The 57,671-nt window shown below is 43.1% G+C and carries 43 protein-coding genes, 14 tRNA genes and 1 riboswitch (1 of these 58 running past the window's edge); of the genes, 47 read left to right on the top strand and 10 right to left on the bottom strand.

Translation table 11 applies throughout. The features are described 5' to 3' along the window. From BUA75_RS04610 to BUA75_RS04525, 18 genes are all read left to right on the top strand, one after another. Positions 1-865, top strand: partial view of a ThiF family adenylyltransferase gene (locus BUA75_RS04610; protein ID WP_278247837.1) — the 3' portion only. It extends 161 nt beyond the left edge of the window; 865 of the gene's 1,026 nt are visible here — the last part of the coding sequence; its start codon lies off the left edge, out of view; it ends in the stop codon at positions 863-865. Positions 866-1,016: 151 nt separating this feature from the next. Beyond that, positions 1,017-1,093: transfer RNA gene (locus tag BUA75_RS04605), tRNA-Ile, on the top strand. A 71-nt stretch (positions 1,094-1,164) separates the two neighbouring features. Further along, a tRNA-Arg gene (locus BUA75_RS04600) sits at positions 1,165-1,241 on the top strand. 1 nt (position 1,242) lies between these two features. After that, positions 1,243-1,325 (top strand) — tRNA-Leu (locus BUA75_RS04595). A 4-nt stretch (positions 1,326-1,329) separates the two neighbouring features. Beyond that, positions 1,330-1,405 (top strand) — tRNA-Ala (locus BUA75_RS04590). Between the two features lie 35 nt (positions 1,406-1,440). Next, positions 1,441-1,515, top strand: a tRNA-Asn gene (locus tag BUA75_RS04585). Positions 1,516-1,522: 7 nt separating this feature from the next. Further along, positions 1,523-1,597 (top strand) — tRNA-Glu (locus tag BUA75_RS04580). Between the two features lies 1 nt (position 1,598). Next, positions 1,599-1,673, top strand: a tRNA-Val gene (locus BUA75_RS04575). Between the two features lie 37 nt (positions 1,674-1,710). After that, positions 1,711-1,786 (top strand) — tRNA-Met (locus BUA75_RS04570). A 3-nt stretch (positions 1,787-1,789) separates the two neighbouring features. Then, positions 1,790-1,866: transfer RNA gene (locus tag BUA75_RS04565), tRNA-Asp, on the top strand. 14 nt (positions 1,867-1,880) lie between these two features. After that, a tRNA-Ile gene (locus BUA75_RS04560) sits at positions 1,881-1,957 on the top strand. A 233-nt stretch (positions 1,958-2,190) separates the two neighbouring features. Then, complete coding sequence (locus BUA75_RS04555) at positions 2,191-2,748, top strand: anthranilate synthase component II (RefSeq protein WP_072873407.1); 558 nt, start codon at positions 2,191-2,193, stop codon at positions 2,746-2,748. A 44-nt stretch (positions 2,749-2,792) separates the two neighbouring features. After that, positions 2,793-4,331, top strand: coding sequence for an anthranilate synthase component I family protein (locus tag BUA75_RS04550; RefSeq protein WP_072873475.1), 1,539 nt, complete (start codon positions 2,793-2,795; stop codon positions 4,329-4,331). A 72-nt stretch (positions 4,332-4,403) separates the two neighbouring features. Next, positions 4,404-4,790: a hypothetical protein gene (locus BUA75_RS04545; protein WP_072873406.1), complete on the top strand. Its 387-nt coding sequence runs from the start codon at positions 4,404-4,406 to the stop codon at positions 4,788-4,790. A gap of 105 nt (positions 4,791-4,895) precedes the next feature. Beyond that, positions 4,896-5,867 (top strand): heavy metal-binding domain-containing protein, encoded by a 972-nt coding sequence (locus tag BUA75_RS04540; protein ID WP_072873405.1) that lies wholly within the window; start codon positions 4,896-4,898, stop codon positions 5,865-5,867. Positions 5,868-5,908: 41 nt separating this feature from the next. Next, positions 5,909-6,715 (top strand): heavy metal-binding domain-containing protein, encoded by an 807-nt coding sequence (locus BUA75_RS04535; RefSeq protein ID WP_129583520.1) that lies wholly within the window; start codon positions 5,909-5,911, stop codon positions 6,713-6,715. Positions 6,716-6,780: 65 nt separating this feature from the next. Beyond that, entirely contained in the window at positions 6,781-7,488 is a 708-nt protein-coding gene (locus tag BUA75_RS04530) for a PspA/IM30 family protein (protein WP_072873403.1), read from the top strand. Between the two features lie 125 nt (positions 7,489-7,613). After that, positions 7,614-7,689, top strand: a tRNA-Arg gene (locus tag BUA75_RS04525). A gap of 168 nt (positions 7,690-7,857) precedes the next feature. On the opposite strand, the gene BUA75_RS04520 is transcribed toward BUA75_RS04525, so the two are convergent. Next, the gene (locus tag BUA75_RS04520) at positions 7,858-8,091 is read right to left on the bottom strand and encodes a hypothetical protein (RefSeq protein ID WP_129583518.1); all 234 of its coding nucleotides are present in this window, start codon (positions 8,089-8,091) and stop codon (positions 7,858-7,860) included. Positions 8,092-8,301: 210 nt separating this feature from the next. On the opposite strand from BUA75_RS04520, the gene argC reads away from it, so the two are divergent. The 3 genes from argC to BUA75_RS04505 are packed head-to-tail and all read left to right on the top strand — an operon-like array spanning position 8,302 to position 11,312. Then, positions 8,302-9,357, top strand: a complete 1,056-nt coding sequence (gene argC / locus BUA75_RS04515; protein ID WP_072873401.1) for an N-acetyl-gamma-glutamyl-phosphate reductase — start codon at positions 8,302-8,304, stop codon at positions 9,355-9,357. Positions 9,358-9,376: 19 nt separating this feature from the next. Beyond that, complete coding sequence (gene argB / locus BUA75_RS04510) at positions 9,377-10,171, top strand: acetylglutamate kinase (protein ID WP_072873400.1); 795 nt, start codon at positions 9,377-9,379, stop codon at positions 10,169-10,171. Between the two features lie 19 nt (positions 10,172-10,190). After that, on the top strand, positions 10,191-11,312 hold the full coding sequence (locus BUA75_RS04505; RefSeq protein WP_238413488.1) for an aspartate aminotransferase family protein: 1,122 nt from the start codon (positions 10,191-10,193) through the stop codon (positions 11,310-11,312). Between the two features lie 101 nt (positions 11,313-11,413). Here BUA75_RS04505 and BUA75_RS04500 read toward each other — a convergent pair whose 3' ends face one another. Further along, on the bottom strand, positions 11,414-11,911 hold the full coding sequence (locus BUA75_RS04500) for an N-acetyltransferase (protein WP_072873398.1): 498 nt from the start codon (positions 11,909-11,911) through the stop codon (positions 11,414-11,416). Between the two features lie 202 nt (positions 11,912-12,113). Here BUA75_RS04500 and BUA75_RS04495 point away from each other — a divergent pair, with 202 nt between their 5' ends. The 11 genes from BUA75_RS04495 to BUA75_RS04445 all read left to right on the top strand — a co-directional run bounded on the left by BUA75_RS04495 (position 12,114) and on the right by BUA75_RS04445 (position 30,862). Next, positions 12,114-16,625, top strand: a complete 4,512-nt coding sequence (locus BUA75_RS04495) for a glutamate synthase-related protein (protein ID WP_072873474.1) — start codon at positions 12,114-12,116, stop codon at positions 16,623-16,625. A 277-nt stretch (positions 16,626-16,902) separates the two neighbouring features. Then, positions 16,903-17,970, top strand: coding sequence for an ornithine carbamoyltransferase (argF, locus tag BUA75_RS04490; protein WP_072873397.1), 1,068 nt, complete (start codon positions 16,903-16,905; stop codon positions 17,968-17,970). Beyond that, positions 17,967-19,271 carry an argininosuccinate synthase gene (locus BUA75_RS04485; protein ID WP_072873396.1) on the top strand — a complete coding sequence of 435 codons (1,305 nt, stop codon included), beginning with the start codon at positions 17,967-17,969 and terminating at the stop codon, positions 19,269-19,271. Before argF ends, BUA75_RS04485 begins: the two co-directional genes overlap by 4 nt. Next, a complete protein-coding gene (argH, locus tag BUA75_RS04480) occupies positions 19,268-20,647 on the top strand; it encodes an argininosuccinate lyase (protein ID WP_072873395.1) in 1,380 nt (459 codons plus the stop codon). The genes BUA75_RS04485 and argH overlap by 4 nt, the downstream gene beginning before the upstream one ends. 80 nt (positions 20,648-20,727) lie before the next feature. Continuing rightward, positions 20,728-21,981 carry an aspartate kinase gene (locus BUA75_RS04475; protein WP_238413487.1) on the top strand — a complete coding sequence of 418 codons (1,254 nt, stop codon included), beginning with the start codon at positions 20,728-20,730 and terminating at the stop codon, positions 21,979-21,981. Between the two features lie 160 nt (positions 21,982-22,141). Further along, the gene (gene fdhF, locus BUA75_RS04470) at positions 22,142-25,087 is read left to right on the top strand and encodes a formate dehydrogenase subunit alpha (RefSeq protein ID WP_072873394.1); all 2,946 of its coding nucleotides are present in this window, start codon (positions 22,142-22,144) and stop codon (positions 25,085-25,087) included. Positions 25,088-25,293: 206 nt separating this feature from the next. Further along, a complete protein-coding gene (locus BUA75_RS04465) occupies positions 25,294-25,986 on the top strand; it encodes a helical membrane plugin domain-containing protein (protein ID WP_072873393.1) in 693 nt (230 codons plus the stop codon). A 2-nt stretch (positions 25,987-25,988) separates the two neighbouring features. Then, positions 25,989-26,822, top strand: a complete 834-nt coding sequence (fdhD, locus tag BUA75_RS04460; protein WP_072873392.1) for a formate dehydrogenase accessory sulfurtransferase FdhD — start codon at positions 25,989-25,991, stop codon at positions 26,820-26,822. Positions 26,823-26,891: 69 nt separating this feature from the next. Beyond that, positions 26,892-26,971, top strand: a riboswitch (ZMP/ZTP riboswitch). 73 nt (positions 26,972-27,044) lie between these two features. After that, on the top strand, positions 27,045-28,628 hold the full coding sequence (serA, locus tag BUA75_RS04455) for a phosphoglycerate dehydrogenase (RefSeq protein WP_072873391.1): 1,584 nt from the start codon (positions 27,045-27,047) through the stop codon (positions 28,626-28,628). Positions 28,629-28,641: 13 nt separating this feature from the next. Further along, positions 28,642-29,727 carry a 3-phosphoserine/phosphohydroxythreonine transaminase gene (gene serC, locus BUA75_RS04450; RefSeq protein WP_072873390.1) on the top strand — a complete coding sequence of 362 codons (1,086 nt, stop codon included), beginning with the start codon at positions 28,642-28,644 and terminating at the stop codon, positions 29,725-29,727. 13 nt (positions 29,728-29,740) lie between these two features. Next, the gene (locus BUA75_RS04445) at positions 29,741-30,862 is read left to right on the top strand and encodes an HAD family hydrolase (RefSeq protein ID WP_072873389.1); all 1,122 of its coding nucleotides are present in this window, start codon (positions 29,741-29,743) and stop codon (positions 30,860-30,862) included. A gap of 58 nt (positions 30,863-30,920) precedes the next feature. Here the strand turns inward: BUA75_RS04445 and BUA75_RS04440 are convergent, their stop codons facing one another. Beyond that, the gene (locus BUA75_RS04440) at positions 30,921-32,087 is read right to left on the bottom strand and encodes an alpha-hydroxy-acid oxidizing protein (protein WP_072873388.1); all 1,167 of its coding nucleotides are present in this window, start codon (positions 32,085-32,087) and stop codon (positions 30,921-30,923) included. Positions 32,088-32,349: 262 nt separating this feature from the next. Here BUA75_RS04440 and BUA75_RS04435 point away from each other — a divergent pair. The 3 genes from BUA75_RS04435 to BUA75_RS04425 all read left to right on the top strand — a co-directional run bounded on the left by BUA75_RS04435 (position 32,350) and on the right by BUA75_RS04425 (position 32,607). Beyond that, positions 32,350-32,443, top strand: a tRNA-Ser gene (locus tag BUA75_RS04435). Positions 32,444-32,446: 3 nt separating this feature from the next. Next, positions 32,447-32,523: transfer RNA gene (locus BUA75_RS04430), tRNA-Met, on the top strand. A gap of 9 nt (positions 32,524-32,532) precedes the next feature. After that, a tRNA-Thr gene (locus tag BUA75_RS04425) sits at positions 32,533-32,607 on the top strand. A 386-nt stretch (positions 32,608-32,993) separates the two neighbouring features. Here the strand turns inward: BUA75_RS04425 and BUA75_RS04420 are convergent. From BUA75_RS04420 to BUA75_RS04410, 3 genes are all read right to left on the bottom strand, one after another. Then, entirely contained in the window at positions 32,994-34,421 is a 1,428-nt protein-coding gene (locus BUA75_RS04420; RefSeq protein ID WP_072873387.1) for an APC family permease, read from the bottom strand. Positions 34,422-34,758: 337 nt separating this feature from the next. Next, positions 34,759-35,961, bottom strand: a complete 1,203-nt coding sequence (locus tag BUA75_RS04415) for an MFS transporter (RefSeq protein ID WP_370541570.1) — start codon at positions 35,959-35,961, stop codon at positions 34,759-34,761. Between the two features lie 280 nt (positions 35,962-36,241). Next, complete coding sequence (locus tag BUA75_RS04410) at positions 36,242-36,676, bottom strand: hypothetical protein (protein ID WP_072873385.1); 435 nt, start codon at positions 36,674-36,676, stop codon at positions 36,242-36,244. Between the two features lie 294 nt (positions 36,677-36,970). Here BUA75_RS04410 and BUA75_RS04405 point away from each other — a divergent pair, with 294 nt between their 5' ends. Both BUA75_RS04405 and BUA75_RS04400 read left to right on the top strand, forming a co-directional pair. Next, positions 36,971-38,260, top strand: coding sequence for an MFS transporter (locus BUA75_RS04405; RefSeq protein WP_072873384.1), 1,290 nt, complete (start codon positions 36,971-36,973; stop codon positions 38,258-38,260). Between the two features lie 80 nt (positions 38,261-38,340). After that, on the top strand, positions 38,341-39,837 hold the full coding sequence (locus BUA75_RS04400) for a gluconokinase (RefSeq protein ID WP_072873383.1): 1,497 nt from the start codon (positions 38,341-38,343) through the stop codon (positions 39,835-39,837). Here BUA75_RS04400 and BUA75_RS04395 read toward each other — a convergent pair. After that, on the bottom strand, positions 39,806-40,828 hold the full coding sequence (locus BUA75_RS04395) for a LacI family DNA-binding transcriptional regulator (RefSeq protein ID WP_072873382.1): 1,023 nt from the start codon (positions 40,826-40,828) through the stop codon (positions 39,806-39,808). The two genes, BUA75_RS04400 and BUA75_RS04395, sit on opposite strands and share 32 nt — an antisense overlap. A 199-nt stretch (positions 40,829-41,027) precedes the next feature. Here BUA75_RS04395 and BUA75_RS04390 point away from each other — a divergent pair, with 199 nt between their 5' ends. Then, a complete protein-coding gene (locus BUA75_RS04390) occupies positions 41,028-42,944 on the top strand; it encodes an ABC transporter ATP-binding protein (RefSeq protein ID WP_072873381.1) in 1,917 nt (638 codons plus the stop codon). Positions 42,945-42,991: 47 nt separating this feature from the next. Here BUA75_RS04390 and BUA75_RS04385 read toward each other — a convergent pair whose 3' ends face one another. Then, positions 42,992-43,693: a GntR family transcriptional regulator gene (locus tag BUA75_RS04385; RefSeq protein ID WP_129583517.1), complete on the bottom strand. Its 702-nt coding sequence runs from the start codon at positions 43,691-43,693 to the stop codon at positions 42,992-42,994. Positions 43,694-43,796: 103 nt separating this feature from the next. Between BUA75_RS04385 and BUA75_RS04380 the strand changes: the two genes are divergently transcribed. The 4 genes from BUA75_RS04380 (at position 43,797) to BUA75_RS04365 (ending at position 48,125) form a co-directional block, all read left to right on the top strand. After that, complete coding sequence (locus tag BUA75_RS04380) at positions 43,797-44,621, top strand: hypothetical protein (RefSeq protein ID WP_072873380.1); 825 nt, start codon at positions 43,797-43,799, stop codon at positions 44,619-44,621. A gap of 95 nt (positions 44,622-44,716) precedes the next feature. Further along, a complete protein-coding gene (locus tag BUA75_RS04375; protein WP_072873379.1) occupies positions 44,717-45,481 on the top strand; it encodes an enoyl-CoA hydratase/isomerase family protein in 765 nt (254 codons plus the stop codon). 47 nt (positions 45,482-45,528) lie between these two features. Continuing rightward, positions 45,529-46,671 (top strand): CaiB/BaiF CoA transferase family protein, encoded by a 1,143-nt coding sequence (locus BUA75_RS04370; protein ID WP_072873378.1) that lies wholly within the window; start codon positions 45,529-45,531, stop codon positions 46,669-46,671. Between the two features lie 152 nt (positions 46,672-46,823). Continuing rightward, a complete protein-coding gene (locus BUA75_RS04365; RefSeq protein ID WP_072873377.1) occupies positions 46,824-48,125 on the top strand; it encodes an MFS transporter in 1,302 nt (433 codons plus the stop codon). A gap of 60 nt (positions 48,126-48,185) precedes the next feature. On the opposite strand, the gene BUA75_RS04360 is transcribed toward BUA75_RS04365, so the two are convergent. Next, positions 48,186-48,563 carry an SPW repeat protein gene (locus tag BUA75_RS04360; protein WP_072873376.1) on the bottom strand — a complete coding sequence of 126 codons (378 nt, stop codon included), beginning with the start codon at positions 48,561-48,563 and terminating at the stop codon, positions 48,186-48,188. A 315-nt stretch (positions 48,564-48,878) separates the two neighbouring features. Here BUA75_RS04360 and BUA75_RS04355 point away from each other — a divergent pair, with 315 nt between their 5' ends. The 5 genes from BUA75_RS04355 to BUA75_RS04335 all read left to right on the top strand — a co-directional run bounded on the left by BUA75_RS04355 (position 48,879) and on the right by BUA75_RS04335 (position 55,437). Continuing rightward, complete coding sequence (locus BUA75_RS04355) at positions 48,879-50,021, top strand: ROK family transcriptional regulator (protein ID WP_207549706.1); 1,143 nt, start codon at positions 48,879-48,881, stop codon at positions 50,019-50,021. A 170-nt stretch (positions 50,022-50,191) separates the two neighbouring features. After that, positions 50,192-51,508: a xylose isomerase gene (gene xylA / locus BUA75_RS04350; protein ID WP_083574075.1), complete on the top strand. Its 1,317-nt coding sequence runs from the start codon at positions 50,192-50,194 to the stop codon at positions 51,506-51,508. 5 nt (positions 51,509-51,513) lie between these two features. Continuing rightward, a complete protein-coding gene (gene xylB / locus BUA75_RS04345; RefSeq protein WP_072873373.1) occupies positions 51,514-53,049 on the top strand; it encodes a xylulokinase in 1,536 nt (511 codons plus the stop codon). A 36-nt stretch (positions 53,050-53,085) separates the two neighbouring features. Beyond that, positions 53,086-54,432 carry a sugar porter family MFS transporter gene (locus BUA75_RS04340; RefSeq protein ID WP_072873372.1) on the top strand — a complete coding sequence of 449 codons (1,347 nt, stop codon included), beginning with the start codon at positions 53,086-53,088 and terminating at the stop codon, positions 54,430-54,432. A 24-nt stretch (positions 54,433-54,456) separates the two neighbouring features. Beyond that, positions 54,457-55,437 carry an aldose 1-epimerase gene (locus BUA75_RS04335; protein ID WP_072873371.1) on the top strand — a complete coding sequence of 327 codons (981 nt, stop codon included), beginning with the start codon at positions 54,457-54,459 and terminating at the stop codon, positions 55,435-55,437. A gap of 105 nt (positions 55,438-55,542) precedes the next feature. Here BUA75_RS04335 and BUA75_RS04330 read toward each other — a convergent pair whose 3' ends face one another. Beyond that, entirely contained in the window at positions 55,543-57,252 is a 1,710-nt protein-coding gene (locus tag BUA75_RS04330; protein ID WP_072873370.1) for an ATP-binding protein, read from the bottom strand. Positions 57,253-57,671: the final 419 nt, after the last annotated feature.

Genomic DNA, 57,671 nt, shown 5'->3' with positions numbered 1-57,671 from the left:
GCTCATTGACCGCGATGTGATTGAAGTCTCAAATTTGCAAAGACAACTTCTTTACACTGAGCAAGATGCTGAAGCGGGGCGAGCGAAGGCGGAAGCTGCAGCAGAGGCCCTTGTCAAAGCTAACAGTCAGATTCAGATTGAACCTGTCTTGACGGACGTAACGGCTGTGAATGCAGAAGAATTGCTTGGCGATGTGGATGTGATTGTAGATGGTACGGACAATTTACAAGTGCGATATCTTATCAATGATGTAGCAGTGAAACACGGAATTCCATGGAGTTATGGAGGAGCTGTGAGTTCTTATGGAACCACGGTATTTATTGAACCTGGGCAGACACCTTGTTTAGTTTGCTTGTTTGGTGCAGATGACGGATCGGCCGGACACGATACTTGTGACACAGTAGGTGTTCTAGCACCGATAGTGAGTATGATTGCGTCGATGCAGGTGGCGGAGATCATAAAATTTTTAACGGGCAATAGGCAAGCGCTCAAACGTGAGATAACTTATGTGGATATTTGGCAGAATGAATTTCGGTCTTTACGTCTCGGAACGCCTAAAGAAGAGTGTATATGCTGCCAAAAAAGACAATTTCTTTCTCTTCAACACAAGGACGAGGGATTGGTGGTTTCTTTTTGCGGTCGACAAACCATTCAAATTAAACCACAAGGAAAGTTGAACGTTTCCCTGGCGATACTTGCAGAGCGCTTGAAAGCATTGGGACGTGTGCAAGCGAATCGCAACTTGCTCCGCTTTGAAACGTCAGACTGCACCATCAGTTTGTTTGCTGATGGACGCGCTTTAATTCATGGTGTGGATGATATTTGGGAAGCGAAGAGAATCTACGCGCAATACATAGGTTTATAAAACGGAGTACGTTCATCAGACTCGTCCATAAGAATTAAAAAAGAAAAGTTGAAAAAAGCCGTTGACATCTCTCTGCAGACTTGTTATTATCAAAAACGTCGCTTCGGACGAGGCGGATGAAGAGTGAGCCGAGAGAAAAGCAAATTTGCTTGGGCCTATAGCTCAGCTGGCTAGAGCGCACGACTGATAATCGTGAGGTCAGAGGTTCAAGTCCTCTTAGGCCCACCAAGCTTTTAAAAACTCGACTTGCAAGGAATCGTAAAGTGTGGTATAGTTCCACGGTCAGCGCTGAATCTGATGTGCCCGTAGCTCAGCTGGATAGAGCGCTTGACTACGAATCAAGAGGTCGGGAGTTCGAATCTCTCCGGGCACGCCATGCCGAAGTGGCGGAATTGGCAGACGCACACGACTCAAAATCGTGCGGGAAACCGTGCCGGTTCGAGTCCGGCCTTCGGCACCACAGTGGGGCTATAGCTCAGCTGGGAGAGCGCTTGAATCGCACTCAAGAGGTCACCGGTTCAAATCCGGTTAGCTCCACCAGACGGTCGCCTGTGCCTCAACCAGGATGTGTATATTCCTCGATAGCTCAGCGGTAGAGCATCCGGCTGTTAACCGGAGGGTCGTAGGTTCGAATCCTACTCGGGGAGCCATATATATGGCCCCATGGTCAAGCGGTTAAGACACCGCCCTTTCACGGCGGTAACGCGGGTTCGAGTCCCGCTGGGGTCACCATGGGCGGTTAGCTCAGCGGGAGAGCACTCGCTTCACACGCGAGGGGTCGGCAGTTCGATCCTGCCACCGCCCACCAGCGGACGAGTCGCTGGCATTGCCTGAAAAGTCTATATCGCGGGGTGGAGCAGTTGGCAGCTCGTCGGGCTCATAACCCGAAGGTCGCAGGTTCGAGTCCTGCCCCCGCAACCAAATGGAGCTGTGGTGTAGAGGCCTAACATGCCTGCCTGTCACGCAGGAGACCGCGGGTTCGAATCCCGTCAGCTCCGCCAAATTTCTCTACCGCGGGCCTATAGCTCAGCTGGCTAGAGCGCACGACTGATAATCGTGAGGTCAGAGGTTCAAGTCCTCTTAGGCCCACCAGAGTATGGTGGGTTTTTTCATGTCCAAATTTCTTCATTCAGTAATATTCAATATTTCAATGGAGGAAGAGGCGTTCATCGATTGACGTCATGATGTTCTTCCGGTATTGTTTTGTATAGTTGAGACGAGTGAGCAGAGTTGAGCTGGGCCGAGTTGAGCGTTTCATTCCATGCATGGGCATCGAGTCTGTGTATTTTCTGTCTTCGGCCCCTCTGTCATAGGAGGGTAATCTTATGCTTTTAGTCATTGATAATTTTGATTCTTTTACCTACAATCTTGTCCATTATTGTGGTGAACTGGGTGCTGATATCATTGTGCGCCGCAACGATACACCACTTCATGAGCTAAAGAATCTCTCGCCTTCACAAATCATCATCTCTCCAGGACCTTGTACCCCAACAGAAGCAGGTATTTCAGTAGAAGCTATTCAATATTTTTCAGGACGCATTCCTGTTCTGGGAGTTTGTCTGGGACATCAAGCATTAGGGCAAGCCTTTGGTGCAGAAGTGGTGCGTGCCCCGCTATGTATGCATGGAAAAACGTCTCCTATCCATCATCAACAAGACCATCTTTTTGCTCAAATTCCTAGTCCTTTTCTTGCTACGCGATACCATTCTTTGGTCGTTCGCCGCGACACTTTACCGGATTCCTTTTCTGTTACGGCAACCGCGGATGGGCTAATCATGGCTATGCGCCATCAACCAAGCGGTGCTGTGGGTGTTCAGTTTCATCCTGAATCCATTCTTACAGAACATGGGAAACAAATTCTTGCTAATTTTTTGGCGAGCTAAAGAAAGGTTATACAACGCGATGAGCGAGAGGAGAAGTTGGAATGATGCAAAACTTTAAATATGAAGAAACTCTTGAGATCGATCCGTTTTATTTTTATCTACACAGCTTGGAAATTGTACCACCTTTTCACGCGTATTTGCTGGATGCGGCGTACGATAAACAGGCTGATACACGTTTTTCCCGTTCGATTCTTGGTTTAATGCCGTTGATTGAAGTAATTGTGAAAGATGGAAAAACGTTTATTTATGCCAAAACAGGTCTCGCCGAATGGCTGGCTCAAGAACTCCAGCCCAATGTGATTGAATTCGAAGGAAGCTTTGTTTCTGCTGTCGCTGAGAAACCTTGTGCAGTATTTACGGATAATCCTCTGGAGGTATTAGAACGTTTGCGCCTTTTGTTGCGGCAAAAGATTTTTACCGAAAACCAACCTATCCCCTTTTCGGCTGGTTTCTTGGGCTATATTGGCTATGACAGTGTGCATTATTTAGAAAAGCTGCCTAAAACCACATTGGACGATCGCGCTTTGCCTGACATTCGCTTACAACTCCATGCTTTTACGATTCATTTGCAAGTGAATCGATTGCAAATGTTCAGTTTGTTGCCTGAACTGAGAGGCTATCTTTCTAAAGAAAATATGCTCCTGCTAGAAAGCGTTCAAATGCAAGTTTTGAACTTGTTGGACCAAGGCACATCGGAAGAACCCCGAAGACTGAAAGAGGCAGCAGCGGCTAGTCAAGATACAGTCGATATTGAGGATGAAGTCTCGGCTGAAACTTTTATGGGTAATGTCGAACGTGCACGAGAATATATTCGCGCAGGGGATATTTTTCAGGTCGTGTTATCCAAGCGCATGAAAGCGAGCGCTACGTTACATCCTTACATTGCGTATGATCGATTGCGCAAATTGAATCCGTCGCCTTACATGTTCATGAGTGAATATCCCGATATGCGACTCTTTGGTGCAAGTCCGGAAGTTCAGTTGCGTGTGGTTGATGGATTGGCCGAAATGAAGCCGATAGCTGGCACCTCCAAAGGCAGAGGCAAATCTGCAGCTGAAGATCAGGCGTTGGCTGAACAATTGTTGAATGATGAGAAAGAACGGGCTGAACATTTGATGCTTGTTGATTTATGCCGGAATGATTTGGGCAGAGTTTGTACCATAGGATCGGTTCATGTTCCGGACTTCATGGTAGTAGAGCCGTATTCTCACCTTTTTCACCTGGTATCCACAGTGCGTGGTCAATTGCGAGAGGATGTGAGTGTTTTCACAGCTCTCTTGGCCACATTTCCGGCGGGTACACTATCGGGAGCTCCAAAAATTCGTGCTATGGAAATTATTGATGAATTGGAGACATTGCGTCGAGGACCTTACGGTGGTCTGTTAGGTATGGTCGATCTCGATGCAAACGCCAATACGGCTATTATCATCCGCTCAGTGGTAGAAAAAAACCAAGCATACTATGTGCAAGTCGGGGCGGGTATCGTGATGGATAGCGTTGCCGAGCAAGAATGGCAAGAGTGTAATCGCAAAGCGGGCGCAATATTAGATATTTTGTCGCAACCCATGGCAACGCAAAAGTGATATACTAAAAATGGCATCCAGCTCGAAACCTGCAGACGTCACATCTGTGGAGAGGTTTGAGGAGGAACCGTCATGGGAGACAGTTTACAATTTGATTTGTCGGCAGCAGAATGGCGTCGAAATGCGGCTGACGAGCAGGCGCTCTTGGAAGGGTTGGCAGAGCGGCTTTGTTCCGCCTTACCTCAGCAAACAGAGGTAATTCGGGAACATGGTCTTTTTGTCCGCCATCCGCGTGTGACTCAAATACGAGTGTTGTTTGAGATGTACCATTTTCAGTTGACCATGACGAAAACACACGGTTTGTTGGCAGAACGTGCAAAGGTAGTTCGCGGTATCCGCTTAAAAACAGAGGAGATGTCATTTGGAGAATGGCTTGACGCTCTTTCTGTAGAACTGTCTCGGATGGCGGCTGAACACGAAGATGTGCAACAAAAACTCTATCAATTTTTAATGTCTTGACGATCCTTTTCCAAGGGTCGTTTTGACATTTCATGGTCAACAACAACGTATTTGACCCTTCACCTCATCCGTTGCTAACGAAATGATAAAGGGGGAATGCCAAGCGTGTGGTTTTCCAGGAAAAACCAAGGCGGTTTGTCCAAAAGTGAACGATTGGCAAAAGAAAATGCCGCTCTCTATCGTTCGGAACGCGCGATAGCAGCCTTTGAACGTGGGCAGTTGCCTGAATATGTCGAAGCGCGAGCGAGGAAGCAAGTTCAGCATGAACTCCCCTGGACGAGTAATTTATCGGTTGCTGAATGGGCGCTGTTAGCCCGCTATGGTTTGCGACCCTTAGGTCAGGTCATGGGAGCAACAGTGTATCATCAGGCAGAATGGAAAATGGTTTTAGGTCGACAGAATCGTTACGCAGGCGGATGGAATACAGGTTTTAACGGGATGTATGTGAATTTATATTCCGGAAGTTGTTTTTTGAATGAATTAGAACAAGGGATGTATGAAGCGCGTTGGCTTGCTTTGCAAAGATTGAGAGCAGAGGCGGCGTTGCTTGGAGCGCACGCAGTGGTTGGGGTCAAAGTCAAGCTGGTTCCAGGCACGGTGGAAAGTAGTTTGGAAATGACAGCTATGGGAACGGCAATAACTCTCGATTTGCCAAGTGTGGATGAGCCTCTTCTTTGTACGGTCAGTGCACAAGATTTTGTTCGACTTGTTCATGCAGGGAGTATTCCGGTTGGCTTAGCCCTTGGGGTCGGAATCTATTATCAGGTCAGCCAATGGAATGATGTTTGGCAATCTGGAAGTTATAGCAATCAGGAAATGTATAGTTATACTGATGCGGTTTATCAAGCCCGACATCGGGCTGTACAGGAGATGCGCCGACACGCAGCAGAAAGTGGCGGAAATGGTGTGTTGGCTCATGAAACTGGATTACGGGTAGAGGAAGTAGAGGTAGAGTATGGGGAAGGCGATATCCGTCTCAATCATGTGGTGGAATTTTTCGCAATGGGCACAGCGATTTCTTATCGCAAGACCCATCTGGATGAACGACCTCAGTCGGTAGTATCGCTCAATACCTGATAAGCTCTGTAAAGGGATATAAGGAGTTGATCTGTTTGCCTGTGAACAATGATTTACCCGAGCACGCGCTTGAACGTTTGCGAGGATTGCGAAGTCAGGGTCACCCTGGCGGCGTATTCACGTCGGATTTGTCAGTCAACGAATTTTTGCTCGTACGAGATGCTGGATTTGAGCCCATTGGTTTAGTTGTCGGATCGTCCATATATCATATTGGTTATCAGCAGGCTATGTGGCGTCAAAGTATGGAAATGGATGTTTTGACACAAGCCATGTATCACGCTCGTGAACTTGCCATGTCTCGAATGGAGGAAGAGGCAGCGGAGCTAGGAGCGGATGGCGTAGTAGGCGTTCGTCTGGAAGTGACGCGCTATGAGTGGGGAGCCGATATGGCAGAGTTTTTGGCGATTGGCACGGCAGTTGCAGCTAGAGAAGGCGGTCATTCGTACAAGTCTCATTCGGGGAAACCCTTTACTTCAGATTTGTCTGGGCAGGATTTTTGGACCTTGCTTCAAGCAGGTTACAGGCCGCTTTCGCTCGTTATGGGCAGTTGCGTCTATCATGTGGCCCACCAAGGTATGTTTCAATCTTTAAAAAATGTAGGTCAGAATGTTGAACTGACCAACTTTACGCAAGCACTCTATGATGCTCGTGAATTGGCCATGGAGCGAATGCAGACTGAAGCTCACGAAGAAAAAGCAGAAGGGATTGTGGGTGTCCGCTTAGAAGAGCGATCACACGGATGGGGTTCACATGTGATTGAATTTTTCGCTGTAGGAACGGCTGTTACGCCTATCCGGGCTGATCACAATATCAGCAAACCACAGTTGATACTTTCTCTCAACGATTGACCATAAGCTGAATTTTTCTTTGAAATAGATTGTAAATTTATTACAAATGGTTGGAGGGAATAAAAATGGGATTATTTAAAAGAGCATCAGAAATTGTGGAATCTCAAGTCAATAAGCTATTGGATAAATTAGAAGATCCCAATGCTACTCTCGATCTCTCTTATGAAAAAATGGTTTCTGGCTTGCAACAAGTTAAACGTCATCTGGCAGATGTAGTCACAGAACAAAAAGCGCTCGAAAATCAAATTCGTTCCACTGAAAAAGAAATTGCCGACAGAGAGGAAGAAGCGCGGGCGGCGCTTAAGGTGGGACGCGAGGATTTGGCCAAAAAAGCACTTGAGCTCAAACAGTCTGCTATGGCCAAATTAGCAACTCTCCAAGATTCCCTAACTAAAATCGAAACTCAAGTCAATCGTCTTAAGGAAGCTGAACAAAAGTTTCAAGAACGTATCTCAAATTTCAAAACTGAGAAAGAAGTTACCAAAGCAACTTATACCGCCGCACAGGCTGAAGTTCGTATGGGTGAATCATTGTCAGGCATCAGTAAAGAATTAGGCAACGTGGGGGATACCTTGCGTCGTGCCAACGATAAAACGGAACGTATGGTGGCTCGCGCAGAAGCGATGCAGTCCCTTGCAGATGAAGGGATTTTGGACGATCCATTAGATAACCGAGATGCTGTGCAGAAAGAATTGGATAAAATTCGCAAAGACGCATCTGTTTCTGATGAATTGGAGCGCCTCAAAGCAGAAATGGCCGAAAAGAAATCATAAATTGGCAAGTTGAAAATCCTATTTGTGCAGCACGGGCCCTTTGCATTTCTGACCCAACGAATGGGCTCGTGCTTGCGTCTTGGTAACGCCTAAAGTATAATGTTCGGGCATACAGCAAAAATAATGCGTCCGTAGCTTAGTGGATAGAGCGCTGGCCTCCGGAGCCAGAGGTCGGGGGTTCGAATCCCTCCGGACGCGCCATAAAAATTAGGAACTGTCCTCAAATAGCAGAAATGCCAAAAGGGACAGTTTTTCTTTTGCGTAAAATTCCCGAATATTCACATTACAAAATGAATGCAAGAGTTGATAAAGCGCTTTTCCCGCTTTATCAACTCTTCTTACATAGGATGAAAACTTGTATGAGCTGTGTTAGCTAAGTGAGGAAGGTGAAGACCCGTAAATACCATGCATGCCATGCATGCCACCCATGCTCATATGTGGCATATGGGTGTAAACAGGTGTCATGGTCAAAGAGTCGTAATGCGCTATTGTGACGTGTTTACCTGTTTTGATAACCTCAACGGTCGGACAAAGTAAGAAGAAGAGTACGAAGATGATAAGAAATACAACTGCCCAACGTGTGTAAACTCCAAATGCTCCCATGTCTGTCATTCCTCCTTCGTGAGATAGTTCAGAAGATGCTGGGACAAACGCCGCCGGGCACAGGCAAAAGCGGAGATTCGAAAAAAGATTTATGGGTCATTTACTGGTGATAATAATAAATATACGTTATAATGAATAAAAATTTATCAAAGAGGCTGGATATGTACAGCTCTTTTTGAAGAGATACGCAATGAGGAGGTGGCATGGGTTATGAACCAACCGCGTATTGGCGTTGTTGGAGCAACGGGTTATGCCGGAGTGGAGTTAATACGTATTCTCAGTCGCCACCCTTTGCTGAAAATAACGTACTTAGCAGCTCAAAAGCTAGAACAGTCAGAGACGTATGGTCATAAAATCAGCGCTTTTCGCCAGTTTGGAGAACTGCCTGCTTTGGAACCATTTGATTTAGAACGCTGCCTGGATTTGTGCGATCTCGTTTTTCTTGCCCTACCATCTGGCATATCTGGCCGTTTGGCTTTGCAAATTCATCATGCTGGCAAAAAAGTGATTGATCTCTCAGGCGATCTTCGCTTGCCCAAAGAGGTGTATGAAAGTTGGTATGGACTAGCTTCACCTCTCACGCAAAAAGACACACACGCAGTGTATGGATTATCTGACTGGCAAGCTGAGCAAATTGCTAATCAATCATTGATTTCTAATCCTGGTTGCTACGCTACAGCGGCGCTGCTCTCTCTTTTGCCGCTTTGTCAAACAAAACTTGTGGAAAGTCAGAGCGTATGGGTTGTCGATGCAAAATCAGGATCAACCGGAGCAGGCAAAAGTCCGCAGCCTCATTTATTGCTCAGTGAATTGTCCAATAATTTTTATCCTTACCGTGTGGGGTGCCATCAACATACACCTGAAATTGAACAAAAACTCCAGGAAGAATCCAAACAAGCTGACCTGCAAATTCAATTGACTACACAGTTGCTGCCTATTCCACGAGGAATCCTTGTATCTGCTTATATACCTCTTTGTTCAACGATCAGTTTTACGGATTTATATGAAATTTATCAAAATGCATACCATGATACACCTTTTGTTAGCATACTGCCATGTGGCGAATGGCCGCAAATTCAAAGTGTTTTAGGAGCTAACACTTGTCATATTGCGCTGCATGTTGATAATCGCACCCAAATGCTGCAAATATTTGCTGTGATAGATAACTTACAAAAGGGCGCTGCAGGACAGGCGGTACAAAATATGAATTTAATGTTGGGTTGGCCCATGGAGACAGGGCTTTCACTGATAGGAAGTGCGCCTTGATGGGCAAGGGGATGATTGCTTGAGTGTACTCATTAAAGTTGGCGGTTCGCTGGGCGAACAGGCCGCACCATTAATTCGTCCTTTACAGAATTTACAAAATCAATCTCGTTCATTTGTGATTGTTCATGGTGGTGGTCCCCGTATCAGTGCAGCTTTAGAAGCGGCTGGTATGAAATTGCCTTTCCATAATGGATTGCGTCGTACCCATAGTCAAGCCATGGTCATTGTGGACGCTGTGCTCGGATTTTCAGTTAACAGTGAATGGGTTTCTTTATTACGTGCCAACGGCATTGCGGCAGTTCCTGTGCATGGAGCAAAATCGGGACTTTTCCTCGCCGAATCTTATGAGGGCGATCACACTGCGGATTGGGTGGAAGCCTACGCTGGACCACTTGAAGCAGCCTTTGTGCGTCATGAAATCCCAGTAGTCGCGCCGATTGGTCACAACTCCCGAGGGCAACGCATGAATATCAATGCAGATGCAGCAGCAGCAGCTTTGGCTGGTTCGCTGCAAGTTGAAAAACTTGTTTTTTGCACAAATGTGTCTGGGATCTATCTAAATTTTCCATATGGAGATCGGATAGATTCCATCACAGACAAAAAATTAGAAAAGTTATATCAGCAGGGGATGTTTGAAGGTGGTATGCGGCCCAAAGTGGAGGCTGTATTGAATGCGCTTAGGTATAAGGTAAATGCGGTTTATGTAGTTGATGGGGAAAATGAAGCTGCTATTGAATGGGCTTTTGCCAACCATCCTGAAGAGCCGGTGTCTGGAGCATTGGGCACTCGCATAACCCGATATTTAAATGAATAGTAGAGAGGAAGTGCCGCTCATGTTGTTTCAAAATTATGGCTCGCGCGAACTTACGATAGTGCGAGGACAGGGAGTTTGGTTGTACGACGAACAGGGCAGGGACTACTTGGATATGACTGCTGGCATTGCAGTTACAAGTCTGGGGCATGCTCATCCGCGTCTGGTGGAAGCTATTTCCCATCAAGCAGCCACATTACTGCACTGTTCAAATTTATATCAAATTCCTCAGCAAGAAGAAGTGGCTAAAAAACTGATTGAATTTTCAGGTTTGGATGCTGCGTTTTTCTGCAATTCTGGAGCAGAGGCAAATGAAGCAGCATTAAAATTAGCGCGGCGTTATGCGTCCACTCAACATGCTGAAAAAACGATATTGCTTTCTTTGCCAGGGGCGTTTCATGGCCGTACTTATGGTGCTCTGTCCGTAACGCCAAAGCCAGCGTATCAGGAGGGCTTTGGACCGCTTTTGCCGGATTGTCATACTCCTACTTCATTTGAAGAAGTCCTGTCCTCTGTAAACAGTGATACAGCCGCTTGTATAGTCGAGGTCATTCAAGGTGAAGGTGGTGTTCAACCCGTACCTCATGAATTTCTGCAGGAACTCCAAAAGCGTCTCAAGGCTGTCCATGCACTCCTGATTGTCGATGAGGTGCAGACAGGGATAGGTAGAACCGGTGACTGGTTTGCTTTTAGAAGTGCAGGTCTAGATCCTGATATTGTAACTCTGGCTAAAGGGTTGGGTGGTGGCGTACCGGTTGGCGCTGTTCTTGCCAAGCAAGAAGTGGCCAAAACTTTTACAGCTGGATCGCACGGAACGACATTTGGTGGAAATCCATTAGCTATGTCAGCGGCAAAAACAGTCCTCGAAGAAATAGAAAAAGGAAATCTTTTAGAGCAAGTTAGGCGAGTAGGAGATAAAGTGAGACAATTTTTAGAAGAACATTTTACGCAGGTGAGCGGTCAAGGATTAATGTGGGGGTTTACCATCTCAGAAGATGCCCGGAATTTTGTCAAAAATGCACAAGAAGTAGCTGGTGTATTGATGACAGCTGTTGGAGAAAACCGTATTCGCGTGGTTCCTCCTTTAATCTTAGAAGAGGAAGATGTAGATGAGTTTGCAAAAAGAATCTATACTATCTTATGAATAATTTTGCGTCGTAGAGACGCGTTGTTTCTTCCTTAGGTAATCGCTTTCAATCGCTTGATAAGAGAAAAAGCGCCATTTTACGGCACTTTTTTCTTTTATTAAGCGTTTTCAGCCAATTTTGTTTCTTTAAATTGTTCATAACATGCTGTATAATAAACCATGGCTATCTCGTCGCAGTTATGGAATTTTTTACAATAAATGCAATCTTTCCATACCTTGCGAGGCAATGTTTCTTTTTCTACAATCTGAAAATTCAATTTCTTGAAAAATGTCGTCTGATAAGTTAGTGACAAGACTTGCGGGATTCCTAACTGTTCAGCCTCCGCAGCGAGATGTTCCACAATCATTCGGCCAATGCCTCTACCGTGAGAGGCAGCATCAACCGCCAAGGAACGAATTTCAGCCAAATCTTTCCAAAGAATGTGCAATCCAGCCACACCGAGAATACGGTTGCCTTCAGATACAACTGTAAAAGCATGAAGGTTTTCGTACAAAGACTTTTCAGATCTCGGCAACATTAAACCCTCGTTGGCAAATGTCTGAATGAGATGTTGCATTTGCGGGACGTCGTGAACCGTTGCTTGGCGGATTTCCATGCAATGGCCTCCTTTCAGTGTTGAGAATAGTTATAACATGTTGTAGTATTTATATGCAATATATCGTATATTATTTCATATCCAACCGTGTCAGGCGTCTACAGTAATACAGTAAACAGCGGGATCGTTCAATGTGGTCTATCACTATTTATTGAAATATTTAGAGAAAAGGTGAGAAGAAGTGGAGAAGAATAAAGAATGGATGGGTCAACTGACCCAGAATATTGACCGTGAACACGATGCATGTGGTCTCTTTGCCAGGATTGAGAAAGATGGCAAACAAAGGCGAGAAACAGTGCTTGCTGGTATCCGAGCATTAGCAGCTATGCGTCATCGTGCCGGCTATGTGCGCCAAGAAGGTGATGGATGTGGCTTGCAATTGGACATCCCGCGTGCGCTTTGGCAGAAAAAATTGGCGTTGGCTGGTCAGAATGCTGAAGCAGTGTGGGAAAACGGTTTTTTTGTAGGTCATTTCTATTTGCAACGTGCACAACGCTCGAAAGCGTTGGAAAAAATTCACCTAGCTTTCAAGGAAGCTGGCATCAACATTTTGCTTGAGAGTCATCAAGAGGTGGATGAAACGGCTTTAGGTGAGTCGGCAAGTCGTGAGAATCCAATCTTTTTGCAAATAGCAGGTTATTCAGAAGAGCATTCGTTGCGAGAAAAATTGTTTACGCTCGCTCTACAGTTAGAGGAAGATCGACAAATACATGTGGTTTCACTCGATACGGATACAGTGGTCTATAAAGTAGTCGGTGACGAACAAACTCTTTATCGTTATCATAAAGATTTGCAAGATCATTCTATAGAGAGCAGTGTAGTGCTTGCGCATACTCGTTATTCCACGAATACTGCAACTGCCTTTGCTCGTGTTCAACCTTTTGCAACCTTAGGGCATAATGGGGAAATTAACACTATTAGCCGTTTCTATTCCGAAGCAAAGATGGCGGGATTTTCTCTGTCGGCAGATGCCAGTGATTCCCAAATGGTGGATAGGTTTATGCATGGGTTAATGGCTATGCGCAACTGGAGTTTAATGGAAAGTATGGAGCTTATCTTCCCTCCCATTCTATTTGAAATTAAGCGTATGCCTAAAACGCTGATCAATCTCTACATGTTTTATCGTGCCCTGTGGGGCCCGTTTGCTCAAGGACCGGCTGGAGTTATTTCGCGCTATGGAGATGAATTGGTTGCCTCAGTGGACGCGCTCGGTTTGCGTCCTATGTGGTTAATGGAAACAGAAGACGCTTGGACTTTGGGGTCGGAACAAGGTTTGGTACCTGCGCAAGAGTGGGTTTCTTCTCCCAAACCGCTTTCTCCTGGAGAGAAAATTGCTTTTCTGCTCAAAGAACGCAAGCTTCTAACTTATAAAGAAGTACAGGAAACCGTATACTCTCGAGCCAGTTTGCGTTTTGACTTTCATACGTCGGCTAAAACACTGCGTTTTTCCGGATTATTTGTTCGTGAACACCATGCTTCTCATCCACAACGCGATACTCAGGCGTTTGCTGTTCGTGCAGCTGCCTTAGGTTTTCGTGAAGAAGATTTGAAATTGCTGGAAGCCCATATCCATACAGGTGCCGAACCTATTCGTTCACTGGGTTATGATAGCCCATTGGCTCCTTTTGCCGATGGATTGAAACTGGTCAGTGATTATTTGCAAGAATCGGTAGCTGTTGTGACTAATCCAGCTATCGATCGGGAACGTGAAATTGAACATTTTAGCACAAGAGCGGTATTGGGACGTCGGCCAAGTTTTACGGAACGCGAAGATCATGCAATGCGTATAGAAATACAGGCACCTCTTTTGCTTGAAGAACAGCCAGATGATGTTGATCTCGATAGTGCCTCTCTGCAATCTCTGGCGCATCGATTAGGAACCATGCTTTATGAAGATGCGCTCGATTCTTTGCATACTCGCCCTGAAGCTACAGCGGAGTTGATGCTGGTACGCCAGTCGGATGAGTCTCTAGAAAACTTTTTGCAGCGCTTGGGGCAAGATGCGAAGCGGGCAGTGGAACAGGGAGCCGTTTGTCTTGTGTTGGACGATCGGTTGCAATTTCGACGGGGCGAGTTTGTCGATCCGCTGCTTGCCTTATCTGCAGTTCAGCGTGTTCTATGGGAGAATCATGCCGATGATGGAGAAATGTTGCGTCGGCATACGAGCATTCTTCTGCGTAGCGGAGCGCTTCGCAATTTGCATGATGTTGTTTGTGCTCTTGGACTTGGTGCAGATGCGGTTGTTCCATATATGATGTGGGAATATGCAGCTCGCAAAGGTTCATTACCCGCTTTGGAAAATCTCTATAAGGCACTATGCAAAGGCTTAGAAAAAGTTCTCTCAACTCTAGGCATTCATGAATTGAGGGGCTATGAGCGTTTGTTTGGTGGAATCGGACTTTCGGAAGAAATAGCTGAATGGCTTGGGGTACCTAATTTTTGTGGTGGTAAAAGCATAGGATTGACCTTTGATGTGCTTGAAGAAGATTCCCAGAAGCGCAGGCAACTTTATCAAGTAGCATCGGAGAAACTATTGCCCCGCCAAAAGAATTTTCAACTTTATCCACGTATATGGAAAAGCGCGGGCCAAGTGGCTGAAGGACAAACCAGCTATCAGCAATTTTTCAGCAAATTGGATGCGTTTGAGAAAGAAAATCCACTTTCCTTGCGTCATGTGATGGATTTTCGGACTACAGAGACAAAGATAGATAAAAAGGATGTAGATACCGCGATCGACATTCATGACTATCCAATTTTGATTTCTTCTATGTCCTTTGGTTCGCAAAGTGAAGTGGCGTACAGGGCTTATATTGAAGCGGCAAAGCGCCTAAACATTGTTTGTGTCAATGGTGAAGGTGGTGAAATTAAAGATTTACTGCACCGCTATCCCCATCATCGCGGTCGTCAAATCGCCTCTGGCCGTTTTGGTGTCAATGCTGAACTTTGTAATGATGCCTATATGCTGGAAATTAAAATAGGTCAAGGTGCAAAACCTGGCGAAGGCGGACATTTGCCTGGTTCCAAAGTGACGGAACAGGTGGCGAAAGCTCGTAATGCAACTATGGGGACGGATCTTATCTCACCCTCAAATAACCATGATATTTATTCTATTGAAGACTTGGCGCAGGTGATTTTTGAATTAAAGCAAGTGAATCCACATGCAAAAGTGGGTGTAAAAGTTCCTGTTGTTCCTAATATTGGTACAATAGCTGTGGGTATTGTAAAAGCTGGAGCAGATATTGTAACGCTTTCCGGATTTGATGGTGGAACTGGTGCTGCTCGTGCCCATGCTATTCGTCACGTTGGATTGCCAATGGAAATTGGAATCAAGGCAGCACATGATGCGCTTGTAGCGGCAGGATTGCGTGAAGTAGCCGAAATCTGGGCGGATGGAGGCATCAAATCTGGTGCCGATGTTATGAAAGCCGTTTTGCTTGGAGCTAATCGAGTTGGCTTTGGTACTATGGCAATGGTAGCTATTGGTTGTACTTCTTGCCGTGCGTGCCATAAAGATACTTGTCACGTGGGTATTGCCACTCAAATGCAGGATATGGAGGAAGCTCGAGAAAAGGGTCTAACCGCATTTCAACCTCGTGATTTTGAGCAAGCTGTAGATCAACTGGTTCGTTTCTTTGGGGCTATCGGTGAGCATGTTGCAGAATTAACTGCTGCGCTTGGTGTCACTCGGACACAGGATTTAGTGGGACGACGTGATTTATTGAAACAAATTTCCCATCAGCAAACGGTTCATCTTGCAGATTGGTTGAAAGTGGATGAAAAAACCAGAGGAGTAGGCAGTCAGATCATCTATCGTGAATCGGTATCGCTTGATGAAGAGAATCTATTAGCGGTCGAGGCAACGGGAACGGATAGTGTAACAGCGCATTCAAGTTATAACGGGACGGAAATAACGGCACCATCGTCTGATAACGTTCGAGTTCCGCGTCTTGTCAGAGCGCTCGGTACAGAGCAAAGTGGTCAGGCGGTACGTTCACGGATAGTTGCCAATGAACATGTGGAGTGGCATGAAGTAGCCGGTAGTGGATTTGCCGCATACAGTACAGCGGGAATGGTGCATACAGCGTGGGGTGGAGCACAAGACGGTGTAGGTAAAGGCGCTTTTGGCGGGCGTGTCCTGATTCTCAAACAGCGTGCTAAAAACGGACGTTGGCTGGGTGGCAGCGTAGGTAAGAGTTTGGCCTACGGGGCACAAAGTGGTTTGTTTATCATTCAAGGTAACGCAGACGCTCGCGCAGGTATTCGCTTGTCAGGTGCAGACGTGATTATTGCTGGTGAACCTGAGGGACCGGTGGATAACGGTGCGTTTCTGGCAGCTAACGCCAATATTAAAGGTTTTGCTTTTGAATATATGACCAACGGACGTGCTCTGGTTCTTGGCGATCCCGGTTCTTGGATTTGCGCAGGTATGACAGGCGGAACGGTTTATTTGCGCTGGAACCCAAGTTGGGGATTGACGGAGCAAACATTGCGCATGCGTTTGGCAAAAGGCGCAAAAGTCTCTTTACGTTACTTGGATGCGGATGGAAATCATGATGTGCGCGAATTGCTGGGACAATATATGAAGGTATTGCGCTTGAGTGGCCAATGGGAAGAGGCGGCCAAGATTCAAAAATTGGCGAATCAGCCAAGTGATCATTTTATGATGGTCAAACCGGGCCAAGATATTACCGATCAAGATATTGCGACCGAATAAGAAATGAACAAAAGATGATGGGCAGTTATTGTTTCGAGCCAAACTCTTTTACTAAAGAGAGGCTCTTTTTTTTTATTTTGATAGAGAAATTGACGAAATGCATATAAGAGAACGAATCAAAGGAAATGTAAAAAAAAAAAACGGCTATTCATCGGTATGAATTTTATCTTGATAAATATACATATTGGTGTATAATAATTCAGTGACGATGGATCGCTTCAAGAGTGATTCCCCATGCAAAATTGTTTGATCAGCATGGTGAGAAGGAGTGCTAATCATGAGCATCAGAAAATGGCAGCCTGTAGAATCTATCCAATCTTCAGTAGTGGCGCTTGGTAAGGGGTATCTGTCTGTGCGTTTACAAACCGCGTTGTTTGAAGCGCACCGCAGTTTACGAGGCCGCCATCTGCTCGATTTTTCCGATATAACCAGTGAGGAATTAAAACGTTTGCTACAGTTGGCTCATGTGTTGAAAGAAGCTCAAAAGAGTGGTTTTACTCACCATCTTCTGCAAGGAAAAACACTAGCCATGATATTTGACAAAGCGTCGACTCGCACGCGAGTTTCATTTGAGGTCGGTATGTCACAACTTGGAGGGTCAGCGCTCTTCCTCTCGAGTGAACAGACACAACTATCCCGTGGGGAACCTTTGCCAGACACAGCCCGTGTACTTTCACGTTATGTGGATGGCATCATGGTACGCACATTTGCCCATGCTTCTTTACAGGAATTAGCTTCTTACGCTACGGTGCCCGTCATTAACGGATTGACGGATGAACATCATCCCTGTCAGTTACTTGCAGATGTTTTGACGCTAGAAGAGCATTTTGGATCACTTGCTGGACTAACGGTCGCTTATGTAGGTGATGGTAATAATTTGGCTCATTCGTGGCTGCAAATAGCGCCGAAGCTTGGTATTCATATTAGAGTGGCAACGCCTCCTGGTTATAGCCCTCTACAATCGGTGGTTGACGAAGCCAAGATGCATGCTGTTATGCAAAGATCCCAAGTTTTAGTAACTACCGATGCTGAACGAGCTGTCACAGGAGCAGATGTGATTTACACAGATGTCTGGACCAGCATGGGGGATGAAGAGGAATACGAAGAGCGTTTGCAGGTATTTGCCCCTTATCAGGTCAATGCTAATCTCGTATCCAAAGCGAATCCCAATTATCTGTTTTTACATTGTCTACCTGCACATCGTGGTGAAGAGGTAAGCGCAGAAATTATAGATGGTCCGCATTCTAAAGTGTTTGATCAGGCAGAAAATCGTCTTCACGCTCAAAAAGCAGTTTTGGCCGCTTTGATGGCTGATGCAGGTTCATTTGGGGAGGAATTGAAATGAGTGAAAAAGTAGTATTAGCCTACTCCGGGGGATTAGATACATCGGTTGCTATTGCCTGGTTGAAAGAGAAATATGGCTACGATGTGGTTGCCATGTGCGTCGACGTAGGTGAAGGAGAAAATTTAGAAGCTGTGCAGCAAAAAGCTTTACAAGTCGGGGCGATCAAATCGTATCGCATCGATGGTGTCAAATTGTTTGCCGAGCAGTTCATTTTGCCAGCGCTCAAAGCAGGCGCACTCTACGAAGGTAAATATCCTTTAGCTTCAGCTCTTTCGCGACCACTGATTTCTCAACTTCTAGTGGATGTGGCTGCTAAAGAAGGAGCTGTTGCTGTGGCTCATGGTTGCACGGGAAAAGGGAATGACCAGGTGCGTTTTGAAGTTTCTATTCAAGCACTCAATCCGCAACTAAAAGTTATCGCGCCTGTTCGTGAATGGGGATTTACGCGTGACGAAGAAATTCAGTTTGCTGCTGAACGAAATATTCCATTGCCGATTACCAAAGAAAATCCATTCTCGATTGATGCTAACCTGTGGGGACGGGCTATTGAGTGTGGCGTGCTGGAAGATCCTTGGGCAGAAGCGCCTGAAGATGCTTTTGCTTGGACCATACATCCCGTAAATGCCCCAGAACATCCTGTGGAATTGACCATTGGTTTCGTCGCTGGTTGTCCTGTTTCCTTAAATGGTGAAGAGATGCCTTTAGCTACACTGATTTCAAAGCTCAATCAAATAGCAGGGCAAGCTGGTGTGGGACGTATTGACTGTGTGGAAAATCGACTTGTAGGGATCAAGTCGCGTGAGGTTTATGAAGCGCCAGCAGCTGTGACATTAATTCAAGCTCACAAAGAATTGGAAGCTTTAACGCTGCCTCGTGAAGTGGCCGAATATAAAGCTCAGGTAGAACTCCAATATCACAAATTAATTTACAATGGACTTTGGTTTTCTCCGCTGAAATCAGCTCTTGATGCTTTTGTGACAGAAACTCAACGTTACGTGACTGGTGAAGTGCGAGTTGTGTTATACAAAGGTCACTTGCAAGTAACTGGCAGAAAATCACCCTATTCACTCTATTCGCATCAATTGGCCACCTATTCAGAAGGAGATATGTTCCATCATCAGGATGCGGTAGGATTTATTCAATTGTGGGGCATGCCCACGAAAGTTCAAGCCAGCATTCAAGGCAGTCAAGTTCCAGGTGTTAGTGCGGATGACATTATCGAACATATACAAGTCGCTTCAGATGAGAGTGCTTCACCAACTTTAACAGGTGAAGTCGAGGGGGAGACGGTACAGTTATGAAACTTTGGGGAGGCAGATTCACAGAAGCAACCCATCATTTAGTAGAAACTTACACAGCTAGTATTTCATTCGATAAGAGGCTGGCCGTCGCTGATGTGACGGGCAGCCTCGCCCATGTTCAGATGCTGGCCAGTGTTGGTGTTCTGACAAACTCAGAAGCAGAAACCATTCAATCCGGGTTGCAGGAGATTGTCGAAGAAATCAAAACAGACAATTTTCCTTATCGAATTGAAGATGAAGACATTCATATGAATATTGAACGAAGATTGACGGAAAAAATAGGTCCTTTAGCTGGAAAACTGCATACAGCGCGCAGTCGCAATGATCAAGTAGCTCTTGATATGCATCTGTACATGCGTGAGGTGCTTCAAACCATTCTTAATGAACTTCACCTACTTATGCAGGCGCTTGTAACTACAGCAGAAGAGTACCTCGATGTGATTTTTCCCGGTTATACGCATTTGCAGAGAGCTCAGCCAGTTCTTTTCGCTCATCACTTGTTAGCGTATTTCTGGATGTTTCAACGCGATGCGCATCGTTTTCGCGATGCTCTGAAACGTACGGATTGTTTACCGCTTGGTACAGGAGCTCTGGCTGGTACTACGTTTCCTGTCAATCGCCAGCAAGTAGCAGAGATTCTTGGTTTTTCAACGGTTTATCCTAATTCTATGGATGCTGTGTCCGATCGCGATTATCTTTTGGAATTTCTTTCTCATGCAAGCATTTGTATGATGCATTTATCTCGTCTTGCTGAAGAAATGATTCTTTGGACCAGTGAGGAATTTGGTTATATTGAATTGGCCGATCGCTATTGCACAGGTTCGAGTATGATGCCCCAGAAAAAGAATCCAGACGTTCCAGAATTAGTGCGTGGTAAAACTGGGCGGGTTTATGGCCATTTGATAGGATTACTCACCGTGCTCAAAGGACTGCCACTGGCCTATAACAAGGACTTACAGGAAGACAAGGAAGGTATATTTGATACGATAGATACATTAATTCCTGCTTTGCAACTTTTTACAGGAATAATTTCAACACTTTCAGTGCGTCGAGATCGACTTCAAAAAGCACTGTCCAGAGATTTTTCTGCCGCTACCGATGTTGCCGACGAACTGGTGCGCATGGGAATTCCCTTCCGCCAAGCTCATGCATTGGTTGGAAAATGGGTGCAGCGTGCTTTAGAACAGGGATTGACATTAGCTACATTGCCACTTGAAGAATATCAGAAAGATTGTCCTGAATTGGATGATCGCGTTTTTGAGTGGTTGGACATACGGCGCGTGGTAGAAGCAAGAACTTCCTACGGTGGAACAGCTACTGTTGCCGTCAAACAGCAGTTATTAGAAGCTAAAGCGACGCTTCAATCGTTCTTATAAGGGAAACACTCTTCACGTTGCTGTATAAAATTTTAGAATGCTGTATATTGAATAAAAAACAGAGATGGGTGTGAGAGAAGTTGCAGACGGCCCCATGTATTGTCCAGAAGTTTGGCGGTACATCTGTCGGTAATCCAGAGCGTATCCGCCATGTCGCACGTCGAGTTATGGAAGAGATAGACAAAGGGAATCGCGTTGTTGTGGTTGTCTCAGCTATGGGACACAGCACGGATGAATTGATAGAATTGGCCAAGACAATTTCTTCTCGACCGCATGGTAGAGAAATGGACGCGCTTCTTGCCACTGGTGAGCAAGTATCCGCCGCTCTCTTGGCCATGGCGCTTATTGAACTGGGTCAGCCAGCTTGTTCTTTGACAGGATGGCAAGTTGGAATCGAGACGAATCACATTTATGGATCTGCGCGTATGTTGCGAATTCGCACTGACCGTTTGCAAATGTTGCTGGATGCAGGCAAGGTTCCAGTAGTTTGTGGATTTCAAGGGGTAGTGGATGGCAACATCACCACGCTGGGCAGAGGAGGTTCAGACACAACAGCGGTGGCTTTAGCAGCAGCTCTGAAAGCTAAACGTTGTGATATTTATACAGATGTGACGGGAGTTTTTACCACAGATCCTCGCGTAGTGCCGCAAGCTCAAAAATTAAGTCAGGTATCTTATGATGAAATGCTGGAGTTAGCTGGCCTTGGTGCTCAGGTTTTGCATCCGCGTGCTGTAGAAACGGCCAAGGCGTTTGGCGTACCTCTAACTGTGCGTTCAACGTTTCAACATGAAGAAGGGACGATGGTTGTGGAGACCGTGGAGATGGTAGAAAGACAAAAGTCTGTGACGGGGATCGCTTTTGAACGAGAAGTGGCGCGTCTTGCTCTGATTGGTGTGCCCTTGCAAAAACATGGACTAGCTGTTGTTTTTGGCAAGCTTGCAGACATTGGTGTCAATGTTGACGTGATCGTTCAAAGTGTAGTTCAAGAAGAAACTGTAGACGTTTCATTTACAGTATCTGAGTCTGATGCTTTGCGTTCTCTTGATGCTTTAAAAAGTTTACAGTCGGAACTGCAATTTTCGGATATTCAAATGGAAACAGGGCTCGGTAAAGTTTCCATCGTAGGCGCGGGAATGATTACTCATCCAGGCGTTGCGGCAGAAATGTTTTCTTGTTTGGCAGAATCCGGGATACCCGTTAGTATGGTATCTACTTCTGAGATGAAAATTTCCTGTATGATTCGTGGTCAACAAGTGGACACTGCAGTTACTGCCCTGCATCGTCAATTTTTAGAGGAATCTCCAACCGTAAATACTCATGTGGAGTTTGCATAAAACGCTCTTTTTTGCGATCCGATTTTATGAGTGATGAAAATTTTGGCGAATCATGTTGGAATCTCCTCTATGAAGGCATTACAATAAAATAGTGAAGTTCTTTTTGTAAGAGTCTGTAGATGATTTAGCCAATAGGAAATTGCTGCATGGAGGTGTTCGCATGACCGAGAAAACGGCAATCACTTTATCTATTGATGGTCAACAAGTTTCAGTAGATGCTGGTGAGCCCCTGCTTCACGCCATTCTTTCATCAGGTTTAGAATTGCCCCACATTTGTTACCATGAAGCGCTTGGTCCTATCCAAACATGCGATACGTGTATCGTTGAAGTGGACGGGCAACTGGTGCGCGCTTGCTCGACCTTGGCAACTGAAGGCATGAACGTCAGAACCAAAGCGGTTGCTGCCAGGTTTGCGCGTAAAGAAGCAATGGATCGTATTTTGCACAATCATGAATTATATTGCACTGTTTGCGACAACAACAATAAAAATTGTGTTGTCCACAATACCACGATGGAAATGGGTATTGATCATCAAGGCATTCCTTTTGAGCCAAAACCATACGAAAAAGATATGTCGAATCCGTTTTATCGCTACGATCCAAATCAATGTATTCTTTGCGGCCGTTGTGTGGAAGCGTGTCAGAACCTGCAGGTCAGTGAAGTGCTTTCCATTGACTGGTCACGAGAAAATCCACGTGTGATATGGGATAATGATGTACCTATTAACGAATCTTCTTGTGTGAGTTGTGGGCATTGTGTGACCGTTTGCCCCTGTAACGCACTCATGGAAAAAAACATGTTAGGTGAAGCGGGTTATTTAACAGGCATTGACGATGATACGCTAGGCCGCATGATTGATCTCACGAAGGCAGTTGAGCCGGGCTATTCGGCAATTTTTGCTATTTCCGAAATCGAAGCGACTCTTCGTGAGGAACGCATTAAGAAAACAAAGACGGTCTGTACTTACTGTGGAGTTGGTTGTTCTTTTGAAATTTGGACCAAAGGCCGCAAAGTATTGAAAGTAGAACCGCAAATGGAAGCGCCAGCCAACCAAATTTCCACTTGTGTCAAAGGTAAATTTGGCTGGGATTTTGTCAACTCTAAAGAGCGTCTTACCAAACCGCTGATTCGCCACGGCAATGAATTCCGGGAAGCTACATGGGAAGAAGCGTTAGAGTTTGCTGCAAAACGTCTCCGTGAAATCAAAGAGGCACATGGTCCTGACAGCATTGGCTATATATCTTCTTCAAAGTGCACGAATGAAGAAAATTATCTAATGCAGAAGTTTGCTCGTGCTGTTATGGGAACGAATAATATTGACAATTGTTCCCGTTACTGTCAAGCACCTGCTACCGAAGGACTTCGTAGAACCATGGGGCTTGGTGGGGATACCGGATCGATCAAAGATTTAGCTAGTGCGGATCTGGTGATTATAGTTGGTGCCAATCCTGCAGAATCTCATCCTGTACTCTCTACGCGTTTGCGTCGTGCTAAGAAGAAATATGGACAAAAGCTAATTGTTGCTGATTTGCGAAAGAATGATATGGCCAATCGGGCAGACCTTTTCTTGCACCCTCGCCCGGGCACGGATTTTGTTTGGTTGCAGGCGGTCACTAAATATTTGCTCGATCACAATTATGCTGACGCAGCATTTTTAGCCGAAAAAGTTACCGGACTGGAAGAGTACAAGCGTTCTTTGGAAGCCTATACCCTGGAATTTGCTGTTGAACAGACAGGGCTGAGTAAAGAAGAATTAATTCGCACGGCTGAGATGATTCGTGACGCAAAAAGCGTCTGTATTGCTTGGGCAATGGGAGTCACACAACATCTGGGTGGTAGTGACACTTCAACTGCAATCTGTAACTTATTGCTTGTGACCGGGAATGCGGGCCGTCCTGGAACAGGTGCTTATCCGTTGCGCGGACATAATAACGTACAAGGTGCAGGAGACTTTGGCTGCGCTCCTGCGTTTATGCCTGGTTATGAGCCGTCCAACAGCGAAGCAGTGTTGCAGAAGTATGAAAAAGCCTGGGGTGTTAAACTTCCACGCAGCAAAGGGTTAGATAACCATCAGATGGTTGAAGCGATTCATGATGGGCAACTCAAAGCTATGTATCTATTTGGTGAAGATATGGCACTGGTGGATTCCAATGCCAATTATGTACACGAAGCGTTTGAAAAGCTGGAACTCTTTATTGTTCAGGATATATTTTTTAGCAAAACCTGTCAGTATGCAGATGTTATATTTCCAGCCAGTCCTAGTTTAGAAAAAGAAGGAACTTTCACCAACACAGAACGTCGAATTCAGCGCCTCTATCAAGCATTAGAACCTCTTGGAGAGTCAAAACCAGATTGGATCATTATTCAAGAATTGGCTAACCGTTTAGGTGCTAACTGGAACTACACGCATCCACAGGAAATTTTTGAGGAAGCTGTAGCTTTGACCGATTTGATGAAAGGTGCCAACTACGAAAGGTTAGAAGGGTTCAAGAGTTTGCAATGGCCCGTTGCAGAAGATGGCACGGATTCACCAGTCCTTTACTTGGATGGTTTTCAAAAACCAGGCGGCAAAGCACAGCTTTATCCGGTGGAATGGCAGCGGCCTATGGTAGAAAATGAAGAGTTCGATCTCCATTTAAACAATGGGCGCTTGTTGGAGCATTTCCATGAGGGTAATATGACGTATCGTGTGCCGGGAATTGAAGAAAAGGTACCTACTACTTTTGTGGAAATTTCTCCAGAATTAGCGGCAGAACGAGGTATTCAGACGGGAACTTTGGTTCGACTGATTTCTCCTTATGGAAAAGTCAAAGTACGAGCAGTAGTAACAGATAGGGTAAAAGGTAAAGAATTGTATCTCCCTATGAATACACCAAAAGCCGAAGAAGCGGTCAATTACCTTACCAGCAGCTATCACGATACGATTACCCATACTCCAGCTTACAAGGAAACCAGTGTACGTATGGAAATCATCGAAAAAGATGGCGATTCTCCTATCAAACGTGGCAATTTCCGTTTGGGACATCCAAATCCTCAACCAGGTGTCAATGTGGAACAAAAATGGCAGCGTAAAGATTATCATGACTTACTTAAAGTGGGTAAATGAAGGGGGCTGCGGGGTTGAATAAACCCCGCTCGTTCTTTAAGGTCTTTTACTCTATATATTTTTGGTAATTAGCTAAGACTAAGTAAAAATCCGTGTTGAGTTAAGGATGTATTCGGGTAGTTTTTCATGTACACTAGATACGGCTGAACTGCGGCAGGCTTTTTGAGCTTGCCGTCGGTTGATTTTTAGTGGAGGGGTGCTCACATATGGCACAAGCTACAACCGCAATTGTCCGGCAAGATAATGAGTCTGAACAAAAGGAAAAAATGTTGCAAGAGTTGCAACAGGTACTGGCTGAAAATGCTGATGGTCTAAAAAGCGGAGCAGAATTGTTACAAGAGCTGCATGAGAAAGGGCTGCTCGATTTTCTCGTAGCACTGATTAAACAAGGTAATGATGTGGTTCGAATTCTGGTTGAATTGGTGACTCGTGAGCAGTATATGAAAGGAATTCAAAAAGTTATGTCGGCTGTTGAAGGCTTTTCAGAACTGGATGGAGACAGTCTTACAGCAGCCATGAAATCATTACTGAAATTACTTCAAGAGCTTTCGGATAAAGGATTGCTTGATTTTTTGGTTGGTTTACTGGAACAAGGACAAAACATTGCTAAAGTTCTGGTGGATTTTGCTGCCCAAACAGCGCAGTCAAAATCTTTACAGTCCATCATCTCGCTTGCTTCTGAAGTTTCCAATCTTGATGGAGAAGCTCTGGGACGTACACTCAAAGGAGTCACTGCTGGGCTTTCAAAAATGGCTGAATCTGAACCCAATGGACGGCCTATGGGTATTTTCGAATTGCTTCGTATGATGAAAGATCCAGATGTAAGTGCAGCGCTACAAAGTGGATTTGCCTTTTTGAAGGGAATGGGGCAGGCTTTGCGGAAAACGGATGGTCAATAACCATGCTGGATAAAGTAGCACAACGAGGCGAGGGAAGGCAACGCCGTGCTCCTTTGCAAGCCAAAACAGTTATTCAACGTTATCATGAAGGACAGTGGACGGTTATTGAAGATTCGGTAGCTAACGAATTTGTTCTAACGATTGAAGTGGACCGTCAGGAATTTGCTACTGTCGTCTGTACGCCAGATTGCCTGGAGGATTTTGTTATAGGCTTTCTGGCGTCAGAGGGTGTGATACGTCAAGCTTCAGATGTGGATAATCTGGAAGTGAGCCTCTATCGTGGGATGGCTTGGGTACATTTGAAAGAGAAATTTCAGATGCGTCCAGAAGTTTATCGGAAACGCTACATTACTTCCTGTTGTGGGAAAAGCAGACAATCATTTTATTTTTTTAATGATGCCCAGACGGCTCATAAAATTGAAGATTCAACACGTTTAAGTGCGGGCGATATTTTGAATGTCATGGCTAAAATGGACGAGGAATCTTTTTTGTTTAAGCAAACTGGCGGTGTGCATATGGCCTTTCTAGAAATTCCAGGTCAGTGTTTCATCGCGCGTTCAGATATTGGTCGTCACAACGCTCTTGATAAAGTCTTTGGATATCTTTTACGTTGTGGATTGTCTACAATTGGTGCCAGAATGGCATTCAGTGGACGTATTTCATCAGAAGTATTATTGAAAGTATCAAAAATGGGTGTTGGCGTTGTCATATCTCACAGTGCGCCAACCCAATTGGCATTAGATTTAGCGCGTGATTTGAATATTACCGTCATAGGATTTGTCAGAAATTCATCATTTAATGTCTATACACATGATTGGAGGGTGCAGATGTCTTGACGCTGCGCCATTTCTTGTCTATATTCTGAATTAAATATCAATACAGATAGGCAATCGAAAAGTATATTGTAACCTTCGCATAACTGGCGGAAGTGGGATTACCACAAGGGAGTGCGAAAGGATGTATGCCGGCCGCCTGGGCGCCTCTTGTTCAAGAGTCTGTTCAGGTGGCCTTTGCTTTACCCTTCAGCAGATAACCTAAAGAGAGTGGAGAGTGGACCCATGAAAGTTCTCGTTACAGACGGCATTTCTGAGCTTGGAGTAGAAAAATTGCAGTCTTTCCCTAATATAGAAGTCATAGTCCGTCCGGAATTGACTCCAGATGAATTGCTTGAAGAAATTGCAGATGTAGACGCCTTGCTGTTACGTTCTCAATCTAAAATTACAGAAAAAGTCCTGCAAGCTGCAGTTCAATTAAAAGTGATTGGAAGAGCTGGTGTTGGAGTCGATAATATTGACGTCACAGCCGCTACTCGTCGAGGAATCGTTGTGTTGAATGCCCCTGATGGCAATACCATTTCTGCTGCCGAACATACTTTTGCCATGTTGATTTCCCTTTCTCGCCATATTCCCCAAGCTGATGCTTCTATTCGCAGCGGCCGCTGGGACAGAAAAAAATTTATTGGCGTTGAATTGGCTGGAAAAACGCTTGCTGTTCTTGGCATGGGACGTATTGGTTCAGAAGTTGCCAAACGAGCCCTTGCTTTTCAAATGCGAGTCATAGGATACGATCCGTTTCTTACCCAGGAAAGGGCCAAAGTGTTGGGAGTGGAAGCGAAACCGCTCGAAGAGGCCATTGCAGAGGCGGATTTTATTACCGTTCATACGCCACTTACGAAAGAAACTCATCATTTGTTAAACGATGCGGCTTTTTATCGAATGAAGCGAGGAGTTCGTATTGTGAATTGTGCACGAGGCGGAATTATTGATGAACAAGCGTTATTGCGAGCTATAGAAGAAGGTATTGTAGCCGGAGCCGCCCTCGATGTATTTGAAAGAGAGCCTCTGGATGCGCATCATCCTTTGTTATCGCGATCGGACGTAGTCTTGACACCTCATCTTGGAGCCTCGACAGTAGAAGCTCAAGTTAATGTGGCCATTGATGTTGCAGAAGAGGTTGGACGTGTGTTGTCAGGGTTGCCTTTTCGAAATGCTGTCAATTTACCTTCATTGACAGCGGAGCAAAACAGAGAACTGTCACCTTATCTCGAATTGGCAGAAAAGATTGGTCTCTTTGCCACACAGTTGGTTCCTGAAGCGCCTCAATCTATTGAAATAACGTACAGTGGTGGACTTGCTCAATTAGATGTGTCATTTCTAACACGAACTCTCCTAAAAGGTCTTTTGGCTTACCATTACCAAGATGAAGTAAATTATGTCAACGCTCCAATAGTTGCTGAACAATTGCACATTCAAGTTCGTGATGTCCGTGAACCGAAGAGTAAGGTGTTCCAAAACCTCATCTCGCTGCATCTGTATTTTTCGGGTGCTCAAATCAAAGTCGCGGGAACTTTATATAACGGTTTTGGGCCTCGTATTGTCGAAGTGGATGGTTACGCAGTAGATGCGCCAGTAGAAGGCAATATGGTGTTTACGCGTCATGTTGATCAACCGGGTATGATTGGAAAAATGGGTACTCTATTGGGCGACGTTGGCATTAATATTGCCGGTATGCAAGTTGGCCGACGTGAGAGTGGTGGAGAAGCTATCATGATTCTTAGTGTAGACAAAATTGTTCCAGATTCTGTGATCCAACAGATCGGTTCTGTCAGTGGTGTTCGGGTAGCGCGTGCTATTCAACTTTGAGGGGGAATGCAGAATGAAAAGAGTGGATAATTTTGGAGCTGGCCCTGGCGCGCTGCCTACAGCAGTCCTCGAAAAAGCGAGAGACGAACTATTATCATATCAAAATAAAGGTATCTCCGTTCTAGAGATGTCTCATCGCAGTGAGATGTTTGATGAAATTCATCTTTCTGCCAAAAACCGATTACGTCGACTCATGAATATTCCAGAGGAGTATGAAATCCTCTTTTTACAAGGTGGCGCTAGCTTACAGTTTAGTATGATTCCCATGAACTTTTTGCAGAAAGGTCAAACGGCTGCATATGTTTTGACAGGAAGTTGGTCTGAGAAAGCATTGGCAGAGGCAAAAAAACTAGGAGAGACACGTATTGCGGCGAGTAGCAAGGAGGATGGCTATCGCAGTATTCCTGCAATGAACGCGATATACAGTGAAAGCAATGATGCCTATTTGCACATCACGACAAATAATACGATTTATGGAACGCAATGGCATGTGCTTCCTAGTCATTTGGACAGTCCTCTCGTTGCTGACGTGTCCAGCGATATACTGTCTCGTCCGCTGGACGTTCAATCTTTTTCTCTTTTATATGCAGGTGCTCAAAAGAATCTTGGCCCCTCTGGTTTAACAGTAGTGATTGTCAAAAAGTCTTGGGCTGAGCAAGCGAGCAAGACAGTTCCTACCATGCTCTCTTATCAAACTCATCTTCAACATGACTCTCGTTACAACACTCCACCGACTTTTGCTGTTTACTTGTTAAATCTTGTCTTGGAGTGGACGGAAGCACAAGGTGGAGTACCAGCGATGATGGAGAAAAGTCTGAGAAAATCTGGTTATCTTTATCGAGTGATTGACGAGTTTCCAGATGTATATGAAGGTCATGCTTGTCAGGAAGCACGTTCACGAATGAATGTAACTTTTCGACTGGTCAATCCGGAGAGGACGAAACAATTCCTGACTGTAGCCAACGATTATTCATTTATTGGTTTGTCTGGGCATCGTTCGGTTGGCGGTATTCGTGCCTCACTTTACAATGCAGTTTCAGAAGAATCTGCAGCTCGATTGGCAGAATTTATGCGGGATTTTGCCCAAAGTGAAAAGTAAAGGAGGCAAAATGGTGTACCGTACCCTATTGTTTGATGTGGATGGTGTCATGCTGAGTGAAGAAAGATATTTTGACGCCACAGCTTTAACAGTCATTGAACTTTGGAACCGCTCTTGTTATCTGGGGCTTTCAGCACAGCCGTTGGATTCCATTCAGGATAATCCTACAGAAACCTACATTCGAAATGCTCGGCAGTACGTTTTTGCGGACGATCGTGCTCTATTCGCTATGAAAAGCAAGGGCATTAATGCCAATTGGGATATGGTATATTTACTATTTGCTTTTGCATTAGGTCGTTTGTTGGATGAGACAGCAACTGTGACAATCTCTAAATATCAACCGTCAGAGGATATGGCAGAATATTTATGCCGGGTGGGTCATGTTTTGCAAAGTCGGGAGGGTCATCGTAATCTTCCTGATTTTCAAAAATTTGTATGTCTAGCAGAATCGGCTTCAGATAAAGCTGATTTAATGAACAAAGTCAATGAAAAACTTCGTCGTTTAGTGTCTGCGAATGAAGAAAAAATATTTTTCCAAAAACTATGGGAACTGGGCTGCCAAGTTTTTCAAACTTGGTATTTGGGACAGCAGTCAGACAGCCCACTTTCTCATGAGAAACGAGGTTTTCTTCATGATGAGGAGGCCATTGTAGATATAGAGCGTTTCCGAGCGCTTCTCATTCATTTACAGTCGTCTGGTATCGCACTCGGAATAGCTACAGGTCGTCCCGATGTAGAAACAAGAGTGCCACTTAGTCATCTGGGACTTCTTTCCTTGTTTGATAAAAAGAGAATTTCGACCGCGTCAGATGTTTTGCATACAGAGCGGCAATATCCTGAATTTGCCCCTTTATCAAAACCCCATCCTTTCAGTTATTTGCGAAGTTTACTTGCCACAGAAGATGTTGAACAAGTACTTCATACATCACTGCCGCTATCTGATCATATTGCCCGACAGGTTCTGATTGTGGGTGATTCAGTAGCAGATGCAATATGCGCACAAAAAATAGGCTGTGATTTTGCCGCTGTTCTTACAGGACCTTCTGGAGAAGCGGCTCGTGCTGAATTTGAGGCTCTTGGGGCTAACTATATTTTTAAAGATGTTCTTGAGTTATTCAGTTTATTCGCAAAGTAGCAGCATTGCTCTTGTATGAACTTCGATGGATAGAATTTTAAAGTAAACCAATAAATCATTAATTTTTTACCAATAAACAATCATTAGAAATTTCTTGTATCGCTCTGTATCCGGCTAATCCCATAGTCAAATCGAGATCGGCCAAAAGGTGGCGTACCACAGCGCGTACGCCTTCTTCGCCGCTTACAGCTAGTCCATAAATATAAGGTCGGCCAAGTAGCACTGCGCTCGCACCCAAAGCAATAGCCTTTAGGATATCCGAGCCGCGACGAATTCCACTATCCAATAATACTGGGACACGATGATTGACAGCAGCAAGTACTGGGGGCAAGGCGTCAAGGGTAGCTATGGTGCCATCTACCTGCCTTCCTCCATGATTAGAGACAATAATGCCATTGGCTCCGTTTTGAATTGCAAGCTCTGCGTCATCAGGATGTAGAATCCCTTTTAAGAGGATAGGCAATCGAGTAGATTCCCTGATAAGTTTTAAGCGTTCAAAGGTGAGAGTGGCGTCCCCAAACAACCTGGTCCAAAGGGCTATGGCCGACGGCATATCTTCTTTGGGAGGCTTCTTTAAGTGGCTGAGAAAAATCGGATCGGCCAAATAGTTAGCAATTCCTTTTCCGTGTAAAAATGGTAAATGAGCGTGTTGTAAATCTTTTTCTCTCCAAGCCATCATGGGAGTATCCAACGTGATAACAATGGCGCTATAGCCGGACTTTTCGGCACGAGAGATAAAACTTTTGACTAACTCCTCGTCTTTACTCCAATATAACTGAAACCATCGAACGCTATTACCCATGACATTTGCAATTTCTTCTAGAGTATAAGAAGATGCTGTGCTTGCTATATATGGGATATGTAAAGAAGCTGCAGCCCTTGCGGATGCTAACTCTCCTTCATCATGCACAATAGATTGCACGCCTATGGGAGCCAAAAGTAGGGGGGCAGGAAGATTATTTTGAAAGAGATTGATTTGCAGAGAGCGCTGTTCTACGTTTCGCCACATTCTTGGTATGATTGACCACTTTGTAAAAGCATCTCGATTTTTTTGCATGGTTTCACCGCAACCCGCTCCTCCATGTACATAATCAAAAGCAAGTGGGCTCAGTTTAGATTGCGCTTTCTTTTCCCATTCTTCAATAGATATGAGATGGGGGTAGGGAATATCCGTAAGACTGGTTTGATAGATAGAAAACTGCACTTGATTACCGATGTTATCCAATTGAATAACACTCCCTGCCGGTTGGTCTTGTCTTTCATTATTCTGTATGTTTTATTCTAAAGGTATTTGCAGATTTTGCGATAGTATTTTGAATGTTTCCGTTCATCTTTGTGAATATCGATCTCTTGATGAAAGAAGGACAGAAAATTTTGTAAAAACATCTCTAAAAATAAGTGTATCTTGGAGGTTGCAAACCACGTATTCTCATGGTAATATACCACTTGTCTGTTTGAAGCATTTATTCAATAGCTTCGAGACTTACGGAGAGATGTCCGAGTTGGTCGAAGGAGCACGATTGGAAATCGTGTAGGCGGTTTAAACCCGTCTCGAGGGTTCGAATCCCTCTCTCTCCGCCATTTGGCGGCGTAGCTCAGTTGGTTAGAGCACACGGTTCATACCCGTGGTGTCGGGGGTTCGAATCCCTCCGCCGCTACCAGTGAAGTCTGCCACCTTGGCTCAGGGGTAGAGCGGCTCACTCGTAATGAGCAGGTCGTCGGTTCGAATCCGACAGGTGGCTCCAAACAAAGCCCGGAATAGTAAGGGTTTCGGATAGGTCGCTCAGAGATGGGTGGCCTTTTTTTGTGTGATTGTGTGCCAAATGAAAATGTACGCCAAGGGTAGCCTGCGTTAGCTTTGTCGATGTCTTTTTGTATGAAATGAAAACGTCAGGATCCGCCGCCTAATAAAGGGTAATAGGCGGCCAAACCGTTATTTGTGACAACTTCAATCCAGCCTACTTTTTCTGGGTCGACCGGCGTCAGGTCGATGGGTCCGCTATCCAAGTTTGAAACTGCTGAGGTCGAGCCATTCATGTTTACATGACTAGGAATGGATGATGATGCTCAGGGTCATTCAGAAATTCCTGCAATTCATTCCAGGCAATGGTTTGAACAGCGTCCCACTCATTCAAGCAAATTCATCCATTAAATTTTCCATATGATGAGGCAACCCGTCTGCTATTTTGAGTTTATCAGGTTTTTTCCTGCGCAGACGCAGGATGTACCAATTGACAGAGATGCCTACTGCAAGGAATACGAGCGGAGAAATCCAGAGTGGATAAACTGGCGGCCAGATAGAGTAGTATAGAACGATAAAAAGTATCAGAGTTGACAATATAGGCAATACAAAGTGGCGAATAAGATGTAAAGTTTTCAGTTTGTGATACAGTCGCATGACAGAAATATTGAGTAAGGTATGGGCAGCAACCAAGCCGAAGAGTACAGCGGTTGTCAACATATTAAACGCATTGGAGGGACCCAGTAATAATCCTGAGACGATAGCGATAGTAAAGGCAAGTAATGAGAGTAATATTACTGCAATTCGTGGAGCAGAGCGTCCGTTGACTTGGGCGAAGGAAGCATGCATTAACTCATCTCTGCCGATTGCATAGAGGATGCGCGCTGAACTTGTAATCAGTGCAATACCGTCTGCTAATGCGCTGTTAAGTGCTAAAATAACGAGTGCAATTGCTCCCACTGGTCCTAAATAATGTTCAAAAACCACTACGCCAGGCGCTCCATTGGTTGCAAAAGTAGCCATGTTTTGAATACCCCATCCCACTGTCAGAGCGTAGGCCGATAATGTTAAGGCAGCGCCTACTAAAGATAGAGAAATCAGAGCAGCACGACCGACGATACGTCCTCGGTTATTGCGTCGATTCTTGGCTTCCTCTCCGAGTGGTGTATGACTACCTACACCAATAAAACTAGTTATGCCAAAAATCATTCCTAAAGCGACACCTTGTATACCTCTATTTGGAATTTCGAATGGAACAAATGGAGCAGAAGGATGAACATGCACAATAATTAAAATTGAAGAAATAATTAGAAATACAATTTCTATAAGACTGGAGAGAGCAATAAAGCGAATGGTTGGTCGTATTCCTGCCAATCCAAGAGCAAGAGGAACTCCAATAAAAAAGATAACGGTTGCTATCCAAAACCAGGGGGGTAATGTAATGTGAAGTTGCGTTAGGATTCCTGGTAAAAATACGCCACCTATGTAAACAGGTATTCCAGCTACGCTGACGATTTGATAAAAGATGACCATAAATGCGGTGAACACGGCTGACTTTGGACCAATTCCAGCGGCTACGTAACTGTAGTAACCACCAGCCGATGTGCGGTGTTTTGAAAGGTGGTAGATAGTATTGACTTCAATGAACATAACCAAAAATGCCAATAGATAAGAAAGAGGAAGTGCGGCTAATGCAAACGCCGCGCCTGCAGTCATAAAAGCTACCACGTCACAGGTTGGCGCCATACCGCTGATACTTTGACTTACTAATCCCCAAAAGCCGACCGATTCTGTTTGCAAGTGGTTATGTTGACTCACGTGTCTTTTAACCTCCTCAAACTGATTGTGAAAACATACATGTGAAAACTCTTTTGTTATAAATAAGAATGGTTCTGATTTATTCTCAAATTAACACAGATATGCTGTTTTGTAAATCGTAATCGGTCTTATTTTCTGGATTGCTATCGCAGGGTTTATTTAAAGACAGATGGAATGGGATTGAACATCTAAAAATTGATCAGAAAATGCTTAACGATGAATGGGTCATGGACGTTCAAAATGAGGGCTGTTCGAAAGTGGCATATGAATAAGGAGGCTCTATCACCAACTTGCTTGACGATACTTTATTGTCAGTTGATGATAGAGCAGAAAGGAATTAATGACCACGCGGAATGCTGGCTAAATGTTTACGGCCAATCGCAAGAATCACAACACTAAGGATAACGCCCAGTGCACCTGAATAAAAAGGTATATGAGGGTTGTACCATGATGCTAATTTTCCAGCTAGCCAAGGAGCAATAGCGCCTCCTAAAAAACGTACAAAACTGTAAGCTGATGAAGCTATAGGACGCTCAAATGGGGAAACTACCATAACTGCTGTAGTTATCAGCGTATTGTTGATTCCCAAAAGAGCTCCCGCCAGAATAACGGCTATAGAGACAATCATTGTAGTATTCGTAAATACGGCCATGATAATCAAATCAAGAGCAAACAGTGTGAGTACAGTCATCATGACCGAACTGGTACCAAACTTTTTTTGTAAATGAGGAGCAATCCAAACAGATGTAATCGCTAGACAAATGCCCCAGCCAAAAAAGACGTATCCTAGCTGATGAATACTGAGCCGCAAGACAAAGGGTGTGTATGCAAGCAATGTAAAAAATCCGAAATTATAAAAGAATGCAGTCAAGCCCATAGTAAGAAGCCCACGGTGACGTAAGGCAAAAAAAGGTTCAATAAGGCTATGTCGAGCAGCTGGACGTTGATTTCCCTTCAGTAAAATTAAGGTCAACAAGAAACCGATACACATCAATACTGCTACCCCATAAAAAGGACCACGCCAGGAGATAGCGCCTAATTCTCCACCGAGCAAGGGACCTACAGAAATTCCTAGTCCGAGTGCGGCTTCGTATAAAATAATGGCTCCCGCGGGACCGCCGTTTGCAACGCTAACAATGACTGCCAGAGCAGTGGAAATAAAAAGTGCATTGCCCAGTCCCCAACCTGCTCTGAACCAGACGATTTGTCCAACATTGGCTGCGTGTCCAGCCAGCGCACTAAAAAGAATAATCAGTAATAAACCAGCTATCAGCGTTCCTTTGTAGCCAATTCTGCTGCTGATCCCGCTGGTAATGACCATGGCTAAAGCCATTACTAAGTTATAGGAAGTAAAAAGAAGTTCAACTTCAGCAGGGGATGCATGCAGTTTAGAAGCAATGTCTGGAAGTATCGGATCGACGAGACCAAGACCCATAAATGCAATGATACATGCAAATGCTACTGACCAAACAGCAAGTGGTTGATGCCAAAGTGGCTGCCGTGTGTCAGATAAATCTTCAAGGTGAGAAGACAACTGAATCGACTCCTTTTTGCTAAAATAGAGGATAAAGTGGTGATTAATCCCAATATATTTCGTAAAACGAAATATATTGGGGGGAGAAACTGCGTTCTTCAAAAAATATCGATCTCGAAGAACCAAAATACATCATATACTATTCCGCTCTGATTTCAAGTGATTGATTTTGGATGAGGAATTTTGTGAAGTGTAGGTAAAAGTAATGATATTAAGGTAAACAAAATCATAAAGGGGATGTGGTATTCCCCTTGATTTCAATGGCTATAGATATTGCGCAGGTCAATTAAGCGCTCCAGATTCGTTGTTTATCGACAATAGCAATTTCTTGGTCTTGAAGAGGAACAATTTCCCAATCTATATCGTTAGGAACTTCTATGATTTTCATAGTACTCATAGGGTGTGTAATTTGATCCCCATAAGTCTCTATAAGTTCAATTAATACGGGATGAGTCATGAGTTTTTTCCATATATCCAAATCTTTTGTATCAAAAAATGTTCGAATAAATCGATATTCTCCCATCGGAATCATCCCAAACTCTAATTCTTCATGAGGACTGTAAAAAATTCTTTGCACAATATAAAAGGGATTTATACGATCTTCTTCGCTAAGCAGACGAATATATGAAAGAGTTTCTTTAATGACCCAGCCTTTTTCCATCAATTTTTGAAAACCTAACTCATTGAAATGAAATATTTTTTTCCAAATAATGATTTTCAAAATAAACTGCCTCCTAAAATTGAACTACTCGATGGGTTTCCTGTTCACCGTTTCAAAGTCTTCATTATTTATGCCTTCATTTTAGAAAGATCGATTGTTCCAAAAGTATCGAATTTTGTTCCATTTGCAACATGTTGTAGGTATTCTCTCTTGAAATTTCGAATGTATAGGATATGATATAGAAAACGTTTAACTAAAACGTTTTCTAAAAATTGATGGAGGTAAGCGCATTCAAAACATGTCGAACCCATGGCTATTGCGTCCTTCAATTCCAAGCTAAAAGGAGGTCTGACTATGAGCAGTAAGAGAAGCAATGTAAGATGGGGAATAGCGGTTCTCATAGGAATAGGAATTGTTATCAATTATTTTGATCGAACCAATATCTCCGTGGCCACTAAACCCTTGATGTCCAGTTATCATTTAACCAAGGGAGAAATGGGTATTCTTTTATCTTCATTTGCATGGTCTTATGCTTTGGTGCAAATTCCTGTTGGTGCTTTGCTAGACCAAGTGGGTGTGAAATGGCTTATGCGTATTGGCACGCTGCTTTGGTCTTTGGCAACTTTTTTGACCGCTGTTGTCAGTGGAATGGGACTCATTATTTTTTCGAGGATTTTACTAGGTATTGCTGAAGGACCTGCTTTTCCCGGTGCATCCAAAGCGACTGGATATTGGTTTCCAATAATCGAGCGCGGCAGAGCAACTTCAATGTTCGATGCAGCAGCTAAGCTATCTAATGTCATTGGCGTACCGATTGTTGCTTTTGCCGTGACGGCATGGGGCTGGCGAGGCGGTTTTATACTGACAGGCATTCTCAGTCTGCTATATTTTCTAGCTTATTGGATTTGGTATCGCGATCCCGAGGAATCTAAATCGATCAATGAGGCAGAGTTACGCTATATTCGTGAAGGGGGAGCTCAAGAAGAAGGAGAAGCACCAGGTGGCAGTATGCGCAATTTGGGCTATCTTTTGGGGCGGCGTAAAGTATGGGGCCTGACCATTGGTTTTGCTGCTTATGGCTACGCATTTTACCTTTTTCTTACCTGGCTGCCAGGGTACTTAGAAACACAGATGCATATGTCCGTCTTAAAAAGTAGTGGATTTGCCATTATTCCTTGGGTGGTAGCCACATTGACGGATTTATGGATTGGAGGTTGGCTTGTAGATAAACTGGTTGCTTCTGGTCGTGATGGATCTCGTGTCCGCAAAACTTTGTTAGTTATAGGGATGATATTTGGGCTAGCTGTAGCAGGCGCTGCGTTCACATCTCATGCAAGTGTGGCTATTGTCTGGATTTCTATTGCACTTGGAGGCCTTGCCTTTTCAGCGCCCATCGGCTGGAGTATCCCTGCTCTGATTGCGCCTAAAGGCACAGTTGGAACAGTCGGAAGTATTATGAACTTTGTCAATAATATTATGGGTATTTTGGCACCCATCATCACGGGATTTATTGCTGGAGGAACAGGTTCTTTTGCGCTAGGATTTTTAGTAGCTGCTGTAGTGCTTCTCATTGGTATTTTGTCCTATGTCTTTTTGCTTGGGCGGATTGAACCGATGGAATGTTCTCAAATATCTCGTCTCTAAGTGTGGTTTGGGATGAAGCTGGAATTGCCGCCGGCCTGCTTGTATAGGTCGGCGGTCTTTATTGAATGGGAGTGAATACCATGACGCATTGTGTGATCGGTGTCGATCTCGGTACAACATCGGTGAAAGCCAATTTGTTTCATGAAAATGGCCAGATGTTGCAGTTGTTTAGTCATACCGTAAAAACGCATCACGAAGAGGATGGTTCGGCTAAACAATGTCCTCAGGAAGTGGCCAGAGCGACAGGGAAGGTATTGGTTGAGGCGGCCCAATTCGCTAAAAAATCTGGTTTTTCCGTCCGTTTAGTAGGTATCAGTGCTGCTATGCACAGCCTGCTTGTAGTCAATCAAGCGGGTGAGCCTTTAACGTATGCTTCCATTTGGATGGATGCTCGACCAAACGAAGAGGCAATGCAGCTTCGTAGACAACCTATTGGTAAAACACTATACGAAGCAACAGGCACACCGTTGCATGCAATGTCTCCTTTAGCCAAATTGTTATGGATGCGCCGCCAATCCAGCCCATTCTTAAATCAACATAATCGTTATGTATCTTTGAAGGAGTTTGTCTGGTATCAATGGTTTGGCGAGTGGGTGGTAGATGAATCTATGGCGGGAGCGTCTGGTATGTACAATTTGCATATCCGCGATTGGGACCCATTAGCTCTTTCACTCGCCGGTATTCAGCGCGATCAGTTATCAAGCATTGTTCCAACGAAGAAGCTTTATCAAGGAGTGATAAACTCTGAATTAAAGTTGGCCGGTTTGTCCGATACACTATTTAATATTGGCGCTTCGGATGGAGTTTTGGCTAATTTAGGCGTGGGTGCTTTAGACGAAGAGTCTATGGTTATTACAATGGGAACAAGTTGTGCAGTTCGGTTGACCGCTCACAAACCAATCTTTGATTTTCAGCACCAACCGTTTACTTACGTGTTGAACGATGAACGTTATGTGGTTGGTGGACCGAGTAACAGTGGAGGTGTGATTGTAGATTGGATTCTGCAACAGTTTTTAGGAAGTTCAGTATCGGAAGATAACGATATGTGGAAAATTTTATTACAGGAAGCGTCTCAAGTGGATTCTGGCAATCTGACATTTTTACCTTATGTGGCAGGTGAGCGAGCACCCTTATGGAATGCTGATTGGAGCGGTGCTTGGCTTGGCTTGCGTCTGGAACATCAACGTTCTCATTTGTTGCGCGCTGCTCTGGAAGGAATAGTATTTAATGCTTTTTGGATTGCGGGAGGATTGCGGAAAGCTGGAGCACAACCGAAACGACTCATTTTATCAGGGAAGTTGTTGCAGAACGCGTTCATGTCGCAATTGTGCGCAGATATATTTCAACTTCCCGTAATCAGTTGTCATGTTGGGGATGCCTCAGCCAGAGGAGCAGCCAAGCTGGCTATGTTAGCTGCAGGTGACATTCAATATCATCAAATAAGTGAGGGGTTGCCTTTCGAATTCACTTTTCCAAATAAAAAAAAGCAAGTTGAATACGCAGAGAAATATGAGCGATTTCGTTCGTATTGTCAACTTTTAGAATCTAATCTTTCAGCATCGTCGAGTCGCGTATAATCAGTTCGGAAGGAAGTATCTGTAATACAGGCATATTTTCTGTCGATCCCGTTTCCACTTTCTCTAATATAAGTTTGGCTGCTAAGCGTCCCATTTCTTCCGTAGGTTGACGTATACTTGTCAATGGAGGGGTGGTAACGCTTGCCCAATCGGGATCGTCAAAAGTAGCCAGTCCCATGGGATTTGGAGTTTGGATTCCTAATTTCTGCAACCACGGGTAGAGTCGCAGCATAAGAAGTCCATTGGCAGTATAAATAGCAAAAGATTGACCGTTCATATTTTTACGAATGCGTTCCGCGGTATGAAAGTAACTTTCTTCATTAGATTTATCCAGACGTTCTATCCATTCTTGACGCTTCGCTTTCAGGCAGGCATTTCGATATCCACGTAGTCTTTCTTCACGAGTACTCACTCCGTTTTCCATCTCTGTAACATAAATTACATTTTCGTAGCCTGTGGTAAACAAATAATGGGTTACATCATAAGAAACCTGCTCATTGTTGGTAACTACGTTGGCAGCATTTGCAATATCTATGCGTCGATCGATCATGACCAACGCCAATTCTTTAGAAATATTTTGCAACAAATCTGCATTTGCTCCATTTGTTTGAATAACGATACCATCGACATTTTGACTGCGCAAAGATAATAAGAAATCTCGTTCTCTTTGCTTATCTCCGTTGCTATCAAAAACCAGCAATCCATATCCGGCTGGTGCCATGACCTCTGAAAGTGAACGGATGACAGAGGCACAAAACGGGTAACTGATGTTGACCACAACAACGGCTATTTGTTTTGTCCGATTGGCTTTAAGTCCTTGCGCCATGATGTTGGGACGATACTCGAGACGCTGTATGATATTGGCAATTTTCATTCTGGTTTTCTCGCTCATATATTCATAATGTCCATTTAAATAGCGAGATACTGTAGTAATCGATACCTGCGCCTCACGTGCAACATCTTCAATGGTAACCCGTTTGAAATTTACCATATGCTATCCCTCCATCCAGCTTATCCATCATATCATGTAGGGGTGACAAACGCTTGTTGGGCAAAATGTCTATGGTCAATCTGTACTCAACAACGCTTCGGTTTGATAGGGCTGTAGACTGGATATATAGCAAGATTGATTCTAGAATAAATATGGCAAACTGAAAAAGCTTTGTTTTAACAGGAGTGATTCTTCTCTTATGCATGCTGAATTTCGCGGTTTAGGACTTGGCGGGGGTGGTCATGGCGCTGATCGATGGAAAATGCGCGAGTTGGCCAAACAAGAACATTTTGATTGGAAAATATTAAGCAGAGCCTTGCGAGCATTTCTACCCTATTGGCCACTTTCTATTGTTGTGATTTTCGTGATTCTTGCCACTTCCATAGGTGGGGTGTTGCCCGCATCTTTGACTCAACGCATTATCGATCTCGGTATACTTAAAGGCAATTTGAAAGTTGTCATGGAGTACACTGTAGCTCTTGTATTAACCGCTGTAGTTACCGGATTGCTGGGCGTGGTTCAGACTTGGCTGAGCAATCTCATTGCGCAAAATGTAATGGCTGACTATCGAATGGATTTATTTCGGCATCTTCAACTGCAAAGTGTCCATTTTTTTGCTTCTCGTCAAGCGGGAGAATTAGTTTCCCGTGTAACCAACGATGTAACAGCCATTCAAAACGTCGTAACCAATACACTGGTTGGTTTTGTAAGTAGTGCTTTAACCATTGCCTCAACACTCGTCTTTATGTTCAGTATGAATTGGCAGTTGGCTATTCTTTCGCTGATTGTCGTTCCAGCTTTTGTTATTCCCACCCAACGCGTAGGTATGACTCGTCAGAAATTACAGGGAGAAATTCAACAGTGGCTTGCCAAATTAACTGTCCAATTAAGTGAAACACTCGGTGTTAGTGGTGCTCTTTTAATTCGTATTTTAAATCGACAAGAGGCTGAAGAAAAACAATTCGCTGAAACTAATCATGTCTTGCGTGATTTGCAGGTTCGTCAATCTCTTGTTGGTCGATGGCTTTTTATGTGGATCAATATGTTTTCTGCTATTGGGCCTGCCGCCCTATGGGGATATGGTGGGTGGCTGGTTATTCACCATCGTTTGCAACTTGGCGCAATTGTTGCATTTACTACCTTGTTGGGGCGTCTTTATGGTCCGTTTAGTCAATTAGCGCAAATTCATGTCAATCTGCTTTCGTCCATTGCTTTATTTCGCCGCATTTTTTCTTTGCTCGATCAAGCTCCAGAAGTTGTTGATGGTCCATTGACCATTCCTGCTGATGCTATTGAAGGTAATCTGACTCTGCAAGCCGTATCCTATCGTTACCCGCTTCGAGAAAAACAGTTATCTGCAATATCTGTGAAAGAGGACGTCAATGATTCACATGAAGAAGATTCGCTTACCCAATCGCATCAGTTTGCCTTGCAAGATATTGCATTCCATGTGAAATCTGGTGAAACAGTAGCCCTTGTTGGCCCAAGCGGGGCAGGTAAAACAACTCTTCTGCAGCTCATACCGCGTTTTATGGATCCGACTGAAGGTACTGTCTATCTTGATGAATGGAATATTCGTGAATTGAAGTTGCAGTCCTTGCGTGCGCAAATTGGTTTGGTGCCCCAAGATCCATTTTTCTTTCATGACACGGTTTTTCATAATTTAAAAATGGCAAAAGAAGAAGCTACTTTGGAAGAAATGCGACGAGCATGCCGAGCTGCGCAAATTTTAGATACGATTGAACAACTACCTGATGGATTTCACACAGTAGTAGGAGAACGCGGCTATCGGTTATCAGGTGGCGAAAGACAGCGTCTGGCCATTGCACGAGTGCTTTTGCAAGAACCTAAAATTGTCTTATTAGACGAAGCAACGAGTGCTCTTGACAGTATCACCGAACGGAAAATTCAAGAGGCGCTCTCCGTATTGCTGGCTGGACGTACAGCCATCGTGATCGCCCATAGATTGTCGACTATTTTAAATGCCGATCATATCATTGTTATGAATCAGGGAAAGGTAGTCGCTATGGGAACGCATCAAGAATTACTGCAAGAAAATAGCTTATATCAAAATCTGTATCGTACTCAATTTCAAGAGCAATGGCAAGCCACTTAGAAGAACTGAGTCTGCAATGAATAAAAAGGAAATGGCTCTTCCTAAAGTTACTTCTCCTTCAAAGAATGCCGGGATTCAATGACACGACATAAGCCATTTTTTACATTACTAGCAAGTATCTCTTTAGCTTCTTGAAAACGTCCCTGATGCAACATTTCTATAATCGAAGCATGTTCAAGATAGGACTTTTCCATTTGCTCCTTTGTTTGTGTTGAAAATTGCAAGAGATATTTGAGAGGGTATCCAAGCTGTTGATAAAGTCTAAAGAGGATTTGACTGCCGGAAAATTGAAATAGACTCTCATGAAACATGGAATTATATTGAGAATAGGCTTGATTGTCTCCATCCACTACAGAAGTCTGCATTTGATGTAAAATATCTTGAAATGAACTGTAAATCTCATGGTTCCAGCGTGTCATTAGTCTATCGATGGTAGAAAGTTCTAAAATAGATCTTACTTCGTATAAATCACGAATATCATCATCTGAATATTCTCGTACAACTGTACCACGCCTAGGTAACCGTTCTACTAACCCATCCAATTGTAATAAATAGAGAGCTTCGCGTATCGGAGCTCGACTCGTTTTAAACATAGAAGCTAACTCTTCTTCTTTAAGACGATGTCCTCTTGGCAATTCGCCATTGAAGATACGTTCTGCCAACCAGTCAGCAATTTGCATAGGAAGTGGATTTGTAAGTGATACTTCGGATTTATTGTCAGTGAAATAGGTTCGTTCCAATTCATTCACAACCTTGTTTTTAAATAGAAATATCACTTTATACTTTATAAAGAGGTATTGTACAGAATAGGTTCAATTCCTGCAAAGAACTACAGAAACCTAGAGGTGTGCAATGAAACTGTATGGATTATATGGTAGAAGTGGGACTGGCAAAAGCCATCATGCTCAATGGATTGCCCAAAAAATGAATATAGAATGTATATTGGATGATGGGGTTATGATTTATAAAGGTGTGCTCAAAGCCGGGTACTCTGCAAAACTAGAGAAAACTATGATAGACGCTGTACGTCGAGCAATTTTTATGGATACTTTGCATTGTCAAGAAGTCCGCAGTGCGTTGCTAAAATATAACCCCTCAAAATGTCTTATTCTAGGAACTTCACAAAGAATGATTGAAAGAATATGTTTTCGTTTGGGTTTAAATATAAATGAAATTAAATGGATTTCTATCGATGAAATTGTAAATATTGAAGAAAAATTATTAGCTTTAGAAATGCGGCAAAAGGGATTGCATGCGGTTCCGATTTTTCAGTCGAAGCTTCAAGCGGAAAGTCGTATCGCCTCTTATGCGATAAAAATGCTTAATCGTATAAAAGTTAGTCACCATTTAAAAAAAACGGATGAAGAATTTACGGTTGTTCGTCCTATTTTTGCGGAAGGGGGAGTTTACATTCATCCTCAAGCGGTTAGTCAATCCATTCATCATCTTATCGAATTTCATCAATATCCTTTTCATATGACTCGAATGGTTGTATTGAATCATGACTTGAGTCATTTTCATATTAAATTACATGCCAAATGGCAAAATGATTTACGTAAAGAATCCATGAGGCTTCAACAACATATATTCAACTTTCTACAAGAAAAACTTGGGTTTCCTTATCCCAATATCGTTATAGAAATTGTTTCAATCAGTCCTCCAACACATATGACATAAAAAAAATCATAATCAATATTCTTTAAATAGTTTGACATCAATCGTTGCGCAATGATATATTGTCGACAATCGACAATTAGGGATGGGGGGAAACTGTGAAGGTTGTAGTGGAGAGATTTAATGAACAGGGGACCTTGAGATTTCAACTTGCCGGACCCATTGGTGTGATTACAATTGACAGATCTAGTCAACGTAATGCATTAACTCAAGATATGTGGAAAACTATGAAAAACTGGGTAGTGAGTCTGCCATCTAAAACGAGATTACTTGTAATTCGTGGTGCTGGAAGTGATTTTACTGCAGGAAGCGATATTAAGGAATTTTCTGTTTTAACGGTAGATCAGGCAAATATTGCTTTTGAAACAATGGAAGAGACTATCTCCGCTATTGAGAATGTATCGATTCCTACGATTGCTTCAATTAACGGACCTGCTTTTGGAGCTGGTTTCATATTAGCGTTAGCATGCGATGTTAGGATAGGTACAGAAAATGCAATGTTTGGAATGCCTGTTGGAAAACTTGGAATTACTTTGCAGCCTCCTTTTCTACGCAGAATGATACAAACACTGGGGCCTAGTCGAACTAAAGATTTGATTTATACCGCGCGCAGTTATAAAGCAAACCAGGCAATGGAACTAAGAATTCTGAATTATCTTGTACCAAGCGAAAAATTAGATAGTGAAACGATTTCATTAGCCAGGAGAATGCTATTACAGTCAAGAGCATCTTTGCTTGCGGTAAAGAAAAATGTGAATCTTGTCCTATCGGGTATGCAGATGGAAACAGGTTATTGGGTTGATAACAATGATTTTAAAGAGGGAGTACGCGCGTTTACTGAAAAACGACCAGCACATTTCTAGATGTAAATCAAAAAACTTGTTAGATAGACACAATGGGAGGGTAGCGTATGTATGCGTTTTCAAATATCCGTATTGTGGATCTGACAAGAATATTAAGTGGCCCTTTTTGTACAATGTATTTTGCTGATCTCGGTGCGGAAGTAATTAAAATCGAGCCACCAAATGGAGACGATACACGAACTTGGGGACCTCCGTTTATTCAAGGTGAAAGCGCATACTTTATGAGCGTAAACAGAAATAAAAAAAGTGTGGTTCTTGATTTAAAGTCTGAAGTTGGTAAACAAAGGCTTATTGAATTAGTAAAAAATGCAGATATCATAGTTGAAAATTTTCGACCAGGTACTTTAGAGAAACTTGGATTTGGATTTGAAAACTTAAAGAAATGGAACCCAACCATCATACTTGCATCTATATCTGGTTTTGGACAAACGGGTCGTTATAGAGATGAACCAGGTTATGATGTGATTGCTCAAGGTATGGGCGGTTTAATGGCTGTGACAGGATATCCAGATGGTGAGCCAGTTAAGCCTGGATTTTCTTTGGCAGATATTAGTGCAGGCATGTGGGCGATTATTGGTATTTTAACAGCTTTAGAAAAAAGACGTTATATTTCTGAAGCGCAGTGGATAGATGTCTCACTGCTAGAATCCATGATGGCTTTTCAAACCTATGCTGCAGGTAATTTTTTTGCGAGTGGTTATGACCCTAAACCGATGGGAAATGCGCATCCAAATATATGCCCTTATCAGGCGTTTTCAGCAAGCGACGGTTATTTTAATTTAGCGGTTGGAAATGATAAATTGTGGGAAAAATTTTGTCTCGCAATAGGTGCGTTAGGTAACGATGAACGATTTAAGACTAATCCAGACCGTGTTACAAGAAGAGATATTCTTATTCCGTTGTTGCAGGAAATATTTAAAACTAAAACGGTTTCTGAGTGGATTCAAATACTTCGTCAACATGGGATACCATGTGGGCCTATTTACAAATTATCAGATTTATATGCTGATAATTACGTTATAGAGAGAAACATGCTCTTTACTGTAAACCACCCTGTGGCAGGAGAAATTAAACAAGTGGCCACACCCGTTAAATTTTTGAATGAGACAGAAAATAAAATTAAAGATAATCCGCCACCGCTTCTTGGCGAACATACTGAAACCATCTTGCAAGCTATCCAAATCATGTAGGGTCATTTTTTCTTCCTAGTAAAACAAGTTTACAACAGAGAGGAGATGAAAGAGAAAGTAACGCAAAATAAATCTGAATATTCGAATCTATATAAATTTATTTTTATCTGATATACGATGCGATTTGTTGAAGAATAAGGGAGGTAGGAAGGATGGGTTCGTCAGTTCAAGTTGCAAGTGCTCCTTTATCCATAAAAACTAAATTAAATCGTCAACAAATAAATGGATTTTGGGCAGCCTGGAGTGGGTGGTTGATGGATGGAATGGATTCAGTCATCTATGCACTCGTATTGACTCCAGCTATGAAACAATTGCTTCCTATGTCTGGTATTCAGTCTACTGCTAGTAATATTGCTCTGTACGGTTCTATCTTGTTTGCGCTATTTTTGGTTGGTTGGGGTCTATCGTTTTTATGGGGACCCATAGCAGATCGTTTTGGACGTTCCAAGTCATTGATGTTAACGATTCTTGTCTATGCTGTATTTACCTGTTTAAGCGGGTTTGCACATAATATTTGGGAATTGGCTATTTTTCGGACTTTGGCGGGTATTGGTATTGGTGGTGAATGGTCAATGGCTGGTACTTTTGTTGCAGAATCTTGGCCTGAGGATAGAAGAAAAATGGGGGCAGGATATTTACAAACAGGTTACTATGCTGGATTTTTTGTGGCTGCCGCTTTGAACTATACAATTGGAGCATCATTCGGCTGGAGAGCCATGTTTTTTGTAGGTATTGTTCCTGCTCTAGTATCTTTTTGGGTACTAGCAAGTGTAAAAGAACCGGAAAAATTTACAAAAGTAATTCAAAAGACGAAGAATCATCAGCCTTTATCTAAAATTTTTACACCTGAGTATCGTAAACGTACGCTTATTAATTCTCTACTACTAACTGTAGCTATCATTGGACTCTGGGCAGGGTCAGTTTATGAACCAACAGCTATTATCCAACTAGCAACAAAAACTGGAATGAAAGGACTCGCGCCTGTACACATGTCATCTTATGGAACAGCTATTTTATCAATTGGAACAATTCTAGGATGTATTTTGCTAGTTCCTCTGGCGGAGAAAATAGGTCGGAAAAAAGCTTTAGCAGTCTATTTTGCAGTGATGATTGTCAGCATCATTCTCTCTTTTGGGTGGGCATTCTATTTACCACATGGGCTTGCGCCATTTATGATCATCCTGTTCTTTCTTGGATTTGGTGGAGGGAATTTTGCAATGTTTAGTTTATGGCTACCTGAACAATATCCTACAGATAGGAGAGCTAGTGCTTTTGCATTTACTACTTCGATTGGTCGGTTTGTTGGTGCGATTGTAACGTTTATCATTGGTTCACTGGTTCACCAAATGGGAACACTTGGAATACCGGTAGCATTGACGTCAATTGCATTTTTAATTGGTATACTCATCATACCAGCAGCAAAAGAAACAAGAGGGGATTCTCTTCCAGAATAATGTGATGCAAATCAGAACAGGTCGATCTAGTCAAAAGATCGACCTGTTCATTGAAGTTTTTTACGCATGGGCATGTTTACCTGGAGTTGATTTGGAGTTTATCTTTAGTTCTGTATCTTTGCCAGCCATCGTCCAAAGATTGAGCAGAATGGTTATAGCTCCTAAAATGACGCTTGTCCATGTTTCTTTAGTATCCATGGATAGTACGAACGGTTGAATGATGAAACCAATACCCATAATCAGGGAAACCCATGTTTGCCAAACTTTCCAACCGGAACTATTCTGCATAAATGTTGCCCATCCAGATGCAATCAGTTGAATTGCGCCTAGAATAATGCTTGACCAAAGAGCAGATGTGTGATTGGTGTAGTGGAAGACCCACGGTGAAATGATAAACCAAATACCAATTAGGGCAAGTAATCCATTTCTCCACTTCATATAACCACACCTCCCAAAAGATTTGGTTTACATAAAGTAAATTAAAACTTATCCATGAACTCTTCAAGGTTGGTTTTAATCGAATTAGACGAAAAAGAGAATAAAATTTAATAAGATATTCCTATCTCTTTTTCTTTCTTAACCAATCTTTGAATTTCTCATCATTACGTATGTTTTTAAGCGAAAATTTTCTGGAAACCGCGATCGAGCAATTCGAAAATCTCGGTTTCTTTGGTTTAGAACGGTCCTGTGATATGATTTTTCAAATTCTAAAATGATAGGTAGTGGGTTATGAGAACTGGAGATCAAACTTTGATGAAAGAAATTAATAAATCAATTGTCACCGATATCATACGTAGTCAACATCCCGTTTCACGTGCGCGTATTTCTGAAATAACAGGTTTAAATAAAGCAACTGTATCCAGTTTGATTGATGAACTCATCCACGAAGGACTTGTCATTGAACTCGGTACAGGTCCTTCTGCTGTGGGACGGAGGCCACGTATGCTCGGTTTTAATGGTAGAGCTGGCTATGCTGTAGGCGTGGCTATTGATCTTCATGAAGTTCGTTTTTTATTGATAGATTTACTTGGCAAATTAGAAAAATCTCTGGTGATTGCATCTCCTGTGGGTATGGAAGTTGAGCAAACGGTGTATCAAGTAGTCGATGTGGTTCAACAAATAGTTCAATCAGCACCTTCATCCCCGTTAGGTGTGATTGGTGTGGGAATAGCTGTTCCAGGACTGGTAGATTTTAAGAAAGGTGTGGTATGGAACGCGCCTAATTTGCATTGGATAAATATTCCTTTACGTAAAATGCTTGAAGCACATTTAGATTTGCCTGTTTTTATTGATAATGAGTCTAATATGGGAGCCATTGCTGAACAATGGTTAGGTAAAGGACAAAATTATTCAAATTTTGTTTATTTAAGTGTAACCACAGGACTTGGTAGCGGTATTGTTGTGAATCGACAGTTGATGCGGGGAAGTGGAGGCATAGCAGGAGAAGTTGGTCATATGGTGGTAGTAGTGGATGGATTGCTATGTTCTTGCGGGAACAGGGGCTGTTTGGAAATGTATGCCTCAGAGAAATCTTTAATAGAAATCTTTCAGCAAAAATCAGGTAAAGAGGTATCGACGGTGGAAGAAATCTTTCAACGGGCAGAGAATGGAGACGTTTTGGCTAAAGCAGCGATTTCTTCGGTTGGTAGGTATTTGGCCACAGGAATAAATAACTTAATCCATACTTGTAATCCGGAAAGTGTTATCGTGGGAGGGAGAATTACCCGTTTTCAATCCTTGCTTTGGGAAGCGATGCAACCTGTTCTTTCTAAATCCATGGTCGATTCTTTTTTTCACACGAAATTAGAATGGTCTACACTCGGTCAAAATGCGATTTCACTTGGAGCAGCTTCTTTAGTCATCGATCATCGTTTTGCTAAACCAACGATACTTTAAACACTAAAAACCTTTTGAATAGGCAATTGAAAAAAAATATATCTTGCGCTACTATTAGTTTGTTTCTTAAACAAACTAAATTGAGAATGATTCTTTGTTGTCTAAACCCGTTTTCTGTTCTGAGTTGAAGTGATATGCAGCACACAATATCTAATGCTGGAGGTTTTGAGATGGAATTTTTTCCTGAAGTTAAAGAAATTTCTTTTGAAGATGCTATATCGACAAATCCGTTAGCCTTTAAGTATTATCATCCCGATGAAATCGTTTTCGGGAAAACAATGAAGGATCACTTGCGCTTTGCAGTTTCTTATTGGCACACTTTTACACTAGCGGGTAATGATCCATTCGGAATGGGCAACATGCAACGTTCCTGGAATTCATTTAGTGGGCTTGATTTGGCTAAAAAAAGAGTTGAAGCAGCATTTGAATTCTTTCAAAAAATGCATGTAGGGTATTTTTGTTTTCACGATCGCGACATTGCCCCCGAAGGAGCAACTTTACGTGAAAGCAATCGCAATTTAGATGTAATCGTTACCATGATAAAAGAATACATGCAATCTACAGGTATTAAATTACTCTGGAATACGCAGAATCTCTTCTCTCATCCCCGTTTTGCCCATGGTGCGGCGACTTCACCAGATGCACGAGTATTTGCTTATGCGGCAGGTCAAGTGAAAAAGAGCTTGGAAATCGCTAAGGAACTTGGTGCTGAAAATTATGTATTTTGGGGAGGAAGGGAAGGCTATGAAACACTTCTTAATACGGATTTGAAATTTGAAATGGACAACTACGCTCGATTGTTACAGATGGCTTGCGATTATGCAGATGACATTGGTTATCGAGGACAATTTTTAATTGAACCCAAACCGAAGGAACCCACTAAACACCAGTATGATTTTGATGCAGCCAGTACATTAGCCTTTCTTAAAACATACGGATTAGATTTGCGTTTTAAGCTTAATATTGAAGCCAACCATGCAACATTAGCGGGTCACACATTTGAACATGAGCTGCGTTACAGCCGAGTCCACGGCATGCTGGGGTCTGTAGATGCGAATCAGGGCGATCCGCTGCTTGGTTGGGATACAGATGAGTTTCCTACGAATCTTTACAGCACTACGTTAGCTATGTATGAAATTCTTAAAAACGGTGGTTTCCAAACAGGTGGATTAAACTTTGACGCAAAAGTCCGGAGAACTTCCATGACCCCTCTTGATCTTTTTTATGGGCATATTGCGGGTATGGATAGTTTTGCAAGAGGTCTGAAAGTAGCCGCTAGTTTAATCAAAGATAAAGTATTTGAAGAAGCAATAGCGAAACGATATCAAAGCTATCAATCCGGTATGGGTCAGGACATTATCCAGGGACGTGCCACACTGGCTTCTTTGGAAGAGAAAATATTGGACGAACCCGTCGACTCATTTGAGTCTGGTTATCAAGAGTTGCTTTTGTCGCGATTAAATCAATATTTATTGGAAGTGAAGTGAAGTTTATGACAAGCTTGAGCAAGTCATGTTTGTTAGGTATCGATGTTGGAACTTCCGGAGTGAAAGTGCTGCTGATGGACATAGACGGCCATATTTTGGCCGTCTCTACTGAGAGGTATGAAGTGTTGCACGAAAGGCCGCTATTCGCTGAACAAGATCCTGAAGTTTGGTGGGAAAAGACATGCTTAGCAATACGAAAAGTTATAGAAATTTCTGGATGTTCTTCTGACTCCATTCAAGGAATAGGTTTGACAGGTCAAATGCATAGCTTGGTTGTACTCGATAGTGATGGGAAAGTCATTCGACCGGCTATACTCTGGAGCGATCAGAGAACTCAACCAGAATGTGATTGGATGAATGAACATATTGGCAGTTCGCATATTCTTCGATTTACCGCTAATCCTGCTTTACCTAACTTTACCGCTACAAAATTGCAGTGGATACGTCAACACGAACCGTATCATTTCAAAAAAATAGCCAAGATTTTGCTCCCCAAAGATTATATTCGCTATTGTTTGACCGGAGAGTATGCCAGTGATGTATCAGATGCTTCTGGAACCCTTTTATTTGATGTGAGAAATCGCCATTGGTCTCAGGAGATGTGCGAACGTCTTGAGATTCCTATGGAATGGCTTCCGAGGGTGTTAGAATCGCCAGAATTGACAGGTACGGTCAATCCAACAGCAGCTGCCAAAACAGGACTGCAAATTGGTACAAAAGTGGTAGCTGGTGCAGGTGATCAAGCTTCGGGTGCAGTAGGTAACGGAATTGTACGTTCAGGTGTGGTCTCGAGCACGATTGGTACATCGGGTGTGGTATTTGCATTTGCGAAGAATATTGTTCAGGACGAACAAGGACGACTCCATTCATTTTGTCATGCGGTTCCAGGTGCATGGCACGTGATGGGAGTAACCCAGGCAGCAGGTGGTTCGCTTCAATGGTATGCCAAACAGTTTGCACCCCTTGAGCAGGCTTTGGCGGAAACTTTGGCAGAGGATGTTTATAATCTGTTAGCCAAAGAGGCTGCACAGGTTGCAGCGGGCAGTGAAGGCCTAGTATATCTGCCCTATTTACTGGGAGAACGCACACCACATTTAGATCCGTATGCTCGTGCCGTTTTTTTCGGAGTGACAGTTCGCCATAAACGAGCTCATTTTGTTCGCGGCATTATGGAGGGTGTGTCTTTTAGTTTACGAGACAGCCTCTCTTTAATTGAAGATTTACAATTGCCTATTGAAGAAATTCGTCTATCTGGCGGTGGAGCCAAAAGCGATCTCTGGTGTTCCATCCAAACGAATATATATGGACGAAGCGTGCACACTGTAGAATCTGATGAAGGTCCAGCGTTTGGCGCGGCTATATTAGCTGGAGTTGGAACGGGGTGTTTTGTGGATGTGGAGTCAGCATGCGATTTGCTGATTATGCGCAAACACACTTATCATCCTCAGTTAGACGAAATGAATTTATATAACCGTCAATATGCGGTTTATAAGGAAATATACGAATTGCTCAAACCTCTATATAGAAAATTCATAAGTTAAGTGGTGGACTAGTGAAAAAGAGAGGAGAGAAATATCGTGAGAAAGATGAATCATATACTGATTTATTTTTTTGGTGCCCTAGGCGGATTACTCTTTGGCTACGATACAGGTGTCATTTCTGGCGCTATATTGTTTATCAAAAAATCACTTCATTTAACTACCATAACGGAAGGATTAGTAGTCAGCGCAATTTTGATTGGAGCCATTATCGGATCGGCCATCAGTGGTCCTCTTGCCGATAAAGTGGGAAGAAAAATAGTTGTTCTTGCGGCAGCTCTCATTTTCTGCTTAGGAGCTGTTGGTTCAGCGTTTTCCGGGAATACAACAGATCTGGTAAGCTTTCGTATAGTGCTTGGTCTAGCTGTAGGTGCTGCTTCCACCATGGTGCCAATGTATTTAGCTGAAACAGCCCCTACTGAAATTCGAGGAGGATTGTCAAGTTTAAACCAATTTATGATCGTGGTTGGGATTTTACTGGCTTATATCGTCGATTATATTTTTGCTGCCAGTGAGGCTTGGCGTTGGATGCTTGGACTAGCTTTTGTACCGGGAGCTATTCTTTTTTTAGGTATGTTGTTTTTGCCAGAAAGCCCGCGTTTTTTACTTAAACAAGGTCAAGAAACAAAGGCGCGCGAAATTTTGCAACATCTGCGTAAAACCAGCCATGTGGAGCAGGAAATCCATGAGATTCAACAAGCCAACAAAATAGAAAACGGTGGTTGGCGTGAAATGAAACAACCTTGGGTAAGACCAGCTATTTGGACGGCTATCGGACTGGCTGTTTTTCAACAGGTCATAGGCACAAATACGGTTATTTATTATGCCCCAACTACGTTTACTAAGGTTGGACTTGGCTCTGCTGCAGCCATATTGGGTACAGTTGGCATTGGTTCTGTGCAAGTCGTTATGACGCTGATAGCAGTTCGCCTGATTGATCGCGTGGGTAGAAAGCCACTTTTAATCAGTGGGAGTATAGGTATGGCCTTGTCGCTTTTCATTCTTGGTTTAATGAATAAAGTTTTTGCTCATTCTGTTGCGACAGGATGGATTACCTTGATTTGTCTAGCCATCTATATTCTTTTTTTCTCCATCAGTTGGGGTCCAGTCATGTGGGTCTTACTATCGGAAATTTTTCCGCTTGGCATTCGCGGGACAGGTATGGGAATTGGAGCTGTAACGAATTGGGTGGCCAATCTTCTCGTTTCGTTGACTTTTCCCTGGCTGCTTTCTCGTTTAGGCATCAGTAATTTATTTTTGATATACGGTGCCATGGGAGTGCTTGCACTTATTTTTGTGATTCTGAAGGTCAAGGAAACCAAAGGCAAGAGTTTGGAAGAAATTGAAATGGAATTGCGAAAACGTGGTCAGGCAAATGCAATTTAACCTATCCTATTGAGGAGGTGGCGCATGACTGTTCAAAAAACGATTTATGCTGGTGAAGAGGCTATTCAGCTTACGGCAGATGGTTATGAAGCCATTTTGTTACCAAAAAGGGGAGGAAATTTGGTTGCTCTTCGTCAACCTGCCCAATCATTAAGATTTCTTAGAGAACCCGAAAATAGAATGGATGCATTTAAACATTCTCCTCTACGTTTTGGGATACCCGTTTTGTTTCCCCCGAATCGGTATGATCACGGTCGTTTCAAACTATTAGGAAAACAGTATCAGTTACCCATGAATGAGCCTGAATATCAAAATCATTTACATGGCATACTGTATCATTTGCCGTGGGATGTTCTAGATATGGGAGAAAATTATGTGATTTTGTGTCAGGAGATTAAAGTTGGGCATCCATTTTATGAGTTTTGGCCGCATGACTTTTCTTTGATTTTAAAATATAAACTGAATTCATTAGGCTTGCATCAAGAAGCACGGATGGAGAATCACGGAGATGAACCTATGCCCTGTATGTTAGGATTTCATACTTCGCTGCAAATACCGTTTCATACGCAAAGTGCTCCTCTAGATTATCGATTTCAGGCAGATATAGAACAGCGTTGGGAATTGAACGAGCGCATGTTGCCAACAGGCCGGCGTTTATCACTAAACTCGTGGGAAAAGCAAATGGATGAAAATGGAATATATCCGTTTGATTCTATCATGGACAATCTCTATTCTGCGAAAGAAAGGGAAGATTCTCAACGTGCGATTTTAACGGATCAACGACTAGGTGTTCGTTTCATCTATGAGACAGATCGTCAATATCGCTTCTGGATGATATGGAACAATAAGGCTTCCGGTGATATTTTCTGTGTAGAACCTCAAACTTGTATAGGAAATGCACCTAATGTCGCTCTTCCAACTGAGGAAACGGGGATAATTTTTATCGAGCCACACGGAGTTTGGACAGCAAGAAGTCGTTTATACGCAGAAACTTTTTTCATGTAACATTTTTTCAACAGGTATCTTTGCTGGTTAAAGATCTTATTAGGTTGTTGGTTTTATGAATTCAAACCGACAACCTAACAAGGTCATTTATTAAAAAATGATTACTTAGAAATTTTCTGTCGAAATAGGAATCCTAATTTCTATAGTCGTTCCTTGTCCAATTGAGCTTTGAATTTCTATCATGCCATTGTGTTCTTCAACGATTCTCTGCACGATTGTCATTCCTAACCCAGTCCCATTTTCTTTGGTCGTATAAAAGGGATTCATGATTTTTTTCATAGTATCTTCGCTCATTCCTATGCCATTGTCGACCACTCGCAAAATCGCCCAATGCAAATGACGAAACAATCGGATCTGAATATTTCCGGGATCTTCTTGAATAGATTCTATAGAATTTTTTACTAGATTCATAATAAGTTTTCTCATTTGATGAGAATCTCCGTTAATATACAGATTTTCTTCTATATGCTGTTCAATTAAGATACTTTTGGAATTCGCCAGAGCAGTCAAAAAGGTAATGGATTGATGGACTTGTTTAGATAAATGAAAAACTTTATGTGTGTTTTTTTGGGGTTTGGCCAATAGCAACATCTCTGTTGTAATGTCTTCAATACGTTCCAATTCAGACCAGATCAGATCATAGGTACGTGCTGAAACTTGTTGAAGATCTTGTCTGAATAGTTGTAAAAATCCCTTGATTGCCGTCAATGGATTGCGAATTTCATGAGCTACCCCCGCCGCAAGTTCTCCAATAACGGCCAACTTTTCTGTTTTTAACATATATTCTCTTTGGGCAATAGTCTCCGAAATATCTCTGGAAACGATCATAAAAGAGGTTGGTTCTTTTTGGTCAGACTCCCAAATGGGAGTAATCGCGGTGTCCGTATAAATCACTTTGAATTGATGGAGAAGTCGCATCTCTATGCGCTTTTGTAGAGGATGGTTCGGTCTGCTTTGACAATATTCCTCAAGTTGAGAAAAATCTTCTGGGTGAATGATGGATGTAAAGTTCAAAGAATCGTTCTTATTTAATAAAAATAACTGCTGAAAAGAAGGCGAAGCATAGAGAATGTGAAATGAACGATCAATGATGAATATGAAGTCGCTTGTATGATTGGCAATCAGTTCGTATTTTTTTTCAAGACTTTGTTCTTTTTTGCTAAAAAATTGATATTGGCGCGAGAGCAAAACCAGTGAGAGAATCAGTAATAAAATTACACTTAATTTGGGCAAATTTTTGTTGTCTATGATTAAAGAAAGAAAAAGAGCCATGATGATGGTAAGTGGCAGGCTATTGGTCAATGGTTTGATCGTGTTCTTACCTTTATATTGTTGTGTGCATAGGGTGACGAGTATAAACAAAAGTAAATTGACCATTTCAAAAATAAAAATGGAAAGGACTATACGAATATAGGATTCTATTCCTGATTTCCATTCTATAAAAACAAATGAAGACAGAACGGAGATAAAATACATTCCAAGTGTGGAAAAAAAACGAAACCAGCGAATTTTTTTTAGGTTCCATTGATTAAAACGCAAAAACGTAGCGAAAGTGCTTATGAAAATGGCGCTACATGTGACGTACAAACCATACTCATATAGCGCGAGCATATAAAACAATACGGAAGTCCCCCAGACGATTCCGCCTGGAAGAATCATTGGGAAAGCTCCAGCAATGGCTGAACAGGCAATAATCCCAATTAAATTGAGATCTAAGTGAGTTGGATGTTTGATGAATGACATGACTGTCAGTACGCAACCACAAACAAACAAGGTTAATAAATAAAATTTCTTGAGCAAAGATTCTATAGACATGTCTTTTCAATGAACCTTTCTCGCATTGCCGTAGATAAACAAAATCAGTCCGCCTCCCACTATCATATTGCATATTCCGGAATCTCTTGGACAGGGATTCCGTTAAGTCTTGGACGTTAATTCCGAAAACTCTCGGCCCTCTATTCCAATAACTCTTGGACACCAATTCCGAAAAGTCTTGGACAGATAATATCCTCGTTCAAGGCCTTCCCACTTCGCTCCTCCAAATCGTCTGTGTGGGCTACCAAGTCAAGCAGGGAACTTACCCCTTTTGTCGGATTTTGTTGTATCCGCGAAAGGAGGCACTGTCTTGGCTGAATGGAGGTTGCCCATGCCAAAGCTCAAGGAAATCTTACGTCTGTACCATGAAGGAGGAATGAGTCGTCGAGCTATCGCCGCCAGTCTAGATATCTCACGTA

Origin of the sequence: Alicyclobacillus tolerans (assembly GCF_900142255.1) — a bacterium.
GTDB lineage: Bacteria > Bacillota > Bacilli > Alicyclobacillales > Alicyclobacillaceae > Alicyclobacillus_I > Alicyclobacillus_I tolerans.
This window is presented reverse-complemented; position numbering and strand designations above follow the sequence as displayed.

Excerpts from the sequence above, each read along its gene's own strand:
- BUA75_RS04500 (WP_072873398.1), bottom strand. The coding sequence starts at position 11,911 with ATGGAAATCCGCCAAGCAACGGTTCACGACGTCCCGCAAATGCAACAT.
- argF (WP_072873397.1), top strand. The coding sequence starts at position 16,903 with ATGAGCATCAGAAAATGGCAGCCTGTAGAATCTATCCAATCTTCAGTA.
- BUA75_RS04335 (WP_072873371.1), top strand. The coding sequence starts at position 54,457 with ATGACTGTTCAAAAAACGATTTATGCTGGTGAAGAGGCTATTCAGCTT.
- xylB (WP_072873373.1), top strand. The coding sequence starts at position 51,514 with ATGACAAGCTTGAGCAAGTCATGTTTGTTAGGTATCGATGTTGGAACT.
- serC (WP_072873390.1), top strand. The coding sequence starts at position 28,642 with ATGAAAAGAGTGGATAATTTTGGAGCTGGCCCTGGCGCGCTGCCTACA.
- BUA75_RS04380 (WP_072873380.1), top strand. The coding sequence starts at position 43,797 with ATGAAACTGTATGGATTATATGGTAGAAGTGGGACTGGCAAAAGCCAT.
- fdhF (WP_072873394.1), top strand. The coding sequence starts at position 22,142 with ATGACCGAGAAAACGGCAATCACTTTATCTATTGATGGTCAACAAGTT.
- BUA75_RS04530 (WP_072873403.1), top strand. The coding sequence starts at position 6,781 with ATGGGATTATTTAAAAGAGCATCAGAAATTGTGGAATCTCAAGTCAAT.
- argH (WP_072873395.1), top strand. The coding sequence starts at position 19,268 with ATGAAACTTTGGGGAGGCAGATTCACAGAAGCAACCCATCATTTAGTA.
- BUA75_RS04495 (WP_072873474.1), top strand. The coding sequence starts at position 12,114 with ATGGGTCAACTGACCCAGAATATTGACCGTGAACACGATGCATGTGGT.
- BUA75_RS04330 (WP_072873370.1), bottom strand. The coding sequence starts at position 57,252 with ATGTCTATAGAATCTTTGCTCAAGAAATTTTATTTATTAACCTTGTTT.
- BUA75_RS04370 (WP_072873378.1), top strand. The coding sequence starts at position 45,529 with ATGTATGCGTTTTCAAATATCCGTATTGTGGATCTGACAAGAATATTA.
- BUA75_RS04505 (WP_238413488.1), top strand. The coding sequence starts at position 10,191 with ATGTTGTTTCAAAATTATGGCTCGCGCGAACTTACGATAGTGCGAGGA.
- argC (WP_072873401.1), top strand. The coding sequence starts at position 8,302 with ATGAACCAACCGCGTATTGGCGTTGTTGGAGCAACGGGTTATGCCGGA.
- serA (WP_072873391.1), top strand. The coding sequence starts at position 27,045 with ATGAAAGTTCTCGTTACAGACGGCATTTCTGAGCTTGGAGTAGAAAAA.
- BUA75_RS04390 (WP_072873381.1), top strand. The coding sequence starts at position 41,028 with ATGCATGCTGAATTTCGCGGTTTAGGACTTGGCGGGGGTGGTCATGGC.
- BUA75_RS04465 (WP_072873393.1), top strand. The coding sequence starts at position 25,294 with ATGGCACAAGCTACAACCGCAATTGTCCGGCAAGATAATGAGTCTGAA.
- BUA75_RS04485 (WP_072873396.1), top strand. The coding sequence starts at position 17,967 with ATGAGTGAAAAAGTAGTATTAGCCTACTCCGGGGGATTAGATACATCG.
- BUA75_RS04405 (WP_072873384.1), top strand. The coding sequence starts at position 36,971 with ATGAGCAGTAAGAGAAGCAATGTAAGATGGGGAATAGCGGTTCTCATA.
- BUA75_RS04355 (WP_207549706.1), top strand. The coding sequence starts at position 48,879 with ATGAAAGAAATTAATAAATCAATTGTCACCGATATCATACGTAGTCAA.
- xylA (WP_083574075.1), top strand. The coding sequence starts at position 50,192 with ATGGAATTTTTTCCTGAAGTTAAAGAAATTTCTTTTGAAGATGCTATA.
- BUA75_RS04550 (WP_072873475.1), top strand. The coding sequence starts at position 2,793 with ATGCAAAACTTTAAATATGAAGAAACTCTTGAGATCGATCCGTTTTAT.
- BUA75_RS04555 (WP_072873407.1), top strand. The coding sequence starts at position 2,191 with ATGCTTTTAGTCATTGATAATTTTGATTCTTTTACCTACAATCTTGTC.
- BUA75_RS04395 (WP_072873382.1), bottom strand. The coding sequence starts at position 40,828 with ATGGTAAATTTCAAACGGGTTACCATTGAAGATGTTGCACGTGAGGCG.
- fdhD (WP_072873392.1), top strand. The coding sequence starts at position 25,989 with ATGCTGGATAAAGTAGCACAACGAGGCGAGGGAAGGCAACGCCGTGCT.
- BUA75_RS04360 (WP_072873376.1), bottom strand. The coding sequence starts at position 48,563 with ATGAAGTGGAGAAATGGATTACTTGCCCTAATTGGTATTTGGTTTATC.
- BUA75_RS04545 (WP_072873406.1), top strand. The coding sequence starts at position 4,404 with ATGGGAGACAGTTTACAATTTGATTTGTCGGCAGCAGAATGGCGTCGA.
- BUA75_RS04365 (WP_072873377.1), top strand. The coding sequence starts at position 46,824 with ATGGGTTCGTCAGTTCAAGTTGCAAGTGCTCCTTTATCCATAAAAACT.
- BUA75_RS04520 (WP_129583518.1), bottom strand. The coding sequence starts at position 8,091 with ATGGGAGCATTTGGAGTTTACACACGTTGGGCAGTTGTATTTCTTATC.
- BUA75_RS04400 (WP_072873383.1), top strand. The coding sequence starts at position 38,341 with ATGACGCATTGTGTGATCGGTGTCGATCTCGGTACAACATCGGTGAAA.